We start from the raw sequence: 57,671 nt of genomic DNA on the forward strand, positions 1-57,671 counted from the left end.
CTTTGTGGAAATGCCACAGCAGCACGACCCGGTGGCCTTTGCCCATATTCTTTACCTGGGCACCTTTGTTACCCTGGGCGGCTACGGCATGTATAACTATGCCATCAGCAAGGTATCCGTGCTAACCGCCGCGGCCTACTCCAACCTTATCCCCATCTTCACCCTGCTGCTGTCGGCCATAGTGCTGAGCGAGATACTGACCCTGTGGCAATGGCTCAGCATCGCCGTGGTTTTTGTCGGGGTGATGATAAGCCAGCGCCATCAGGCATTGGTGGTCGACCTCGACGAAGAGGATATCAGCGAGGCCGAGACCAGCAAGCGCAGATCGGTCCCGGCTACCGGCGAGTTAAAGGGATAACAGGTCACCAGATGCAGGCCGCTGGCTGCGGCGGCCTGAGTATCGCTTTGATGCACCACCTGTTTGCTGGCGATGCGATAACTCAGGGTGCGACCATCGCGCAGCGTCAGGCTTAATTCATCGCCCACCTGCACATGGCGTAAAAACGCGAAGTGAGTGTCGTTATGGGCGGCAATCACACTGGCGCCCTCACCTCCAAGCGGGCCAAAGGCCTCATCATGAGTTGGTGCAAACGCGAGATTACGGCCGCTGCTGCCGGCCAGCACAAAACGCTCCAGCGCCAAATGGGGCACAGTCAACTTAGCCACCACATGGGTGTCGGCATAATACCAGGGCGGAATATTGGCTCCGGGCGCTGCCAGGCTTTGCTGCCAGGCCCGCTCAATCAACCATTGCGCCAACCAAGCCTTGCTCTGCATGTAGGCGCCCTGAGCAAAAAAGCTTGCCCCCAACGCGAACAGGGCAATGGCGCCGTAGCGCCAATAACTTGCCCGGGCTGCTACTCGCTTTCCCTTAGCCATGAGCCTGTCTCCGCTCTCGTCTCAACCAGGCGGCCGTGCTTAACATCAAGAATACGCCCAAGAATAAGTGCCACTGGGATTGCCCGTCGGTTTGCGCAAAGCGTTGCACCCGCTGGCCGCTGGCGACGTTATTGGCCACCTGCTCCTTATGCTGTGCCACGGTCGATGTGGCCACCTCTTCGACGGCAATAAAGGCGGTAAAGGGGCTGAGCAACTGGTGTTTGAGAGCCAAATCCAGCACCTGCGGACGCACCGCTTCGGCCGGGTTATAAAGCAACAGCGAGGCAATTTGCTGACGCGCCCACAAGCGGGCAATGGCTTCGCTGTGCGGGTAGGTTTGACCGACCTCATGCATGGGCATGGTTAAGCGCAACGGTCCATGCTGGGTGTTAGCGTCGATATAAATATCTTGTTGCTGTGGTGCCAGCTTGATCGCCACCATCAGCGGCTCACCAAAGTAGAGATCCGGTAGCGGCTGCGGCCAATAGGACAATTCCTTGGCGCGCGCCGCACTTAGGCGTACATCGCGCAGCGCCGGGTTTTGCAGCCGCTCAAACAGGCTCTGCATCTGGGTTTTTACCTCGCTGACATCGCTGATAAAGGTATAGCTACCGCGGCCAACATGGGCGGCACGGCGCATAAAGTAGCCATTGGGGGCACTGCCTATGCCAACGGTAAACAGCCGATTATCGCCAAGTTGACCCTGCACCATCTCAAACAGGGCTTGCTCGTTACCGACGCTGCCGTCGGTTAAAAACACCACCTGACGCACATAGCTTGGATGCGTTTTACCATCGAGGGCCAAGTCCAGCGCCTGCGCCATTTCCGTACCGCCGTCGGCCTGTAATTGATAGACAAAACGCTCGGCATCGGCGCGATTAAAGGCATTGGCGGCCACCGCCTGGGGGCGAAATAAGCGCGCACTGCTATCAAAGTCGATAATGTTAAAACTGTCGTTTTCATTCAGGTTATCAAGGGCATAGAAAAGAGCCTGCTTGGCCGCATCCATGGAGCTGCCGTGCATGGAGCCGGAGCTGTCAATCACAAAGATAAGCTCACGGGCCAGGCGCTGTTGGGCGCTAAACTGGTCGCTTGGCGGCAACAGCATCAGCAGTCCATAGTCGCCGCTTTGCGCCGTTTGTCGAAAGAAGGCCGCCTGCGCCTGCTGACTCGGCAACACCTTGGCACGCAGCACAAAATCACGATTCATGGCATCGTCACGTAATTGCACCCGGTAACGGCCAAAGTCCGGATTACTCACCTGAGCCTGGTAGTGAGGCGTGCGGATCTGCTCCAGCTGCAAACCAAAATCTATCTCTATATCCAATTGCAGTAAGGGCTCACGCGAGCCGTCGATAAAGTCTTGCTGCTGCGCCAGTTGCTCAACAAATTTAGGCGCCAGCCAGCCCTGCGCGCCATTATTGGTGGCGTTTGCAGTGGCTCGTAATTCTTCCAGGGCATAACTACGAGGATGATAGCGCGGCGTAAAGGTCATCGGCAGGCGCACGCTGAGCTCGGCATCGCGAAAACGGATCATCTCCTGATAACTCAGGGTGATTTCCACCCGCTCGCCTGGGCCAAGATTGGCAACCCGCGAGGAAAACATATTAGCGCGCTGCTGCTTTACCAAGGCCGCCCGTTTACCGGCACGCTGGGCGGCGCGATATTGACGCTCGGCCTGCTGCTTCTCGGCAATTTTACCCACTATGGTGCGCTCGCCGACCTTCATGGTCATGGCATGCACCGCGCTTTCGCTTGGCAATGGAAACAGGTACTGGGCGTTGACCGCAAAGGGGTGGCAGTTCACAAACACCTGGGTCACCTGCACCTGGTTGATCAGCCCGGTGATCTGCATGGACGCTCGGGTACTCAAAAGGACGCCAGGCGTCACATTCGCACCCTGAACATCGCTAAATTGCAGTTGTGCCTGGCCGTCGGAGAAGGCACTGGCATTGGCGGGGGTAAAGAAAATTAGGGATAAAAGGCTCACAGCGAGGGCTGTGAGCACTTTGTTAGGACAACTCAACATAATTTGGTCCTCGGATTGCGGTGGCTTAGTTTTTCGCCATGCGGTTTTGCTGCGCACCGCGGGCCGTCAAGGTTACGCGACGATCAAAGAAGTTCGTTTCATATTCGTTACCATTGGCGACAATTTTCTGCTCACCTCGCCCTTCGGCGAACAGCTGGGTGGCGGCCACGCCTTGCTTTACCAGGTACTGCTGCACCGCATCAGCACGGCGCTGAGACAGGTCTAGATTCGCTTGCTCATCCCCTTGCACATCGGCATAGCCATTGAGGTTAAGGTTTAAGTCAGGCTTACGCTTAAGGATCTCCGCCAGGTGATCCAGCTGCTCGGCAAAGTGGGGTTCGATGTGCGCCGAGCCGGAACGAAACTGCACCGTCATGGCCAGGAGGTTGTCGATACGGGCTTGCTCTAAACGATTTTGCTCATCTTCCAGGGCGTTGATTTGCGCCGTCAGTGCGCGGTTTTGCTCCAGGGTGCTGTGCAGCTGTTGCTCCGTGCCCTGGTATTGGCTCAGCTGCACTTGCTGTGACTTGATGGTGCTGTGCGCCGCTTCCTTTTCGCCGATAATGCCGCCGATAAAGGCTCCGGCAAAGGCTCCGATAGGACCGCCAACAATGGCCCCTACCGTAGCACCGGCGCCCAGACCCCAGGCGGTTTCCGTGGCCAGCTCTTTTTGCTCTTTTGCCATCGCTGGCGCCGCTACCAAAGTTGATACTAATGCAGTTACTAAAATGTGTTTTTTCATCGTCGTCATCCTTCAATTCTTAATGGGTTGGGGCAAGAACAGAAGTGGTTGCTTCCTCGCCTTGCTTGGTAGTTATTAAAACAAGGCACAGTGGCAAAAAAGGGGCGCAAAAATGGAAAAACAGAGGGCAATTATGGCAACAAAGTGGCAAGCCTGACCGCCAACTTAACAGGCTTTAAAACAAGGAGTTAAAGAGGGCTAACCGAGCTCAGCGCAGGATAAGTGCAAGGGGGTAATTACAGGGTTTTCGACACTCGGCCACAGCACCTGTAACTGGGCGCTAAAGCGCTGACTGTCACCACTGGTGAGCAAACGTACTCGACCCGGCGTTGCGCTGGGCTGCGTTCCTAACTGCGTTCCTAACTGATGGCTTGGCGCTAAACGGCGCTGTAATTGCAAGGCCACCGCCTGCTCGGTGGTGATAAGGCTAACGCCCGAGGGCAGAATGCGTCTTAGCAAGGGGGCAATAAAGGCGTAATGGGTGCAGCCCAAGACCAGCACATCCACCCCCTGGCTCAGTAGAGGCTCACAATAACGGCGCAATAGTGCCTCCGTGTGATCACCGTCGAGATGCAGGGCTTCTATGGTCGCCGCCAATTCGGGACAAGGTTGAAAAACAATGCGCCCCAGGTCTTCGGCCTGTTGCCGGCACAGGCGCTGAAAGCTCTGCGACGCTATGGTACTGGGGGTGGCCAGCACGCCAATAACGCCACTTTTACTTTGCTGCAATGCGGGTTTCACGCCGGGTTCGACGCCAACTATAGGTAAGGAATAATGCGCGCGTAGTGAGCCAATGGCCGCCATGGTGGCGGTATTACAGGCCACCACCACCGCCTTGGCGCCCTGGGTCGCCATATAATCGACTATGGCATGGCAGCGCCCGCGTATTTCGTCCGGCGTTTTACTGCCATAGGGCATAAAGCCAGAGTCGGCGATATAAAGCAGGTCTTCGCTCGGCAGCAATTGATGCACCGCCTGGGCCACGGCAAGGCCGCCGACGCCGGAGTCAAAAATACCTATCGCTTGCTTATTCATAGCCGAGTACACATTACTTGGGGCAAAACCTTTGGGTGGCAAATTTTAGGGCCTTTGACGGTCAAAGCCAAGTCCAATCACGGCGTCACCCTCTTTCCTCTCGTCCGCCTTCGGCAGAACCTTCTGTATAACCTTGCCTAAATGCCAATAGCTGCTAAAAATTAATGCTTACTGCGCGTAAATTCAAAGAGTAATGCGCATTCTATTTTCATAATCAAACACCGCATCAGGGAGAGTCCCCAATGAGTAAGGATGTATATATCACGGTTCGTATTAATGATAAGTGTCAGCCCATAGACCGCGGCGACACCTATGAAGACCCATTGGATGAGGTATTGCAGCGACTGCAATTAGGGGAAGTCACGGGTGCCGGCACCCAGCTAAATGCAGAAAACCAAATCGAGTATTGTGAGCTTGACGTCTTGGTCAGCGGCGATATCGACCAGGCCAAGCGCGCCATTATCGACACCCTGGAGGGGATCGGTTTGCCCAAGGGCTCTAAGCTGTTTATTGACCGCGACGAATTTGCCATCGGCAATCATGAGGTGCTGGCCCTGCATTTCGATAACCTCACCCTGCCCGAGACCATTTACGAGCAACACGATATCAACGATGTGCTCGCCGAGGTTGAAACCCTGCTGGCTCACAGCGGCAAACGCAATTGCCACAGCAGCACCCATCACGAAACCATCGTCTACTATGGCGGCCCCTGCTTTACCACCATGGAGCAGCGCATCCTCGACTATGTGCGCCAGCACCCGCTGTGCCAAAACGGCAGGATCACCCAGGCGGCGTAAGTTACTAGGATTGAATTAAAAAAGGGTGACGCTTAGGTCACCCTTTTTATTAATCTTGTCTTTTGTGGGAAAGCCTAACAATACTGCCCACAGGCGAAGCCGCAGCTCCACGCATATTGGAAGTTGTAGCCGCCGAGCCAGCCGGTGACGTCGGTGACTTCACCAATAAAGTATAGGCCCGGTGCTTTTTTTGCTTCAAAGGTTTTTGAGCTGAGTTCATCGGTATCCACGCCTCCTAATGTCACTTCGGCGGTGCGATAGCCTTCGGTGCCATTGGGTTTGATTTGCCAGTTATGCAGGTAGTCATGCAACGCGGCAATTTGGCCGTGAGTCAGCTGATTGATATTGGCCTCAGGAATGGCCTTGGTGTCGTGCAGCATTTCCACAAAGCGTTTCGGTAAAATGGTCGCCAAGGCATTTTTCAATGACTTTTGTGCGCTTTGCTGGCGTTGTTGTTCTAACCATTCGGTGATGTTTAGGGTAGGAAGTAAGTTAATACTCACTGCCTGCCCTGCGCGCCAAAATGAGCTGATTTGCAAAATGGCCGGGCCAGATAAGCCGCGGTGAGTAAAGAGAATATTCTCGCGAAATTGGGTACCGCACTCGCTTGTCACCAGGCAATCGACGCTGATGCCCGAGAGGCCATCAAAACGGTCTTTATCATGCTGGTGCAGGGTAAATGGCACCAAGGCAGCCATGGTAGGCAACACCTTTAACCCGAACTGCTCGGCAATTTTATAACCGATTGGCGTGGCGCCCAGTTTTGGCATGGTAAGGCCACCGGATGCCACCACCAGGGATTCACATTCATAGGTGTGCGTGCTGGTTGTTACTATGTAGCCTTGCTCGGTTTTTTCCACACTGATGACTTCGCTGCGCAATTGTACGCTTACGCCCGCCCATTCACATTCGGTCATAAGAATATCAACGATGTCTTGGGCGCTGTTATCACAGAACAATTGGCCGAGGGTTTTGTGGTGGTATTGCAGACCGTGGCGGTCGACCAGGTCTATAAAGTCGCGCTGAGTGTAGCGACTCAAGCAGGATTTTACGAAGTGCGGGTTGGCACAGAGGTAATTTTCGGGGCTGGCATTTTCGTTGGTAAAGTTACAACGACCACCGCCGCTGATCAGGATCTTACGGCCGGGCTTTTTGCCCATATCGACCACCACTACATCGCGGCCACGGTAACCCGCTTGCGCTGCACACATTAAACCCGCAGCACCGGCACCAATAATCACCACATCTTTTTTAATCACAACATCACCCCTAGAAAAACCGCCGCTATTCTACCAAGCCAGGGCCGACAAAGATATTTACCCGGGTTAATTAAACGCGCCGAATGCCAGACAAGAGCACCGAATTTAAACGCAGGTTGAATTGCACCCAAAGCAACAATAGAACAAAAACCAGCCAACCAAAACTAAACCAAAAGTATTAATGGAAACAAAAATAAAGGTACTAAGTGATTAATTTTAACCGTATATACGGCCAGATATAACAACTTGTACCTCTTTTATTTCCAAAAGTTATTACAAAAATATTAACAAATAATTTACCATCCTCTGCGAAGTGTACCATTTGGGTACAAACTAAAAATAAATGGGGACTCTTATGACAACTAGAAAAACACTCCTCGCGCTAGCAATCCCGATGGCTATTAGCTCATCGGCCCTCTACGCGAATGACATTCAAGAAGTGACGGCGCCGCAACAGGCAACACTGGCACAAACTCAGGCCAAGCTAAAAGGCCAATCGCCATTAACCACGCGCTTTATCATCAAGTACAAAGACAACGCCGAGCTAGGCACCAGTGCTGCGACCATGCCAGGCAATGGCAAGGCGCGTGCAAAGAAATTTGTTGATGGCTTTAAAACCAATCGTGGCCAGGCTCGCGCTCAATACGTGCGAGAAATGGCCCTGCAAAATCACCACGTGATCCGTACAGATAAGAAATTATCGGCGCAAGAAGCACAGCAGTTCATGCAAGACATGGTTGCCAGCGGCGAAGTGGAATACATCGAAATCGACCAGATGTTAAAGCCGTTCGCCACACCGAACGACCCACGCTACGGCGATCAGTGGCACTACTATGAAGCGGCCGCAGGCATTAACGCACCAGCGGCATGGGACTCAGCAACCGGTGCCGGTGTAACCGTGGCCGTGCTTGATACGGGTTACCGCCCACACGCCGACTTAAACGCCAATATCCTCCCTGGTTATGACATGATCTCCGACACCTTCGTTGCCAACGATGGCGGCGGTCGCGATAACGACGCCCAGGATCCGGGTGATGCCATTACCGCAAACGAGTGTGGTTACACACACGGTGCACAAGGTTCAAGCTGGCACGGCACTCACGTAGCGGGTACGGTAGCGGCCGTTGCCAACAATGGCGAAGGGGTAACGGGTGTTGCCTATGACGCCAAAGTTGTGCCGGTTCGTGTACTGGGTAAATGTGGTGGTTTAACATCAGACATCGCCGATGCCATCGTATGGGCATCAGGTGGTTCGGTATCGGGCGTACCAGCCAACGCTAATCCAGCGGATGTGATCAACATGAGTCTAGGTGGCAGCGGTTCATGTAGCTCTACTACCCAAAACGCCATCAACCAGGCACGTGCCAACGGCACTGCGATTGTTATCGCCGCCGGTAACGACAACGACAATTCGGCAAACTACAACCCGGGTAACTGTAGCGGTGTAATCAACGTGGCCTCGGTTGGCCGTAACGGTGGTCGAGCCTACTACTCAAACTATGGTTCAAACATCGATGTGGCGGCACCGGGTGGCGCACAAAGCTTCGCTAACGACCCTGAAGGTATCTTATCTACCCACAACTCGGGCTCAACCTCACCTTCAAGCGACAGCTACCACTACTCGCAAGGCACCTCTATGGCGGCGCCTCACGTAGCGGGTGTGGCTGCACTTATCAAACAAGCTAAACCCACGGCGACACCGGATGAAATAGAAAGCATCCTGAAGTCGACCACCAAGGGCTTTAGCGCAACCTGTACCAGCTGTGGTACCGGTATCGTTGATGCGGCGGCTGCGGTTGCTCAGGCAAGCGGCGGTACACCACCACCCAGCGGTGGCAATGAGCTGACACCAGGCACGGCAGAAACTGGTTTAAGCGGCGCAGCCGGCTCTGAAACAACCTACACCATGACGGTACCTTCGGGCGCCACTAACGTGACCTTCACCACCAGCGGTGGCAGCGGCGACCTGGACATGTATGTTAAGGCGGGCAGCGCGCCAACCACATCAAGCTATGATTGCCGTCCATATGAGAACGGTAACAACGAAACCTGTAGCATCGACAACCCAACGGCGGGCACCTACTACGTGATGCTGCGCGGTTACAGCGCCTACAGCAATGCATCGCTACTGGGTGAGCTAACTACCTCAGGTGGCGGCACGGGCACCGGCGGTGGCGGTACCGTAGCCGATATTTCAGCATCGGCGGGTCAGTGGAAACACTACACATTGGAAGTGCCTGCGGGCATGAGCACCTTGGATGTAAATATCTCCGGTGGTACAGGTGATGCCGACCTATTTGTTCGCTTTGGCGCACAGCCTACGGCAAGCAGCTATGACTGTCGTCCTTATAAAGGCGGCAACAACGAAAGCTGTAGCTTTAGCAACCCACAAGCGGGTACCTGGCATATTAGCCTTAATGCTTACCAGACCTTCTCTGGTGTGACATTAAACGCGCAATATAACCCTTAGGATATTCTCCTACCCAGCAAAAAGGCCGCGTGATGCGGCCTTTTTTATGCAAGCAAAACGAACCCTTATTAAAGGTTCGCCAGTACATGCTCGGCTTTAGATACTTCAAACTGCTTGTCTTCTTCCACAAACAGCTGGGTAACCACGCCATTGTCTACCACCATGGCATAGCGTGTTGAACGCACGCCACCGAAGTCACCCGTGTCTTTATCCAGCCCCAGGGCCTTGGTAAAGCTGGCATCGCCATCGGCCAGCATGCGAATACGATCGGCATTCTGGCTCTCGCCCCAGGCCTTCATAACAAAGGCATCGTTCACCGACACACACATGACTTCGTCAACGCCTTTTGCAGTAAACTCTTCGCGCAGAACAACAAAGCCTGGCAAATGCGCCGCCGAGCAGGTCGGTGTAAAAGCGCCGGGTACGGCAAACAGTACCACTTTTTTATTGGCGAACAACTCGTCGGTAGTGAAATGGTTCAGCCCCTGCTCGCCTAGTTGTGTCAGGCTTGCGGCTGGAATTTTTTGACCTTGGGCAATCATAATGACTTCCTTCTTTTATAGAATCAGGGTAGATCTTGGGCCATTATCACGCTTTTAAACCCAGACTCTCACGAATTGTCTGCATTTGTTGCTGCAAGCTTTGATAAATGCCCTTCACCTTGCTGTCGGAGCTCTCGATTTGCGTCTGCATTGCCTGCATCGATGACTCAAACTCACTCAGCATTTCCTGCTGACGCTGGGCGTAATCGGTGGCCTGTGCCGCCACCTCATTGGCCTGGGCGGCACTTTGCGATACGTCTTCGGCGGTGCGTTTAAGCTCCTGGGCATTATCCGTTTGCGTTTGCGCCTGGGTCGCCAGCTCGCAGATGTTTTGCGACACCCGTTGCGAATGACCACTGAGTTCGCCCAGTTGGGCATGAATATCGCCCAGCGATTGCTGTGTTTGCTGCGCCAGTTTACGCACTTCATCGGCGACCACGGCGAAACCGCGGCCATGCTCGCCGGCCCGCGCCGACTCGATGGCGGCGTTGAGCGCCAGCAGGTTGGTTTGCTCGGCAATATTGTTGATCACATCCAACACCTTAGACACATCGTCCACACCGGCCAGCAACTGACGCAGGCTCTGCATGCCATCGTCGATACGCTGCTCCGTGGTTGCCGAAGCATGCAACATGGCCTCGGCAACACTCACGCTCTGCGCCATCGACGCATGGGTCTGCTGGGCATTGGCCGCCACCTGGGCATTCACACTGTTGACGTCATCACCCAGGTGCTGCACCTGAGTCAACAGGCTTTGACTATGGCCGGCCAGTGCCGTACTTTGCTCCGCACCCTGACTGATGTGTTCCAGGTTTTCACTCATTTCACGCATAAACTCGTTGATCACCTGCAGCATCTGCTGTCGGGCCTGGGCTTGTGCCTGCTGGCGCTGCAACAGTTGATTAAAATAGGCGGCGATTTCCCCCACCTCGGTGTGGGCATTTTTACTGATGATGGGCGCCGGCTCGTTGCTGTCGAGCAAGTCAGCAAAGCCATCACGAAGCTGGCGCAAGGGGTTCAGCACCTGAGAGCGCTGCAACAAATACACCGCCCCCGCCAACAGCAATAAGCCACCAATCGCCGCACCAAAGAAGAAAAGTACACGGGTTTTCACCGCCTCCTGCTCGGCTAACAACTGCTGCTCGGCAGCCACCACCACCTCGGCAATGGCCGCCACTTCGGCGCGTAACTGCTGCATGCCTTGCTGGCGCGTTTGTCCCTGCTCTAAGGTGCCTTGTAAATCGCGAGGAAAACGCTTCGGCCAGGAGCGGATCTCCGCTTTAATTTCAGCGGCCAGATCTTCGGGCTCGGCGTCAAAGAACAACTCGTCTTCATCAACCTCACTCATCACTCCCAGGTTATCCAGGGCCTCGATGTCTGCGGCCAAGGCATTGAGTTGTGCCAGCGCCTGATTGACGTTTGCTTCTTTTTCACTGCTGTAATCCTGATACAGGGCCTGAGTGGCCAGACTCAAGGTCAGCACGCTTTGATAATAATCGCCGGCTAGGGCGATATATTCGGTGGCTAAGGCGCGCTTGTCGGGCTGCGCCTGACGGGCATAATTAAGCAGGGAATTGGCCGAGCCGGCCATTTGTCTAAGGGCATTGTCCAACAATGCACTGCTGTTACCCGAGAGTTTACCCAGGGCACGGTAATCCCCTTCTATGCCTTTAACCAACTGGGTTAACAGCGGCGCAAGCTGTTGCTCCAAGGTTGGGGATAAGCCGGGGAGTTGCTCCGTTTGCATGCGCTTCAACCTATGCTCGGCATTGAGCAGGTACTGGGCATCGCCGGCACTTAGGTAGTCTTCAATGTCCGCGGTCAGCGCTAGGGTGATGTCGTTTTTGAGTAAGCCGTATTGGCTGCTTTGCTGTTCCAGGGTTTGCAGAGTTGCAAACGCCCACCACAGGGTCGCTACCAGCATTAAACTGGCCAAAGAAAGCAGTAACGCGAGCAATCGCGTAAAGGTTGAGACGCGCATGCCTATCTCTTAGGTCGATAACAATGCGCGTAGAATATTAATTATTTATGACAAGGATATGAAAATAATACAAAAATAAGATATTACCTAATTCGAAAACAGGTTATTTCATGGCCGCATTCACGTACACATCGAAACGGTTTTTCTTAGTCTTGATCTGAGTGCTGGGAGTGTGTTCGTTTAAAAACGGCGCATAATCCGGGCGCTTAACCACCACCCTTTTACTCGCCAGTTGCAGCGCCGGCGTCAGCAGATCATCGGCATCGCCGTCATCCCCCACCAGGGATTGGAACACCCGCATTTCCTTTTTGACCAAAGCGGATTTTTCCCGATGCGGGAACATGGGGTCGAGGTACACCACATCAACCTCCCCCTCGGAAAGGGGTTGCTTCTCTAACAGCACATGGCTGCTGCCATGATGCAGGTGCATGCGCTCCTTCATCCAGGGGCCGATTTCCGCATCCAGGTAGGCGCGTTCCAGGCCATCATACAGCAAGGCCGCGACCACGGGGTGGCGTTCAAACAGGGTCACCTTGCAGCCGAGCGAAGCCAGTACAAAAGCATCACGGCCAAGTCCGGCGGTGGCGTCGAGCACATGGGGCGTGGCGCCCTTATTCAGGCCGACCGCCTTGGCAATGGCCTGGCCTTTGCCGCCACCAAACTTACGGCGGTGAGCCGCGGCACCTTCGACAAAGTCGACACGAATGGGCGTGAGCTTGGGCTCGTCACGCTTGCATAAGGCCAATCCCAACTCATCGTATTGCAGGTAAAATTGCTCATCGAGTGGACATTCATCCAACTTAAAGCGCTGGCTTAGGGTATCGCAATAGGCTTGCGCGGCATCGATACGGCAATAGATGTGCACGACTTTCTCCGTGGAAATGGCTGTTGAGGGGGTATGATATCAGGATTTTTAGCCGCACCCTTCACTTAAATACAGTGAAAAGTGCGGCTAAATATTTGGCTACGCCATTGGCAATGCTTTCGGCATAGCCTTAAGCAGCAATGCCGCTGTGACGCAGCAGCGCATCCACACTTGGTGCACGACCACGGAAACGCTCAAACAACACAGCCGGCTCCTCCGAGCCACCCTGCTCAAGGATATGAGTTAAGAAGGCACGGCCGGTGTCGGCGTTAAAGATCCCTTCTTCCTCAAATTTAGAGAAGGCATCGGCCGAGAGCACTTCCGCCCATTTGTAAGAGTAATAACCGGCGCTGTAGCCACCGGCGAAAATGTGGCTAAAGCTATGCTGGAAACGATTAAAGCTTGGCGCCTTAACAACCGACACCTGCTCCCGCACACGATCGAGGATGGCCTGGATTTCACTGCCCTTGCTGGGGTCGTAATCCGCATGAATATGAAAATCAAACAAGGAGAACTCAAGCTGACGCACCATCTGCATCGCCGACTGGTAGTTCTTCGCCGCCAATAGCTTATCCAACAGCTCCTTCGGCAAAGGCTCATGAGTTTCATAATGGCCCGAGATAAAGGCCAGCGCCTCCTGCTCGTAACACCAGTTTTCTAAAAACTGACTTGGCAGCTCCACCGCATCCCAGGCGACACCGTTAATGCCGGCAACGGCGGCGGCATCTACCTGAGTCAGCATATGGTGCAGACCATGGCCAAACTCATGGAACAGAGTGACCACTTCGTCATGGGTAAACAGCGCCGGCTTATCGCCCACCGGACGGTTAAAGTTACACACTAAGTAGGCCACCGGAGTTTGCAATTGTCCGCCTAAACGCACCTTGCGGCCCATGCAGTCGTCCATCCAGGCGCCGCCACGTTTGTGCTCACGGGCATAGAGGTCGAGGTAGAAGCGACCACGCAGGGTATCGCTGCTGTCGTAAATCTCGAAAAAGCGTACGTCTTTATGATAAGTATCAAATTCTTTTTGCTCTTCAACACGAATGGCAAACAGCTTTTCAACGGTTTTAAACAAGCCGCTCAGAACCCTGTCTTCGGGGAAATAAGGACGCAACTGCTCGTCGCTGATGGCATATTTTTCCTGCTTTAGCTTCTCGCTGTAATAGGCATAATCCCAGGCTTCCAGCGCCGTTACACCGTGCGTTTGCTCGGCATAGGTGCGCAGCTCCTCTAAGTCTTGCTGCGCCTGCGGTTTAGACTTGGCGGCCAGGTCGTTGAGGAAGCCAAATACCTGCTCCGTTGAGTCGGCCATCTTGGTTGCCAGTGACTTTTGGGCATAATTCTCAAAGCCTAACAACTGCGCCAGTTCATGACGTAGTTTCAGCTCTTCGTCCATAATGGCACTGTTGTCATATTCGCCGGCGTTAGGGCCCTGATCTGAGGCGCGGGTAACAAAAGCGGTGTAGGCTTCTTCACGTAGTTCGCGGTTATCCGCATGGGTCATGATCGGCAGGTACGAGGGAATATCCAGGGTAAACAACCAACCTTCTAATTCTTTGCTTTGGGCGGTGTGTGCCGCCAGGTCTTTTGCCGACTCGGGCAAACCGGCCAGCTCACTCTCATCGGTGATATGCTTTTGCCAGGCCAAGGTGGCATCCATTACATTATTGCCGAACTTGGCGCTGAGCTCACTCAGGCGACTGACGATTTCGCCGTAGCGTTTTTTATCCTTGTCATTCAATGCGATGCCCGATAATTTAAAGTCGCGCAGGGCGTTATCTATGACCTTCTTTTGCGCCTTGCTTAGGCGAGTGTATTCATCGCTGTTGGCCAGTGCCGTATAGGCATCGAACAGACCCTGATGTTGACCCACAAAGGTGCTGTATTCGCTCAACAGCGGCAATACCGCGTCGTACGCTTCGCGCAGCTCAGGGCTGTTTACCACCGAGTGCATATGGGAGACGGGTGAAAACAATCGGCCCAGTTTGTCATCGGCCTCTTCCAGAGGCATCACCAGGCCTTGCCAGGTAAAATCCTGCGCTTCAAGAACCTGGGCTATGGTGTCTTTACATTCTTTGATGCCATGTTCGACGGCCGGTTGCATATGCTCGGGCTTAATTTTTGAAAACGGCGGCAAGCCTTCGAGGGCGATCAAGGGGTTAGTCATAACTGAGTCTCATAATACGATTAATACCTACATTCTTGGGGCAATACGGCAAAATACAAGTGCAGATCAGCGCCTTCATTTCTGCTATGGTATGGCAAACCAAATATGACAGTAAAAGTTCATAGGAATAAACAACATGTCTCAACACTTTGATTATATTTGCATCGGTGGCGGCAGTGGCGGTATCGCCTCGGCTAACCGTGCCGCCATGCGCGGTGCCAAGGTGGCCCTGATTGAAGCCACTCACCTGGGCGGCACCTGCGTAAACGTGGGTTGTGTACCGAAAAAAGTAATGTGGCACGGCGCCCAAGTTGCCGAAGCCATTAAACTCTACGCACCGGATTATGGCTTTGATGTTGAGCTAAAAGACTTTAACTGGCAAAAACTGGTGGAAAGCCGCGAAGCCTATATTGGCCGTATCCACCAGGGTTACAATAAATACCTGGCCAGCAATGGCGTTACCGTAATCAATGGCTTTGCCAAGTTTGTCGATAACAAAACCGTGGAAGTGAATGGCGAGCACTACAGCGCCGACCATATCCTGGTGGCCGTCGGTGGTCGCCCGACCATTCCTAATATTCCCGGAGCCGAGCATGGCATCGACTCTAACGGCTTCTTTGAATTAAATGAGCAACCCAAGCGCGTTGCCGTCGTGGGCGCTGGCTATATCGCCGTGGAAATTGCCGGTGTATTGAATAGCCTGGGCACAGAAACTCACCTCTTTGTACGTCGTCATGCGCCGCTGCGCACCTTTGATGGCATGCTGGTTGAAACCCTGGTCGAGGTAATGAAAAAAGAAGGCCCGACCCTGCACACCGAGTGCTCACCAAAAGAAGTGGTTAAAGAAGCGGATGGCAGCCTGACCCTGCACTTCGAAAATGGTCACAGCCAAAATGTCGACCAGGTGATCTGGGCCATTGGCCGCACGCCTACCACGGACGCCATCAATATTGCCGCGGCGGGTGTGGAAGTGACCGAGTCCGGTTATGTGAAAGTCGATGAGTATCAAAACACCACGGCCGAAGGCGTGTATGCGGTGGGCGATATTATCGAAGGCGGTATCGAGCTGACGCCGGTGGCGGTTAAGGCCGGCCGTATTCTTTCCGAGCGCCTGTTTAATGACGAGCTGCCGAATGATATGAAGATGGACTATAACCTGGTTCCTACCGTGGTCTTTAGCCACCCGCCCATCGGCACCATAGGCCTAAGCGAAGAGCAGGCCATTGCCGAGCACGGTGAGGAAAATATCAAGGTGTACACCTCAAGCTTCGCCGCCATGTATACCGCTGTGACTCAGCACCGTCAACCTTGTGCGATGAAGCTGGTGTGCCTGGGCAAGGAAGAGAAGATCATCGGCTTGCACGGCATCGGCTTTGCCGTGGATGAGATGATCCAGGGCTTTGCCGTGGCGATGAAGATGGGCGCAACCAAGGCCGACTTTGATGCGGTGGTGGCGATACACCCGACGGGCTCTGAAGAATTTGTTACTATGCGCTAAGAGTGTGTGAACAATTCACCTAAAAAAAGGGCCACTAGGCCCTTTTTTTATCTTAAGAAATCTTTCCTGCCCCAGCCACCATTCCCCTTAACCTCGTTCCTTTTCCGCCAGATAACTCCCCAGCACTAAATGCAGTTCATTCACCGTTGCCTCGACGCTGTTCGGCTCGAGCAAATATGCTTGCTGCATGGTACCGGCGGTGATGTTCTGGACCATAATCGCCAGAAATTGACTGTCTTGTGGCGATAAATCCGGGTTACGCAAGGCCACTATCTTGGTCATAAAGAGAATAAATTCGGAGTTTTTATGAGGCTGACGCACTTCTTGCACAACCGGTAAATAATCGCCGTGCTGCCACACATAATTGGCAAAGGGCAGCAACAACTTATCAACCAGCTCATAGGGAGACAGGGTTAACCACAGCTGATCATCCACCTCTTCCAGGGTACGCACTATATCGCCAATGGACTCTTCGTGTCGCTCGAACAAGGCTTTGAGTACCGCATCCCGGTCGGAGAAGAAATGATAAAGGGAGCCGATAGAGGTGTGCGCCATTTTCGCCAGGTTTTGCATGGTCAAGTTTGCCAATCCATCAGCTTCAATTATTTTGGCGGCGGCATCTAGTAACATTTGCACACGGCGAAATCCCCTTTCCTGCTGGGGAGTGCGTTGGGCTGTGCTTTTAGCATTCGAATTTGTCATAGACTCTTTTACTGACTTGGGTCCTGCTGGACATTAAAAACATTTGAGCACAACCAGGCGATGAAAAACAAGAAAATTAGATGACACCCTCTAGTTTTAAAACTAGAATACCCCCTCTATTTTATTACTCTAGTTGCGAGCAATGCGTTATGAGTATCTGGTACCTACTTTGCCTGCTGTCGACCCTGGCAGTATTAATCGCCTTCAGTAACCAGTTTCTGGTGAAAACTCAGCCCACCATTGCCATCACGGCCGGGTCCTTGTTGATGTCGATGTTGCTTATTCTTGCCGGTAAGGTCTTTGGTACCGACGCCACACAGGAACTCTTTAACTTGGTTGCCGAAATAGATTTTAAGCAATTTCTACTGGATGGCGTTCTGGGGGTGTTACTCTTTGCCGGAGCGCTGGAAATTGACCTTAGGGTGATGAAAAAGCAACGCAAAGAAATAGCCGTCCTGGTGCTGTTTTCAACCCTGGTCTCTACCTTTATCGTGGCTTATCTCAGCTATCAGTTACTGGGCTTTATGGGTTGGCCCGTGCCCTTTATCTACTGCTTGCTTTTTGGGGCGCTGATCAGCCCTACCGACCCCATCGCCGTGCTGGCCATCATCAAGCAGATGAAGGCGCCGGAAAACATTTCCATTCAGGTAGAGGGCGAGTCGCTGTTTAATGACGGTGTCGGCCTGGTGCTGTTTACCACCATTTTAGCCGTGGCCTTGTCGGGCACCGCGCCAACCGCAGCCGGGGTTGCCCACCTGTTTTTGGTCGACGCTATTGGCGGCATCGCCTTTGGCCTGGTACTCGCCTTCGTCTCCCATGTACTGATCATAAAAAGCCGTGAAGCCAATATTCGCCTGCTGCTCACCATCTGTATTCCCACCGCTGGCTTTGCCACCGCGAATCTGCTCGGAATATCCGGGGCCTTGGCCATGGTGGTCAGTGGTATCTTTATTGGTAATGTAACCCGAGGAAAAGCGGCGACCATGTCGCGCTACACCAGCGTTCGCAACGTTCGTAACTTCTGGCATGCCATCGAGGGCGCCTTAAATGCGCTCTTGTTCCTCTTGATTGGCCTGCTGTTAGTCACCCTGCCCTTTACCTGGGAAGAAATAAGCATTGGCTTACTCATGATACCCATTGTCCTGCTGGCGCGTTTTATCAGTGTGTCGCTGCCCTATCTCGCTTTTCGCCGTTTCCGCCAGTACGACGTCAACGCGGTGCGCATTCTCACCTGGGGTGGCTTGCGAGGCGGACTCGCGCTGGCGATGGCGGCCTCCATTCCCGCGGGCCAGGCCGTGGTTAATGGCACCGATATTAAAACCCTGTTGGTGACCTTAACCTACGTGGTGGTGATCTTCTCCATTATTGTCCAGGCGTCCACCATTCGCCCCCTGATCGAAGGCAGTATCCGCGCCTCGGTAAACAAGGACTCCTGACCCCAGGCACACGTTCAGGGTTAATCTAGGCTCCCCCTAGACTAGCCCTGCTCATTCCTCGGCAAATACCGCCCCATTAAGCATTCGTTTTTTTAGAATGATAAGCGCTGATTTTACTAATTTTCGTTCTTATAAATTGAGTCTATTATTTCCTTATCGCAACACAGAGACCTAATTAAGGAAACGAAGATGAACTTACACACACTTATTAACAGCAACGAGACACTAACCAACATCAGCACCCTGCTCGCGCGCTTTGGTTTAACCGCACTTTTTGTGCTTACCGGCCTAAGTAAAATAGAATTCTACGATGCCACGGCCCAATACATGGCTTCGGTTGGCGTCCCAGGCATGTTACTGCCGCTGGTTATTTTATTGGAGGTCGTTGGCGGCATCATGATTATCGCCGGCCTGCTGACTCGCTTAACGGCCTTAGCCTTTGCGCTCTTTAGTGTGGTGAGCGCCCTGCTGTTCCACTTTCAGCTCGACGACCAAACGCAGTTTTTAATGTTCTATAAGAACATCGCCATTGCCGGTGGTTTCCTTGCCCTAGCGGCCTCGGGAGCGGGCAAATTCAGCCTGGATGCGCTGCTAAGTCGCCGTCAGGCCAAATAACCGCAAATGAATCAACGGCCCGCACCCTGCGGGCCTTTTTGCCGCTTGTGAGCCGGGTAATACCTTTCTTTTTACCCAGCGCATGTTAGGGTTAGGCTATGATTAATCGTCCTTTTTAGCTCATGCTCAGGATCACCTTAGAACAGTGGCGGATGTTTCGCGCCGTCGTCGAATCTGGCGGCTTTAATCAGGCCGCACAGAGCGTGCACAAAAGCCAGTCGAGCGTACACAGTGCGGTAGCAAAAATTGAGGCCGCCTTCGGCGTTAAGCTCTTTCATATAGAGGGGCGGCGCACCGTACTGACCGACGCCGGAAAAATGTTGCTCAGACGCGCCGAATATCTGTTGGAAGAAGCGGCCAAGGTCGAAGCCATAGGCCACACCTTGGGCGAGGGCATTGAGTCGCGTCTGCGTATCGCCGTCGACCAAACCCTGCCACAGCATCTTCTCTATGCCGTGCTCGAAGCCACCAGCAGCCAGTATCCGTTATTACGCATTGAGTTGTTTGAGTCCATTTTGACCGGCGCCTTGGAGTTAGTACAAAACGATCAGGTAGAACTGGCGGTCTCCCCCTACTCTGGCGATGGCTTTAGCGAACAGCTTTGCAGTATCGACTTTATCGCCGTGGCGCACCCGCAGCATGCACTGCATCATCTGGGTCGAGCGCTGACCCGTGAAGATCTAAAAGCCAACCGCCAAATAGTTGTCCGCGACTCCGCTCTTCAGGGGAAACAAGATGCCGGCTGGCTGGGCGCCGATCAACGTTGGACCGTTAGTCAGATCAACACCTCCATCGACATGATAGGCAATGGCCTGGGCTTTGCGTGGTTACCCAAGCATGCCATTACCCATGCCCTTGCCGATGGCACCTTAAAACCCCTGCCGTTAAGTAGCGGCGCACAGCGCACCCATCCGCTGTATCTCTTGTTTAAAGACGGCGATAACCTGGGGCCGGCGGCACGGACTTTTATTGGCGAGTTACGCAGCCGGGTATAAATCGCAGTCCCAACAAGCGTTCGCTTAAAACGAACGATATGTGCTTTTTATACTCATTTTAATCTCTTTAGCGGGATATTAGACTGGCTTCAACACCTCAAGTTTGGAGCACATCTTATGAAATATTTTCGCCAAGCCACTGAACGCGGAACGGTTGATCTCGGTTGGCTAAAAAGCCAACATAGCTTTTCATTTGGCCATTATTACGACCCCGCCCATATGGGCATCTCGGCGCTCAGGGTGATTAACGAAGACAGGGTTCAGCCAGGGCAAGGCTTCGACACCCATGGCCATCGCGATATGGAAATTATCTCCTATGTGATCAGTGGAGCCTTGAAGCATAAGGACAGCCAGGGCAATGAATTTATTGTTCCTGCTGGAGAAGTGCAGCGTATGAGTGCCGGCAGCGGCATTATGCACAGTGAATATAACGCTTCGGACAGCGAACCGGTGCACTTTTTACAAATTTGGATCCAGCCAAAATTCCGTGGCATTACACCCAGCTATGAGCAGATGCAAGTTCATCAGCACAGTGCAATGACGCCACTGGTGACGCCGACCGGGGAGCCGGGCACCCTGAGCATAAATCAGGATGCACGCATCTCGCGGCTGCAGCTAAAACCGGGAGCGCAATACAAGTTGACTAGCGCAGGTACGGGTTATTTGCACCTGGTTAGTGGCCACGCCCACAGCCAGGAGTTGGCCTTAAACGCCGGCGATGCCTTTGCAACAGAGAAGGATGAAACAGTGACTATTTATGCCGATTCGGCCCTTGAAGCGCTTTGGTTTGAGTTACCCTAATGACGCTCACCACGCTTCTCGTTATCGCCGCAGTGGTGATGCTCACCGGCATTTCCAAATCGGGATTTGCTGGCGCCCTGGGTGTTTTTGCCGTCCCCCTGCTACTGCTGGTGATGCCCGCTCTTGATGCCATCGCCTTGATGTTGCCGATTCTCATCATTGCCGATGTCTTTAGCTTAAAAAGCTATTGGCGCCAATGGCAAAACGAGCTGATCCGCCTGCTGCTGCCCGGCGTGGTTGTCGGGGTCTTGATAGCCCAGTGGCTGATTCAAATTATTCCCGCCGCCTGGCTCAGTGCCGCCATCGCTACCCTGAGCCTGCTGTTTGCCCTACGCAGCTTATTTTTTACCCAATTACGTTACGGCTTTTTGGCAAGCGATTGGGGCGGGCGCGTTATGGCTACCTTATCCGGACTGGCCAGCACCTTGGTCCATGCCGGCGGACCGCCGTTGATCATTTACTTCACCGCCAAGGCCTTGGCACCGCGCCAATATGTGGCCACCGCGGCGGCGCTATTTGCACTGATGAATGGCGTTAAACTCGCCGCCTTTAGTGCCCAAGGACTGCTCACCCTGGACCTGCTGTTCACTGCCTTAGCCTTTGTGCCCTTGGCTTTGTTGGGCAACTGGTTGGGGGTGAAAATTCAGCAAAAGTTCAATCCCCAGCATTTTTTGCGGGTGATGAACTGGCTCTTGCTGATGCTGGCTTTGGTGCTCTATGCCAAGCTCATGCTTAGCTAGGGGAGCGCAAGACTTCCGCCCGTCTGCCGCTGGGCTCGCCAAACTTTTTACTCATTCTCGTGTGCATCCACCATACTGATAGTTTGTAACCTTCACAGGAGCAAAGCCATGGCCCTGAATCTTCACGTCATTATTTGCAGCGTCCGACCCGGCAGAGTCGGCCCATCCGTCGCCAACTGGTTTTACGAGTTTGCCAAGGAGCAAGGCAACTTTGATGTTTCCCTGGTGGATATTGCCGCCTTTAACCTGCCCATGTACGACGAACCCAAGCATCCGCGCCTGCAGGAATACCAGCATGAACATACCAAGGCCTGGTCGCGCAGTGTGGCCCGGGCCGATGCCTATGTGTTCGTGCTGCCCGAATACAACTTTTGCCCACCCTCGTCTTTCACCAACGCTCTGGATTATGTTTATAACGAATGGAATTACAAACCCTGTGGCTTCGTCAGTTATGGCGGCGTCTCAGGAGGCTTGCGCTCAACCCAGGTAGCCAAACAGTTAGTGACCACCTTAAAGATGATGCCCATGATGGAAAGCGTGATGGTTCAAATGCCCTGGAACCTGCTCGATGAAGATAAACATTTTGTTGCCAATGAACACCACACCGCCTCCGGCAAATCCCTGTTAGAAGAGCTGGAAAAATGGGCCAAAGCGCTAAAAACCATGCGCTGATCTCCGGGCTATTTCCATCACCGTACCAGGAGCCAAACCATGAGCATCAAACTCACTAAAACGGCCGACGGCCAATATCGCCAGCAAGTGCAAATTGGCCCGCATCGGCTCTTTGCCGATGCCCGTATCGATACCCAGAGCGACAGCGCGCCGGATCCCCATGATATTTACGACTCGGCCCTGGCGGCATGTAAGGCCATTACCCTGCTTATGTATGCACAAAGAGCGGGGATCCCATTAACGGATGTGGCCGTGGACATCACCCGGGATGCCAGTGAGGAGCGCCAGGGACGCTATCATTTGCACCTAGACCTTATGCTGGGCGGCGAGCTGGATGCGGCGCAGCGGGAGAAGCTGGCGCAAATTGCCGAAAAATGCCCAATCCATAAACTTATGACCCAGATAGAAACCATCCTCACCACGGACTGTAAATAGGAGCCCATATGAGCAATCTAACCGATGACACCCGCAATGACTGTGAGCTAATGGACGCCTGTGGCGCGGTGAAAATGGTGTTAAAGCCCAAAGACACAGATCTGGGCGGTTTTTCCGTGCGTCGTTTGTTACCAACGGCGCAATTGAAAATGATAGGCCCGTGGATCTTTTTCGATCATATGGGCCCGGCCAGCTTTGCCCCAGGGCCAGGCATCAATGTTCGCCCCCACCCCCATATCGGCATTGCCACCGTCACTTATTTGTTTGCAGGTGAGATCCTTCATCGCGATTCTTTGGCCAGTGTGCAGCCTATTAAGCCGGGGGATATCAACCTGATGGTCAGCGGCAGCGGCATAGTCCACTCCGAGCGCGAGCGCCCAGAAGTCACCGAGCACGCACGCAACCTTAACGGCCTGCAACTCTGGCTTGCCCTGCCTAAGGAGCAAGAAGAAATGGATCCGGCCTTCTATCACTACCCGGCCACCAGCGTGCCCCTGGTCAATATTGATGGCGTGCCCGTGCGAGTCATGATGGGCAGCGCCTATGGCGTCGAGTCGCCGGTGCACACCTTTTCCAATACCCTATATTTGGAAGCCGTGCTTAAACCCGGCGAGTCATTAACCCTGCCACCATGCGCGGAGCTCGGCCTGTATGTAGTGCGCGGTCATTTAAAAGCGAAAGACACCGAGATTCCCGAGCACTGCATGGCGGTGTTTTCCGATACCCATGACATAAGCGCTGGCGTTACGGTCACCGCCAGCCAAGACTCGCGCCTCGCCCTTATCGGCGGCGAGCCGCTGGGCAAACGTTTTATCGAATGGAATTTTGTTTCCAGTCGCAAGGAGCGCATTGAGCAGGCCAAGGACGACTGGCAAAACGGGCGCTTTGCCAAGGTTCCCGGCGATGAGCAGGAGTCTATTCCCCTGCCTTAGCCTAAGACTTTCACCGAAATCAATTGCTTAGTAGGTACAAATTAGCGATATTGGGGCGTTTTCCAAGCGCGCCTGCTTTAAGGCGGGTGCGCAAAAGTGATTAGCTTATGCTAACGCGTGGTACTTTTAAGGAGGAAAAGACATGCGAACACCTTCCCTGATATTACTGGCCGGCCTGCTGCTTACCGGCGGCTGCGCAGCACCGAAAAAACCCAACTTTGGTGAAGACTTCTTTGCCGGCGCAGCGCGCAGTCACGAGCAAATAAATGGTCGGGATAACGATCCTTTCGCTAGCGCCTCCGTTAATGGGCAGCGTAATGAGAGTAAAGACACCACATTTGTCGTAGCCAGTGGTTTCTTTAACGCCTTCGCGCACTGGCTGTACTATGAGTTATTCTCTGATGACGAAATCGACATGAACGAGATGATCGATAATCAGTGAGCGACCACTCTGCCGACCCAGGCAGTAGCAACTAGATGGTGTCGGTTGCCGTCGCCACTTATCGCCATCCCCTTTCTTTTTTAAATGGCTTGGCGCATGCTAGGCAGAGTAAAAACTCTAAGGAGCCGATTAATGCCCAACCAACACGCATTTTTAGAACGCTTTCCTAAGGCCTGCGAAATAAAGGTGGCCTGGGGTGATATGGATGCGCTGCAGCATGTAAATAACACCCTCTACTTCAAATACTTTGAAATTGCCCGTATCGATTTTTTAAATCAGGCCGGCATACTTGAACACCTTGCCGCTGAGCAGGTCGGCCCGGTGCTGGCAGACAACTACGCCAAATATAAGCGCCCGGTGACCTTTCCCGACACCCTGCTAATCGGCGTCAGTATCAGCGACATTGGCAGCAGCAGTTTTACCACCCATTACAGCGTTTTCTCCTGTGCGCAACAGGCCGTAGTGACCGAGGGTCAGGCAAAGTTGGTGATGTTTGACTTCAAAACAATGCAAAAAGCGCCATTGAATGATAGCTTGTTATCATTCCTGCACTTAAACCTAAAGGGCTAATCATGGACTATGCAAAGCTCGGCCGCAGCGGCTTAAAGGTATCACGCGTCTGTCTTGGTACCATGACCTGGGGCAAACAAAACACTCAAAGCGATGCCGATGAGCAACTCAATTATGCGCTTGCTCAAGGCGTTAATTTTATCGATACCGCCGAAATGTATGCCGTGCCACCGAGTCCAGATACCTATGGTAAGACGGAAATCATTATCGGTGACTGGCTTTCTCGCCATAAGGAAAAGCGCAAAGAGCTGGTGCTGGCGACCAAGATAGCGGGTAACGGCTTAAAGTGGGTTCGTGATGGTGGCGACATCAGCAAAGAAGCGGTGATAGCCGCCGTCGACCAATCCCTTAAGCGTTTGCAGACCGATTATATCGATCTCTTCCAGTTGCACTGGCCCAATCGCACCTCACCGCATTTTGCCAAGCAATGGCCGGGCATGGTGGATATCGAGAGCGTCGACAAAAGCACCGAGCGCGCGCAAATGCACGCCATTTTAGAGGGCTTGGATACTTGTGTTCGCGCCGGTAAAATCCGCCATTGCGGACTTTCCAACGAAACCCCCTGGGGGCTGAGCCAGTACCTGGATCTCGCCAAGCAGTATTCGCTGCCGGCCATGGTGTCGATGCAAAACGAGTTTAGCCTGGTGCATGGCAAAGATTGGCCTTATTTAATCGAGCAATGCCATCATGAAGACGTAGCCTACCTGCCCTGGTCACCACTGGCCGGCGGTATGCTTAGCGGCAAGTATCTAGGTGGTGCGCGCCCGGCAGGGTCACGCTGGACCATAGCCCAGCGCAATGGTTTGTTTCGCGATACCGAGCAAGGCCAGCAAGCGGTGGCTCGCTATCAGGAAATTGCCAAGCAACTAGGGATCACTGCGGCCCAGCTGGCACTGGCCTGGTGTAACCAAGTGCAAGGGGTGACCTCAACCATTATCGGCGCCACCAGCAAGGCACAACTGCAGGAAAATATTGACGCCTTTGCGCTTACCCTCAACGAGGAGACCTTGGCGCAAATCGATGCAGTATTTAGGGAGTATCCGGCACCCTATTAGTGCTGACAAAAGCGCCCTTGCGACATAAAAAAGGCTTGCAACATGCAAGCCTTTTTTAACTCTTAGAGCCATTGACGCAGCAACACGGTCAGCGCCAGGAAGGTAAAGGCCACGGCCAGTAATTTATTGATAATTAACTGGTTGCGCTCCAGCCAGGGATAAAAGCGCGGGTGACTGCAAAGCATGGCCACCACACAATACCAGAGTGCATCGATAACGGTCGGCGTTGCCACCATCACCGCCTGCTGTTGCCATTGCATGGGCTCGGCGGGAATAAAGGGCGAAAACAGGGCGACAAAGAAAATCGCCAACTTGGGGTTTAAAAAAGCAATGGCAAAGCCGTCTTGTATGGCGTTGCGACGCTTGCTGCCGGCTTCTTCAATTTTTAGTTTGGTGGCACCGCTGCGCCAGCTGTTAAAGGCCAAATACAACAAATACAGCGCGCCGCCATAAATCAGGATTTGATACAACAAGGGCACCTGTTGCTGCAAGGTTCCCAGGCCCAAGATGGCCAGCAGCGCATACACACCCACACCAAAGCCATGGCTAAGTGCGCAGGCAATACCGCCGGAGCGACCACTGTGCAGGCAGTGCTTTAAAACCACCGCCAGGCTCGGGCCCGGAGACATGGCCCCCATTAAACAAATGCCCACCAAGGCCAGCCAATTTGTTAACTCCATTATTTTTGCCTTTGTTCTTGTATTAATTCAAATAATTGTACCGTGGCCAGGGTGTCATTAATAGCGCGGTGATGCCCTTGAAGGTCAATACCCAGTTCCTTACACAGCTTACCCAGGGAATAAGAGGCATGCCCCGGCAGGTGCTTGCGTGCCAAACGCACGGTACACAGCTTAGGTAACATTAAATTTCTGTCGGTACGGGCAAACTCGGCGCGTAAAAAGCCATAGTCAAAGTTGACATTATGGGCAACAAAAATAGCCCCCTGTAAAAACTGCCACAGCGACGGGGCAATGTGCGCAAAGGTGGGGGCATCGGCCACCATGGCGTTATCTATACCGGTCAGTTCGGCGATATGGCGCGGAATATGACGCTCGGGATTGATCAGCGAATGCCAGCGCGCCACCTCCTGGCCGTTCACCAGCTTGACCGCGGCGATTTCGGTCACCCGGTGCGCATTCTTTTGCCCTCCCGTGGTTTCAATATCCACCACTACATAGGGCTGCTCGGGGTTAACCTGCCAGCAAACGCTTCGCACCCGCACCTCGAACCCGGCTCGTTGCAATTGCCTGATGGCAATAAGTTGATTGCGGCGCAGGCTATCGCCCGGCGCCTTTATCTCTTCAAAACGCAGCTTGTCTTGCGCTAACACCATCAAATCCGGGTAGCCGTCTTTGGCATTGACGAAATCCTTGGCCATCACGGTCAATTGCGCATAAATGGCCGACAAGGGTGCATGCTCAATCAGGCTCAGTAAGGGATCAAGCAGGTTTTCATGCCAGCGGATAAAGGCATTGGGCTGCTGGTAGTGCCGGGTGGCGTTAGCGGTAATATGATGCACCAGCTTGGACTTAGTATCACAAGCGGTAAACAGCGCCGCTATGGTGTCACCATGCAACTGATAAAAACGACCGTCGCGTAAACTGCTTGGGAAAACATCGAACTCGGTGCACACGCCACCCTCGGCACCGACAAAAAGTGCATCCCAAAAACACAGGGCAAAGAGATGAAGCCACAATTGGTTCTCGCAATGCAGCGCCTGTATGCCCTGCTGCCGATATAAATCGATGACCCCCTGCTCTACGTGGTGAGAGTAGGCCTCGTCTATGGCCAGAGGCTCGCCATCGCGCAATAGATCGGTCAAGGTGCTGGTACGCTTGCCCTGAAATTTAAGGGCATAAAAGTCCTGGGCAAAAAACAACACCTGCTCACAACTGGGATCCTCGATTAAAGCCAACAACCGAGCCTCGGCCCAGTCTTTATCACCGCGCTTATAGCGCTGGCGCACCACCAGCTCCACCGCCTGTGGGTGTTCGCTCTCGGCTAGTAAGTCCAGCCCCCCTTGCTCATAACGCTCCCCCAGGGCCAACAGTTTTTTACCCAGCACATACAGAGCTTCATGGCGATAACGCTGTGCCAGAGCCCCATGTGGCTGCGGCGCCTGAGTTAAGGTTTGCGCCAAGGCGAGCAAATGGGGCTCCTCCTCCAAGGTTTTTGCCTGAGCGCGTACGTCACCAAAGAAAAAGGCACTTTTAGCCTCATCGAGCTCATTAAAACGCGCTCCGGTCTCTCCCTTATTGGTGCGGCGAATACCGAGGTCGCGCAATGAAAACTGTGTCATTGAGCTATTAATACGGCCAAAGAAAACGAACAAGAGGTAGTGCAGCACCGAATTATAACTGTGTACCAGATAACTTAAAAACAGCTGGCTATGGCGCACATGACCAAAACTCAGGGTTTGCTGACAATAGGCCAGCCACATCGGCTTTTTTGCGGAGAGGGCGATACCCGGTAACTCAAGCTCCTTACACAGATTAACCAACTCCAGCTTGGTGAGGGATTCAAGCCAGGCGGCAAATTCATGCTCCTGCACATAGCGCACCCACTGGCGGCGTTTAAGCAATGCCAACGCCAGCGGCACATGGTCTATTTCCTCGTAGTTTAAGCTGCTTTGCTCAACAAAATCGGACTTACGATTATACATGCGCACCAGCACACACTGGGCATGCTCGGGCAGGCTCAGAAATTCATTGATATAGCCGCGCTCGGCATCCGCACACAGATGCCAGGCGTGCTGCTGATGATAGTGGAGAAACTCTTTAAAATGCGCCAGATAATAGCGTGGCGGTAGGACTTTCTTATCCATGCAAGCACACAGTTAGGTAAAACTAACCATGAGATTAACACTGTTTATTTATACAGTAAACTTTTGAATTCCAAGACCCTAGAGTGCTTGCCATTGTTTTGTAACCAGGACCTGGTCGCCAAGTAACACCTGCCCTTCGAATACCTGCCCCGCACGCACCTCACCCACTCCCTTGGGTGTGCCGGATAACAACCAGTCACCGTCTTGCAAGCGCTGCCAGCCGGCCAGCTCATCAATGGCCGCTTGCACCGGATACAACATCTGCGTGGTCTGGCCCTGCTGCACAAGTTCGCCGTCGATATACAAACGCAACGACAGCCTGGCGATGTCGGTCTCATCGATGGCGACAAAGTCACTGGCCAGCACCGCGCCGTCAAAACTTTTTGCCCGCTCCCAGGGCAAGCCCTTGGCCTTTAATTCACCTTGCAGCGCCCGCTTGGTGAGATCCAAAGCAAAGGCCACGGCGACCGGGCGATTATTTTTAATGGCAAAACACAACTCCCCCTCATAGTGCAGGGCGTCATTTTGATGCTGCGACTGCAACACCTCGGCCAGTGCCGAGGGCGGCTTGTTGAAGATCACCATGGCATCGGGCATGGCATTATCCAACTCCTTGATATGCTCGACATAATTACGACCTATGCAGGTGATTTTACCGGGCTTAGCAAGCATTACTTTATCTCGTCTGTTGATTTTGCTTCAGTGTATGGCGCCACTTGCACCATCGCAAGCACCTGAGCTCGGCCGCACACATTTTTGCAATCGACGCGACTACTGCGCTGGATCAAACCCATAAAGCTGGTTTTTTGGTTAACTAACCATAGGAGCAGACTCGGGAGAAACTCATGCCCAGGCTTTCTACCTTAACCCTACTCAAGGTCATTATTGTGTTTGGCGTACTGCTGATCATCGCCGGCCACTCTCTGCTGGTGACGGACTCGTTTCGTGACTATTTTGGTATTTACAGCTTTATGGTTGGCGCTGTCTGCATTGCGGTGGGTTTGATTATGTCTTTGCCAACGAAGATTTATTTAACCATCTTGTTGATGCGCAATGAAGGCAAGGAGAGTAAATTTAAGTGAGGTAACGACTCACTGAGCCGCTACCTCTCGGTCGATTACGACTTTTCTTGTAGTGTGCGAGCTACGGTACGCATACCCAAGGTGGTTGCACCGGCAGACCACAGGCTGGTTGGGCTGTTTTGGAAGGCCGCAGCCAGGTCCATATGCACCCATCCCTGACCTTCGTCACGCACAAAGCGTGATAGGAAACCCGCAGCATTCGAAGCGCCACCGAAGCCACCGCCTTTTTGCGGACGACTGTTTGCTGTGTCGGCATAAGGTGACGGACAGTTGTTCTGGTGGAATTTCTCCAACGGCAGTGGCCACGCGCCTTCGAACTCTTCCTTGGCGAAGCTTTCAACGTCACGCACCATGTCTTTATCCAGACCGAATAGCGCATTGTATTCCTGACCTACCGCAACCAAGGCTGCACCGGTTAGGGTTGCCGCGTTGATAATGGTGGTTGCACCCGTTTCACTGGCAGCCATTAGGCCATCGGCCAGTACTAAACGACCTTCGGCATCGGTATTAACGATTTCAACCGTGGTGCCATTTTTGTAGGTAAGAATGTCGCCCAGCTTGTAAGCATGGCCCGAGATCAAGTTCTCGGCACAACATAGGAACAGCTTTACACGCTTGTCCAGACCGCGATTAATCGCCAGTGCCAGACCTGCGGTTACCGTGGCCGCACCGCCCATGTCACACTTCATGGTCAGCATGCCTTCGCTTGGCTTGATTGAGTAACCGCCGGAATCGAAGGTGATCCCCTTACCTACAAGCGCCGAGGCCACAGGGGCGTTGTCATCGCCAGTTGGGTTAAAGTCCAGCTCAAGCAAGACCGGTGGGCGCTCACTGCCGCGACCTACCTCGTAGATACCAATCCACTGCTGCTCTTTTAGCGCTTCGCCCTTGATGATCTGGTAGCTCACATGCTCAGGAGCCAAAGACTGAATAAACTCACCGGCCTTTTCCGCCAGGCTTTCAGGGTAGATGTCTTCGGCAGTGCCATTGATCATCTGACGCATCCAGATGGCCGACTGCTTAAGTGCCGCCAGCTCTTTTAAATCACTTTGCTCGTTCTCAACGAATTCAACGCCATCTAGTACTTTAGGGCTCACAAAACCTTGATAGAAAGCCCACTGACTCTCTGTGCACCAGGCATCACCGGTCAGGGTAACCGCTTTTACGCCTTGGTTGGCAACGGCACGACCAGCCTTTTGCACATTGATCAGGGTGTCGGTTTCGCTTAGGTGCACGGTTGCACCTTGCTCATTGAAAGAAAGGTTTGCCGCCTCACCCCAATGACCTGGGGCTGCCTGCTCGCTTAGTTGTACTAAAAATTGTTGACTCATAGGGGTCCTCTTGGACTGTGATTACAATTACCAGCAGTTTACACTAGGGCCATGCAGTTCTAAAGCGAAGTACGATTAATGTTATTTCAACCGCCTCTTCAAAGCGCCACCCTGTTAAAACGCTATAAACGGTTTTTAGTTGATTTACACCATCCCGACGGCCATGAGTTTACCGTGCACTGCGCCAATACCGGCAAGATGACCGGCTGCGCCGAGCCCGGTGTAATAGCCTACTACTCCACCAGCAATAACGCCAAGCGCAAATACCCGCATTCCTTGGAGCTCTCCAGCAATCAAGCCGGCGACTTGATCTGCGTAAACACCGCCGTAGCCAACAAGGTGGCCATCGAAGCCATTGAACAGGGCGTGATTACAGAGCTGCAAGGCTACGATGAACTGCTGAGCGAGGTAAAATATGGCGATGAAAACAGCCGTATCGATATTTTACTGCGCGATGCCAACAAAGCCGATTGCTATATCGAAGTGAAGTCCGTGACCTTACTGGAAGAAAACGGCCAGGGTTACTTCCCCGATGCGCAAACCCTGCGCGGGCAAAAACACCTACGCGAGCTGATGACAATGAAAGCACGAGGCCATAGAGCGGTACTCCTGTTTGCCGTGCTGCACACCGGCATCCAAGACGTGAGTGCAGCGGCGCATATCGACCCTAAGTATGCGCAATTGCTTGAAGAAGCGGTGACGGCCGGTGTGGAAGTCCTGGCCTATAAGGCAGATATCAGCGCCGAGGCAGTCGTCTTAACCCGCTCTGTGCCCTATACTTTAAATGAGTGAAAAAAATAAATCGGATCAAGCTCTCAAACAAATGTAGCTGCTGCAGGGGTCCTTGGGTGCCGCTTTAAAGATAACCGCAAACGGTAATTTAGATCAGCGAGCCCTTGAAATAACCTCAGATGGCCCAATATCAAGGCGAATTAAAAAACCAGCACCCGGTTGGCGGCTTGGCGAACGGCAAGGGCCGCAGCCAAGCCAAGGCAAGGCACTAAAATAAAAAGTGTTTGCTAAGGGGGTGGTATTTTGCTATTTATAGCCGCCGGTATTTACCGGGGACTTGGTATTAAGGATTTAGGAGATAGTTATGCCAGAGCAGCGTAAATTAGGTTTGATCGCTCAGGCGGGGTTAGAGCCGTATCAGGAACAGCCAGGCGAAGAGTACATGAATGAAAAGCAACGTGCTCACTTTCGCAAAATTCTGGAGTCATGGCGTAACGATCTAAGAAATGAAGTGGATCGCACTAAAACGCACATGCAAGACGAAGCTGCGAATTTCCCTGATCCGGTCGACCGTGCAGCACAAGAAGAAGAATTCTCATTAGAGCTGCGTACTCGTGACCGCGAGCGTAAACTGATTAAGAAAATCGAAAAAACCTTAACCCTGATCGACGAAGACGATTTTGGTTATTGTGAATCGTGCGGTATCGAAATCGGTATCCGCCGTCTTGAAGCACGCCCTACGGCCGACCTGTGTGTTGACTGTAAAGCCTTGGCGGAAATCAAAGAGAAACAATCGGGTCGCGGTTAATACACCATGACCCATTTGGATGGGGATCTCGGCGCCACACCCTATGTTGGCCGCTTTGCCCCTTCCCCTTCAGGCCCACTTCACTTTGGCTCACTGGTTGCCGCCCTCGGCAGCTACCTTGACGCACATGCAAATCAAGGACAGTGGCTGGTTCGTATTGAAGACATAGACACACCACGTGTTCGCCCCGGCGCCGACACCGATATCCTCCATACCTTAGAAGCCTACGGCCTGCACTGGCATGGCGAAGTGGTCTGGCAAAGCCAACGGTTAGAACGTTATGCCCAGGTAAGCGAGCAACTGAGACAACAAGGCCTGGTGTATGGCTGCCAATGTAGCCGCAAAGAAATCAAAGCCTTAGGGGGCATTTATAACGGCCATTGTCGCGACTTAGGCTTGCACGGTGAGCATCTGGCGCTGCGCCTAAAGCAGCAACAGCCGGTGTATCATTACCTGGATGCACTGCAAGGTCGGGTCGATATTGCCGCCGCTGAGGCCGAAGAAGACTACATCATTAAACGCCGCGATGGCTTATTCGCCTATCAACTGGTGGTGGTCATCGACGACATCGACCAGGGTATTACCCAGGTGGTACGCGGCGCCGACCTGCTGATACCCACGGCTAGACAAATAGGCCTATTTCAGCAGTTAGAGCACAAAGCGCCCGAGTACCTGCATCTGCCTTTGGCGGTGGCCAGCCCCGGCTTTAAACTGTCGAAACAAAATTATGCCCCGGCCATCGACCGGCAAAATCCGCAACCCGCGCTGCTTGATGCACTGTGCTTTCTCGGCTTTACGCCGCCACCGGAGTTAGCCACCTACCCGGTTGCCGACATTCTTAACTGGGCCCAGCACGTATACCAACGCCCAGCCTTGCGCCGCGCTCTGGAAGTACAAGTCAGCGAAGACGATGAGGGTAACACCCTTATTCAGCAGCTATAACCAGTGCCATAGTCCTGGTGCTGCGATTTTTATCCGCGCTCGCTTAATTTTTCTGCCGTGCTGGTATATTATAAGCCACTTTCACAATCGCCATAACTGTAGCTTGGGAGAGCGATTATCATTTCTAAACTGTTTCAGCTATGCCGGCAGGTGTTGTCAGCGAAAGACACGAGTGATGCCGAACAAGGGCAAATCACCACCTTAAACGAGCCGGTTATCATTCCTCGAAGTGAGCACGGTATTTCCCGTAGCCAGTTTAGCCCCAATGCCCTTAAGGTATTGTATCGCCTCAAAGACGGCGGTTATGAGGCGTATCTGGTTGGTGGCTGTGTGCGCGATCTCCTGTTAGGCCTACAACCCAAAGACTTCGACGTGGTCACCAATGCCACCCCTGAGCAGGTCAAAAAACTGTTCCGCAACTGTCGCTTAATCGGTCGTCGTTTTCGCCTGGCTCATATCGTTTTTGGTCGCGAAGTTATCGAAGTAGCCACCATGCGTGGCCACCACGGTGGTGACGGCGGCGGTAAAAACAATATCAGCCACGCCTCGGAACACGGTCAATTATTGCGCGATAATGTATATGGCACCATAGATGAAGACGCCGAGCGTCGCGATTTCACCATCAATGCGCTCTATTACTCTATTAAAGATTTCTGCATTTACGATTATGCCAATGGCGTTAAAGCCATTAAAAATCGTCGCATTGAGCTCATTGGTGACCCCGAAACCCGCTACCGCGAAGATCCGGTGCGTATGCTGCGCGCCATCCGCTTTGCCACCAAGCTGGATATGTCTATTTCTCCAGCCACGGCCAAGCCAATCAAGGAGCTGGCGGACTTGCTTTCCAATATACCGCCGGCACGTTTGTTTGAAGAATGTCTAAAGCTGTTTTTGAGCGGCAAGGCCGAAGCCAACTTTAAGGCCCTGCGTGAGTTTGGCTTATTTAAGTATCTGTTCCCGGCCCTGGATAAGATCCTTGATGCCAACCCGGACTCGCAGCAAGAACGCTTTATTACCCAGATGTTTATCAATACCGATGCGCGCATCAATAATGATAAGAAAGTCACCCCGGCGTTTATCTTTGCCGCCTTGTTATGGTTCCCGCTGCTGCAGCGTTGCCAGGAACTGATGCAGCGTGAGCAGTTGCCTCATTTCGATGCGCTGGCTGCGGCTATGAACCAGGTATTGAGCGAAAGCGCCCAACAGGTTGCGGTGCCTAAACGCTTTACCCTGGGTGCCCGCGACATTTGGCATATTCAACATCGCTTTGATAAGCGTGGCGGCCAACGTGCCTACCGTCTTAGCCAGCAGCCGCGCTTTAAGGCCGCCTATGACTTTATGTTGTTGTTGGTCGACAGCGGTCAGGATGACTTAAAAGAATTGTGTGACTGGTGGACTGCCTACCTGAACGCCGACGTGAACGGCCAGAAAATGATGGTCAAGTCGCTCGGTGGCACGACCCGAGGCAGCGGTCGCCCCCGTCGACGTCGCAGTGGCGGCTCAAAACGCAAAGGCGATAAGGCCGCGGGTGAGTCGTCGTCATGAGTTATCACACCGTGTATCTGGGCCTAGGGGCTAATCTCAATGACCCCATTGCGCAGTTGCAACAAGCGGTTAATGCCTTAACGCAACTGCCCGGCACTCGAGCCCATCGCTGCTCGGCGTTTTATGCCAGCAAGCCCATGGGGCCGCAAGACCAGCCCGATTATGTTAACGCGGTGATGGAGCTGCAATGTCAGCTTGCCCCTCACGAGCTGCTCGATGCCACTCAGGCCATCGAACTAAACCTCGGCCGCGTACGTAAGGCCGAACGCTGGGGTCCGCGCACCCTGGACATAGATATCCTGCTTTTTGGCAGCCAATGCATCGACGATGAACGTTTAACCGTGCCCCATTACGGCATGAAGGTGCGCGAATTCGTGCTTTATCCGCTGTTTGAACTGGCACCTGAACTCGAGTTGCCCGATGGCAGCTCGGTGCGCAGCCTGACAACGCAAGTGCCTCGCAATGGCCTAGAACAACTCCAATAAGGAAAGCTAATGGCGAAGATCTCCGTATCCACCTTGCTTAAAAAGAAGCAAGCCGGTGAAAAAATCACTTCTTTAACCGCCTATGACGCCAGTTTTGCCAAACTGTTTGCCGACAATGGCGTTGATGCCGTGCTGGTAGGTGACTCCCTGGGCATGGTATTGCAAGGCGGCGACGATACCCTGGCGGTCAGCATCGATGATATTGCCTATCATACCAAGTGCGTGCGCGCCGGTAGCCGCGAGCTTTTCGTTATTGCCGACATGCCCTTTATGACCTACAACAATGTTGAGCAAAGTTGTGCCAATGCCGCCAAGTTGATGCGTGCCGGAGCCAACATGGTCAAACTCGAAGGCGGTCAGTGGTTGCACGACAGCATTCGCGCCCTCACCCAGCAAGGCGTGCCGGTCTGTGGTCACCTTGGCTTAACGCCGCAATCCGTGCATGTGTTTGGCGGCTTTAAAATTCAGGGTCGCGATAAAGAACAGGCGGATAAAATGATTGCCGACGCCCAGGCTTTAGAGGCCGCGGGCGCTCAGCTGCTGGTACTTGAGTGTATTCCCAGCGTACTAGCCAAAGCCATTACCGAAGCGGTGAACATTCCCACTATCGGCATAGGTGCGGGTAAAGACACGGATGGTCAGATTTTAGTAATGCATGATCTTGTGGGTATTTCCGCCGGTTATATCCCCAAGTTCTCAAAAAACTTCCTGGCGGAAACCGGCAATATGCCGGCGGCGGTGAAGAAATATTGTGACGATGTAAAAAGTGGCGCCTTCCCAGGTCCTGACCACGAGTTCAATTAAGCGAAATTAGTGCATGCAAACAACCAGCGAAATCCGTTCTCTTCGTAGTCAGGTGAAGGCCTGGCGTCAGGCGGGGCTAAGCGTCGCCTTTGTACCGACCATGGGCAACCTTCATGAAGGCCATTTTTCCTTGGTCGATAAGGCCAAAACCCTGGCCGACAAGGTGGTGGTCAGCATTTTTGTTAACCCCATGCAATTTGGTGCCAATGAAGACCTGGATGCCTATCCACGCACACTACAGCAAGACCAACAGGGCCTTAGCGAGCGTGGCGCCGACTATTTATTTACGCCCACGGTAGACACCATCTACCCCAATGGCTTGGGCAGCCAGAGCTATGTCGATGTGCCCGAGGTTTCCATGGGTTATTGCGGCGGTTCGCGCCCTGGTCACTTCCGCGGCGTGGCCACCGTAGTGACCAAGCTGTTTAATCTGGTGCAACCGGATTTTGCTTGTTTTGGTGAGAAAGACTTTCAGCAGTTGCAGGTGATCAAAACCATGGTGCGTGACCTCTCCATGCCGGTGGAAGTGGTGGGCGTACCGACCCAACGCGACGTCAATGGCCTGGCCTTGAGCTCGCGCAACGGCTACCTCAGCGACGAGCAAAAACAGCAAGCAACCGTGCTTTTCGCCACCCTGAACTGGGTCAAGGAACAGCTTTTGGACGGCATTAAAGACTTTGCCGACCTGGAACAACAAGCCAAGGCGCGCATTGCCGCCGCGGGCCTGGTTGTTGACTACTTCAGCATTGCCGAGCGCAACACCTTACGCCGCGCCGAGCAGCAGGACAGCGAGCTGGTTATTTTAGCCGCCGCTTTTGTTGATAAAGTAAGACTTATCGACAATTTGCCGCTAGACTGCAAGTAGAATAGAAGAATAAACAAGGTGATAGGATGAACAAAGCGATATCTTCTGCGACATTTGCAGCTGCATTCATGTTGTTACTGGGTGGCTGCCAAAATGGTGTCAACAACCCAGAACTCAATCAATGTGCACAGCAAAACTTCCAGTGTGAAAACAGCTGCAACAACAGCAGCATTAACGACAGCATGACCAATCAGGTGTGTGTGGCTCAGTGTCAGGAAGTGTATAACCGCTGTAAGGAGCAGGCCGAAAAGCTCGGCGACGTGAAGTAACTCTATCCCTTGATACGGCATCCATTGGATGCCGTTTTTCGTTTTAAGACAGTTGCAGCGCCTGTTTTAGCTCGGCAATTTGCTGCTCGGTGTAAGGCACAGCCGGATGCAGCCCCCACACGGGTTTAGGCCAGGCGATGTCACTGCGAAAACGGGCGATATGATGAATATGCAGCTGTGGCACCATGTTCCCCAGCGCCGCAATATTGAGCTTGTCCGGATTAAACACGGATTGCAGTAGCTTGCTCAATTGCGCCGACTCCTGCATCAGCATCAGTTGCTCCTGCTCAGATAGGTCAATGATCTCTGTGACTCCCTCCTTGCGTGGCACCAGGATAAACCAGGGATACTGGCTGTCATTCATTAGCAACAGCTTGCACAGGGGCCAGTCGGCTAATTCAATACAGTCTTTTTGTAATTCGGGCGCCAAAGAAAACATATGTGCTCCTATATTGTTTGATAGCATAAAGTTGCGCAGCCCAAGGTGCATGAGTACCATCGGGCATAGGATTCCAACAATAAGGTTTACCCGTGTCTAAAACAACCAAATACTTATCTCTGGCGCTAGCCAGTGGCTTGGTGTGCAGTGCCGCCAACGCCAAAGAGCTCAGCCTGGAACGTATCTTCGACGACCCTAACCTTGCCGGCACGGCCCCGGTGCAATTAAAGTTTTCTCCCGATGGCAGCCGTGTTACCTATTTGCAGGGTAAAAAAGACGACTACAACCGTTACGATTTATGGGAATACAACCTCAAAGACAACAGCAATCGCCTCTTGGTCGACTCCCAGGCGCTGTTCTCCGGCCCAGAAACACTGTCCGATGAAGAAAAGGCGCGCCGTGAGCGCCAGCGCATCTTTGGCCGCGGTATTTTAGAATACACCTGGTCGAAAGACGGCCAGGCGCTGTTATTCCCACTCAACGGCGATCTTTATTACTACCAGTTGGCCAATGGCAAAAGCCGTAAGCTGACCGATACCGAAGCCTTTGAAACCGATGCCCGCTTCTCGCCCAAGGGCAATTATGTCTCCTTTATTCGTGAGCAGAACCTTTACGCCCTGGCGCTGGACAGCGGTAAAGAAATCCAGCTGACCAAGGACGGCGGTGGCGTGATTAAAAACGGCATGGCCGAGTTTGTGGCGCAAGAAGAAATGAGCCGTATGACCGGCTACTGGTGGGCTGGCGATGAAAGCAAGATTGCCTTTACCCGTATCGATGAAACGCCGGTGGCCGAGGCGATCCGTAACGAAATCTATGCCGAAGAAGTGAAGCTATTCAATCAGCGCTACCCCTTCACCGGCACCGACAATGTTGAAATCGAGTTAGGCGTTGTCAGCATTAACGACCAGCAAATCGACTGGGTCGACCTGGGTGAAGAAAAAGACATCTACATTGCCCGTGCCGACTGGTTGAAAGACAGCAAGACCCTGTCGTATCAATGGCAAGACCGCGCTCAGCACAATCTGGAACTGCGCTTTTATAACAGCGAAACGAAAACACAAAAGGTGGCGCTCAAAGAAACCAGCGATACTTGGATCAACCTGCACTTCGACCTTAAGTTCTTAAAAGATAAGCAACACTTTGTCTGGGCCTCGGAGCGTGATGGCTTTAAACACCTGTATCTGTACAAGAACGATGGCACCTTGGTACGCCAGATCACCTCGGGTGAGTGGATTGTCGAAGCCATTAAGGGTGTGGACGAGAAAAAAGGCCTGATCTACTTTGCCGGTCGCAAAGATACACCGCTTGAAAGCCACCTCTACAGCACACCGCTATTTGAGCAAGGGGAGATCACCCGTATCACCAACAGTGGTGAATACCATAATGTGGTGATGGCAGACGATCAGCAAACCTTTATCGACAGCGCTTCTGCGGTGAATCGCCCTCCTTATGTGGCGCTGCGCAAAGCCAATGGCGACTTTATAACCTGGCTGGAGCAAAATGAGCTAAACGACACTCACCCGCTTACGCCTTATCTGAGCGATCTGGTGGAGCCGGAATACGGCACTATTGAGGCGGAAGATGGGCAAATCATGCACTATCGCCTGTTCAAGCCACGCAAACTAAACAAGAAGCAAAAGCACCCGGTGATGGTGAACGTTTACGGTGGTCCTCATGCCCAAAGAGTGACTAATAGCTGGCGCAGTAAGAACCTGTATTTCCAGTACATGGTGCAGCAAGGCTATGTGGTCTTCCAACTTGATAACCGTGGCTCGTATAACCGCGGCAAGCGTTTTGAAGACGTGATCTACAAGCACCTGGGTGAGGCCGAAGTGCGCGATCAGATCAAGGGCGTCGAGTTCCTACGTACCCTGGATTACGTCGACCCGGAGCGTATCGGTATTTATGGCCATAGCTACGGCGGCTATATGGCACTGATGACCATGTTTAAAGCCGGTGACTACTTCAAGGCCGGTGTTTCCGGTGCACCGGTGACCGACTGGGCCCTGTACGACACTCACTATACCGAGCGCTACCTGAGCCACCCGAAAACCAATGCCATGGGTTATGAGCAAAGCGCGGTGTTTCCCTATGTGGATGGTCTCAAAGGCCCACTGATGATTTATCACGGTATGGCCGATGACAACGTGTTATTCACCCATGCCACCAAGCTGTTTAAACAGTTGCAGGATAAAGCTCTGCCGTTTGAAATGATGACCTACCCGGGCTCAAAACACAGCTTACGCGGTAAAAAGGTGCAAACCCACCTGCATCAAACCATTACCGACTTCTTCAACCGTCACTTCGACATGGAAGAAAAATAAGTCGTACTAAAAATAAAAAAGGCTGGGAATTCCCAGCCTTTTTTATGTCTTTGATTGTAAGTTGGCTTTGTCGGCGCAGAGCACCGACCTACAAGCTTGCAAGGCTAAAGCCTCGCCCACAGCACCTACTCACAACCTCATCTTAAAAACGTCACGGACGAAACAAGTGCTAGGCAAAAATTGCCGAAAAGCCGCAGGTTACATCTGGTAAATGAGGACTTTGAGGCAATTTTTAACACCGCAATTGTGAGCCAAGTAGTTATTAACCGCTATTAACGGCAATAACGTGCGAACAGGGCTGCCACGGTCGGTGCCGTCGGCTTACCATGCTGCCAGTCGCCGCCTTCAACGCCGCTACCGGCAATATCCATATGCACATAAGGCAATGGCTGATCGCTGTCTAAGCCGTGCTTATCCAAGCCCGACACTATGGCGAGGAAGGCCATCGGGAACTGGTGACCACGCGCGGTAACCGCTGACGGTGCATTGTTGCTGGAAAGCAGATCGTCGGCCTGAGTGCGCGGCTGCACAAAGTCATAGTCTTCACGACGCGAGCGCGAAACCTCGGCACAATCGGCCCACAGGTCGCCATGCTCAACCAGCTGCTGCGATACCTTAGCGGCGCGAGCCGGACCATTTTCAACATAGGCGCTGTAAGGACCTACCGCTCGGGCGGCATGGCCGGTTAGCGTGGCCACGGTGAAGATCTCCGGATTTACTTCGTTTTTCGCCAGGTCTTTGGCTTCGCTCAGTAAGTCACCCATGGCCAGACGTCCTTCGGCATCCGTGTTACCTATGCGTACACGCACGCCTTCACGGCCGGTGATGATCTCATCGGGAACGAAACAATCAGAGCCGATAGAGTTACGCACCACGGCCAGGTAAGCTATAACCTTAACGCCTTTAGGCTGCGCTTCGGCCACCGCCTTCATAAAACCGGCTACCGATGCGGCACCGCCCTTATCACGGCTCATACCGGCCATAAAACCGCCGACTTTCAGATCGGCACCACCTGTGTCATAGACCAGGCCTTTACCCACGAAGATCAGAGTGCGTTCAACGTCGCCCTCGGGCACATAGGCCAGTTTTACCACGCGCGGATGGTGACGCTCGACCGCGTAAGAAGCACGGGCCACAGTGCTCAATAATGGGTAATCCTTGTCTATAGTGGCGATGTCGCTGATCACCTCGGTGCTCACCTTGGTGCCCTGAAATAGCTCCACGCAGTAATCGGCAAAACGCGGTGGTGCCATGCGCTCTGGCTCGGTACCGCACAGATCACGAGCGGCATACTGACCGGCGGCAATGGCATTCATCTGCTTAAGCTGCTCGTCATCGGCGCCAACAACACCTATGGCTTCAATCGGAGAGATGGCTTCGCCGTGATACTCACGCGCTTCAAGAGGCTGCCATAGCGCCTGATTAGCACCCAAAAAGGCCACTTCGCTGGCAAACTCATACCCAGCTAGCTCGCTGATACCAGACACACCCAAGGCAGGCTTAACGGCACCGGCCTGCTTCGCCAGCTCAATAGCGGCCTTGGCGGCGGCAAATACGCGGCGAACATCATCATAATCGCGAGTCAAAGGCCCAGTCGGGGCAAAAATAAGACGCTGACCCGGTGCAGCTTCACACACCACTAGCGCGCATTGCTTACCAATGCGGCTGTCTACGGCGCCGTTTTGGCGTAATACATCTAGGTAAGGCTGGGGCACTGAATCCAGGCTGGCGCTGATAATGATAAGAGCATCGAATTGGCCTTGGGCGCTTGCGGCATCAAGAGTGGCGCAGGCTATGGCGTGGGCATAAGACATAAAAAAAGGTCCTAAATTTAAACAAAGGGCCTTTATTATCGGTGATTTAGCGCCCCTTTACTACCGACTGCCGAGCTTTACGCCTCGGCCTGTAAAGGAGCTTGGCAAGCTTGGCTTACGATGACGCTTTATTTGCGCGTTCGTCCCGCCTGTGGGTGACTATGACCGACCAGGCTTCAAGCATAACCAGCACACTGACAACCAGCACTATGGCATCCAGGCTGACCAGCAGCCAGTTGCCCTGCTCATAGTATTCGACCAGTTTAATCAAGCCGGCAAAGAAGGCCATGGTGAGTACAAAGACCATGGGGATCAGGGTATAAATGGCCGGGCGACCCGCCTTGATCAACATCACCGAAATAACCAACAGAGTGAGGCTGGCGAGGATCTGGTTGGTTGAACCAAACAAGGGCCAGATGATCATGCCACCGCTGCCCGATGAGCCGCCGGCACCAAAGGCCAGCAGCAAACAACATCCCACCGCGACCAAGGTCGCGATAATGCCGTTTTTCAGCACACCAAGGTTATAGATTTCCCCCCACTCCTGAATGATGTAGCGCTGTAAGCGCACCCCAGAGTCCATGGTGGTACCGGCAAAGAGCACCACCATCACAGCCAACAGGGTCGAGGCCACCTCGGTGGAGATACCCCAGCCGCTTTCGATTAGATTGGCACCGCCGGTAATAAAGGCGTTCACGCTGCCAGCCCCGAGGTGACTGTAGATCTCATGCCATTCCTCGGGCGACACCGCCAAGGCTACGCCACTGACCGCCACTAAGGTGATCAGCGCCAAACAGCCCTCCCCCACGGCGCCGAGATAACCAACAAAGCGACCATCGGTTTCCTTATCCAGTTGTTTAGAGCTGGTTCCCGAGGAGACGATGCCGTGGAAGCCAGACACGGCACCACAGGCTATGGTCACAAATAACAACGGAATTATACTTGGGGTATCGACCGCGGTTTGGGTGTTAAAGGCTGGCGCCGTGATATCCGGCATGGAAATAAACACCGCACCGTAAAGCAGCACCAGACCCACCAGCAATTGCATGCCGTTGATAAAGTCGCGCGGTTGCAGCAACATCCACACCGGCAGCAAAGAAGCAATGGCGGCATAGATAAAGAGAATGATGATCCAGTTGGCCTTGTCGGCCAGACCAAACATTTCCGTGGGCAGCGCCAATGGCATAGAGCTGCCCATGTAGATGGTGGCATAAAGCACCCCCACGCCGATGGCGCACAGGGGAATAAGCGGCACCTTACGGTGCAGCAGCTGACCTATGATCAGCGCCACAACGATGGCCGACCAAGCCGGGAACACAGCGTTGGGTTGTGCCACAAAAGAGTTGGCGATCACCACTCCAAATACCGCATTCACCATCAGCAGCACCAGGAACACCACTATCATAAATAATGAACGAGTGCGTTTACCGATCACCGACTCCGACAGCGCGCCCATGGACTTACCCTTATGGCGGGCACTGGCCCACAGGGCACCCATATCGTGCACCCCGGCGAAGAAGATGGTACCAAAGACCACCCACAGCACCGCCGGCACCCAGCCCCAGTAAACGGCGATGGCCGGACCCACTATGGGCGCCGCCCCGGCTACCGAGGTAAAATGGTGCCCCCAAAGGACCACCTTGTTGGTGGGCACATAATCGACACCGTCCTCTAGCTCGTGAGCTGGCGTTACAAACCTGTCATCCATGCGAAATATTTTTTCAGCGATAAACTTGGAATACACCAGCCAGCCAAATAACATGCCGACGATGCCAAGCAAGACAATAACAACCGATTGCATAGTCTTCTCTCTTTGTTTTTGTAGTCACAGGGGTTATACCAATTCACTTAAATAGCTAATCATTCTAGCGGGCTAAATGTCGTACTCACGGCGTTTATCCAGCGCTATATCTGATCACATAGTTAACAGAATTGGTATTAAGCGTTGTAACGCACGAACGCGTTTACGCAAAAACTCAGATTCACCTTATCAGCATAGTGTAAAAATTCACTAGCGCTTTAGTCTAAGATGCTCAGTTGCTGCACATCGGCCTGCTCGCTGTCTATGCCCACGCCTAACCCCAGCAGCCTCACCTCTGGTGTTACGCCCCGTTCATAGGCCTTGGCCAACAAGGCATTAAATACATCAAGGCTCAGGCTGTGGCCACTTTGATCCGCCGTGGTGACATGAAAGTCGGCGAACTTCACCTTAACCGAGAGTTTATTGATGCGCTGGTGTAGCTGCTGCCTGTCCAGGCGCATGGTGAGTTCTTCGAGCAATATAGGCAGCGCTTGCTGGCACTGGGCCAAGGTTGTTTTATTGTACTCGTAAGTGTGTTCCACGCTGAGGGATTTACGCACCCGCTCGGTGCTTACCGCACCGATAACCTGACCGGCACACTTTTGATATAGAGAAACGCCAAAATTCCCCAAATGTTGCTGAATCCAGCTCATGCCCTTATCCAGTACATCCTGACCTTTAAACAACCCCTGGGCGTGCAATTTTTCGATGGTGACCTTGCCAACCCCGGGGATTTTTTTCAGATCCAAGGTGGCTAAAAACGCCGGAACCTGATCCGGGGTGATCACGCACTGGCCATTGGGCTTGTTTTCGTCGCTGGCAATTTTGGCAATAAACTTGATGGGTGCTATCCCCGCGGATGCCGTAAGCCCGGTTTCGGCCTGGATTTCCCGCCTGATTTGCGCGGCAATCAAAGTCGCACTGCCCTGACAGGCTTGGGCGTCGGTGACATCGAGATAAGCCTCGTCCAGCGACAAGGGCTCTATTAGCTCTGTATAACGGCTAAAAATCGCCCTTATCTGCTGAGAGACTTCTTTATACACCTGCATACGCCCGGGTACGATCACCAGCTCTGGACACAACTGCTTGGCGTGATAGTTGGACATGGCCGAACGCACCCCGTATTGGCGGGCGATATAATTGGCGGTGGACAGCACCCCACGACGACTTTTGCCGCCAATCGCCAAAGGCACCTTGGCAAGCTTGGGGTTATCACGCATTTCCACCGCGGCATAAAAGCAATCCATATCGATATGGATAAATTTCTTCATGGCCAAAAAAGAAGTAAACCGTTTTGCCTATCTTCGCAGATATGAATTTACAAGGCCACAAAATACTGTATAAAACACTGTATAAAGTAATAAGAAGCGGTACATCTAAACTCAGGTTTTTTTGGTTGGCATAAAAAAACCGGCCTGAGCCGGTTCTTATATTCGTTGTCTCAGTATAGGTGATGCTTAGAAATGCTTACTAGACTTGGCCCATTTGGCAATATCATTACCCAAGGTATTCACGGTGTGTGCTAACACCGAGCAAGAGCCTTTAAAGCCACCAAAAAAGCCACCCGCCGAATTGCGCGTTTTGCTGGTGCTGTCGACCACCTTGCCATCGATCATCAACTTAGCGGATACCGATGCCGATTTACGGTGACCAATAAACGCATTACCGCCACTGTACACATTATCTATGCTCAGTTGCAGCACCTTACCGGTTTGCGGTAACTCACCCTTCACCTGCTCAATGGCAATACGCTGCGCCTTGGCATATTTCACCAAAGAATCTGAAAATTGATTGCCCAGCTGGTAACACTCGTTTTTAACATTGTCGGCGATAATATTCGGATTAGAATAAGGTACATTGGTGAGAATGTAGAGCACCTCATTACCTGCTAGAGACTTAGATGCCTTAGCAACTTTGGTTTCGCTGACCACGTCTTGTTGAGGGGTTTCAACAGAGGCTTGAGCCGAAGCCTGTGCTGGAGCTTTATTTGTTGTTGTCTCGCTCGCTTCAACGCTACTCACTGAGGCATTGTCACTTTGCAGGTTAGATGCACTTGCTGTGGTGTTATTGTCGGTCGAATTACAGCCGCTTAGGGCTAAGGCGGTGAATGCGATAAGTGGATATTTCATGTTAACTCCCTTTATTATTGTTTTAAGCCGGATATTGTTACAAGGATGTAATCAATTGTAAAACCCATCTTGTCGATGAAATGAAATTATTCGCAACTTCCGCCCCCTAAATAGAGAATTTTCTTCAGTAACAATGGGGTACAACAAGTATCCATATGGGAATTCCATTCACCTAACTGTTCGCATAAAAACCTTCAGGCAGCCATCAGAAAATCGGTGGCTCCCGGCACAACTGTTATACTTAATGCAATAGGCTATAAGGGTGTGGACACGCCCCTTTACCCGGATTTTGTCAGCACCGCCACGGCCAATCGTCTTCTCTTTTTAAGGAGTGGCAGCTATGTTGAAACGTCTCTTGCACTGGGCCTTGATCGCACTTATTGCCTTGCCCCTGACTGGATTTGCAGCCACATCAACCTGGAAGATAGCCTCGCTGGAATGGCCGCCCTATGCCAGCGCGCACATGGACAATGGCGGCGATGCCATTGCCTCGTTGCGCGACCTGCTAGCGCCTCATGATATTGCCATCGAAGTCGATTACCTGCCCTGGGAGCAGGCTCAGTTACGAGCCGCTGCAGGCGAGTACGCCGGCTACTTTCCGGCTTGGCCATCGGAGGTACGCAGTGGCTTTATCGCCTCGGCACCGCTGGGGTTTTCACACCTTGGCATCTTAACCAAAAAAGACCACGACCTGGATTATCGCAACCTGATTCATCTCTTCGAGCAGTATAAGGTTGGCGTGGTTGCCAGCTATGTTTATCCCGTCAACATACAAAAAGTGCTCAACGAGTATAGGGAAACCATACTCTACGCTAACTCTGAAAAGGATTTGGTGGCCATGCTGCACAGGGGGAGCGTTGATTTGATCCTCGCCAGCCCGGAAGTTGTCACCCATGTCTCGTCTCGCAAACGCGCGAATAGCCTCAGAATGGTCACCCAATTTGCCGACATTCCGCTGGTACTGGCTTTTAGGCAGAGTGAAAAAAACCAAGCCCGCCAGGTACTTTTAAATGACCTGTTACAGCGCCACTTAGATACGAATACCGCATTTACCCGTCCCACAGAGCTGACAGGCACTTACATAGATACGCCAGGGGTTGAGCCCTTTATCCACTTTATCGAGCAGGTCTACGCCGAGCTTGGCATCAGTTTAAAGCTGGAAGCCGTTCCGGCCCGTCGTGGCCTGGTGCTGCTTAATGCCGGAGTGAGTGATATTGATGTTGTGAGAGTGGCGGCCAACATGTCCAGATTTAAGAATATTCGCGTACTTGCGCCTAGCCTGGCGGTCGGCGAACATATTCTCCTGTGTGATAAGGCGGTGCCTTGTAACCTGGCGGCGTTGAGCAAGCCGAGCAACAAGATACTGATTGCCCGCGGCACCCTGGAGTCGCTTGCAGAATTTGATATCAAGGCCAAGCTGGTGTTTAACGAAAAGCTTAAAAGCATACCCGAGTTGCTCAAGCGTTATGAATTTGAATATGCGATATTTTCTACCGTTTTTGGCGATAGCCGGCAGTACGCGGATAACTTTAATGTTTTGCCACTAAGACGGTTTCGTCTCAATCATGTGATTAATCGCAGTCTTGACCCACTGATCCCCGAAATAGAACGCACTATTCGGGACAAGTTAGAAGACTTTACCCCAAACAGCATGCATTAAGGCTTGTTTTGTTTTTTCTTGGTGCGTTTGAACAGGCCCAACCAAAACGCTCCTTCGAGAAAGACGCCGACGATTAATAAGGCCAGCACACCTTTTTCGGCGCCTATGGCATAACAAATTAATGCCAGCGGCAAGGCCCATAGCCAAAGATATTTACGTACGCTCATCGCCCAATCCCTATCTAGTTGATGGCCTTAGGCTATCTAACTTAGCGTTTTTGAACAACAATTGCGCAGCACAAAAGTGTAAGCATGTATTACTAGGAGGGACATCACCGCGCTGCGGCGGCGATCAACAAGGATTTAGAGGTAACCTTCCTGATGAATACGCACAAATAACTTGGTGCCGACTTTGGAGTAATCAATTTTATATTCTTTGCCATCCAACGCCTGGATAAACAGCAGGCGTTTTTCCTCGGCGAAAATATCGGCGCTGGCAACATGCACTACCTCCAGGTAACGCTCCCTGGCTTCGCGGCGATTGCGCGGTAACGACTCTTTAAAGGGCTCAAGACCATGCTGAGTTACCTTGATTTTTGGGTGGTGTTCACCGTTAACGACCACTAGATCCACCTTTTTAATTTTGTGGATCAGGGTGTTACGACCACTTTTAATAAACGCTCTTTCATCGGCCATGAAGAATTTCCTCTGTCATTTACTACTTGCTGCAGACAGCTCTTGCCGCAACCGGGACACGGTAAGCACCGGGTCTTGTTGCCAACGATGTAACATATAACTGAAGGTCCAAATATCGCGATCCAATGCCGCCGCCGGCAGCAGGATATGGTATCCGGTCAATAGTTTTAAGTTTTTCATTCTATTAGCAAACATGGCCAATAATCCAGTATATTTGCAGCCGCCTTCGCTAACATATTCGGTGTCTTCCACCAGCCAATGCGGCGGGCATTCTTTGCCCTCATGACAATAGGCCTTGATCGCCTGCAACAGAAAATGGCGCTGCTCAACTAACAAACGACCGGCCAAACGCGGCGATAGGCGCTGTAAAAACTCGTCTTCACGGCGCACACAAATACCTATTACATTGAGCTCTAACACTTCGCCCCGACGCTGCACCTGCACCACGCCGACCCGAGCCAGATTGCCCACCGGCAGCTGCCAGCAGCCGTACTTATGGTTATAACTGAGCTTGTCCCTATCGAGATAGATGCTGTAAAAGGGCTCGCGTAATTTCAAAAAGCCCACCAGCACGCCCACCAAGGAGGCGCTCAGAATAAAAATCTCCGCCAGCAAGACCTCACCGGGGCGAAACTTCATCACCGCCACCAGCACCAGTAACACGGCGGCGCTGATCAACAGGGTTTGTGCTCCATAACGCGAGCCCTGGGCTCTGATCTTCGCGCCCTGATAGCCCTGCTCCTGCTTTTCACCCTGATGTTGTGGCGAAGAATTGTGCGCCATAACCCGCCCCCTACTTCTATACTCTACCTTGAGTGTATATAAAGATGCGTAGCAATGGCTAGTTACCTTTGTCGTTCTCGTTTTGTGAACAAAAACTGTAGGGTCTGTTTATCTTTGCGGTTTACTTTATGTTCAATCTAAACGCATTCTGATCACGACGCTCGTTATGATGCATAGTCATTCTATGTTCATAGCGAGTAACACAGAGCAAGATGCGTTTAGATGAACCCGTAGGGCAGCGCTTGTAGCGCATTTCTACTGTGTTGTTACATGTTTATGTAGAATAACTACACTACACATGTGCCGCCTTGTATAAATTCACTACACACTGCTGCAGAAACAAACAACAAAGGTCAACAGACCCTGATTATTCATCACAAAATCGTTATTTTCGGTTAACACACAAAAATACAGGATTGGCGGTCTATGTGTATGCCGACAAAGTCGTAAACTATTCTCGGGCTAAAACTACATAAGGCATTAACAATGAACCACAATAGGCACTCGGGCAAAGCGCTGTTTCCCGTTTTTATTATCATCTTTTTGGGATTGTGCGTTTATTTGTACCTGCCTAACGGCCAATCGCAACAAAACACCCGCCAAATGCAACCCACGAGAGTGCAAGTGCATACCGTCGAACAACAACAGCGTGCCGTTAACGTGGACGGCATCGGCAGCAGCCGTGCCAATCAGGCCATTTTTATTAAAAGCGCCCAAAGCGACTATGTGGATGAGATCTACTTTGACGATGGTGAGCTGGTTAAGGCAGAGCAACTGCTGGTGCAACTACGTGACACCGAAGAGCAGCTGAGAGTGAAGGAGCTGGAGGCCAACCTTTCAGAAGTAGAGCGCCAATTAAACCGCCTTACCGAGCTGGCCCGCTCGCAAGCCGCCGCCAAGTCGTTACTGGAAGAGCAAAGAGCCAAATTTGAAGCCACCCAGGCACAACTTGAGGCTGCAAAAACTAAGTTGGCAGAAATGCAAGTTCGTGCTCCCTTTGCCGGTACCCTGGGCAAGCGCATGATTTCTAAGGGTGCCTTTGTCTCTAACAGCACGGAAATTACTACCTTGGACGATCTCAGCGTGATCAAGGTCGACTTTAATGTGCCGGAGAAATACCTGGCGCAATTGCGTGTTGGCATGTCGGTGAGCGCCCGCAGCGACGCCTACCCGGCACGCACCTTCAACGGCAAGGTCACCCATGTCAGCTCTCGCGTCGATATGAACACCCGCAGCGTGCCCATCAGCGCCAGCTTCAGCAATAACGAGGCGCTGCTGCGCCCAGGCATGCTACTCAATACCACCTTGGAACTGAAAACCTACGAAGCCCTGCTGGTGCCGGAAAAAGCCATTATTCCACGCCAGGACAAGCATTTTGTCTTTCAGGTAGTCGATGGCATCGCCACAGAAGTGGAAGTAAAGGTCGATAAACGTTACGACGGCTGGGTTGGCATCAGCTCTGGCCTCAAAGCGGGTGACCAGGTGGTGACCGAAGGCATCATTAAAATTCGTTCCGGCTCACCGGTGAATGCACAGGAGAGCGAACAGTGAGGATCACCGATACCGCGGTAAAACGCCCCGTCTTCGCCATTGTTATCAACCTGCTGTTGCTCACCTTTGGTCTGGTGGCCTTTTCGCTGTTGCCGCTGCGCGAATACCCAGACATTGAAAGCCCCATTGTCAGCGTCAGCACCAGCTACACCGGCGCCTCATCGGAAATTATCGAAACCAAGATCACCCAGGTGATCGAAAACCGCATTTCCGGTATCGAGGGCATTAAAAGCATCACCTCGTCGAGCCGCAATGGCCGCTCCAATATCACCATAGAATTTAATATCGACCGTGATATTGATGCCGCCGCCAACGATGTGCGCGAGCGTGTCTCGCGTGCATTGGACAGCCTGCCGGATCAGGTGCGCCCACCTGAAGTGTCTAAATCAAATTCCGATGAAAGCCCCATCGCCTGGTTTGTGCTTAACAGCAGCAGCATGGATACCCTGCAGCTCTCAGACTATGCCCAGCGCTATATCGTCGACCGCCTGGCAGTGGTGGACGGTGTCTCCAATGTCCGTATAGGTGGTCAGCGCCAATACGCCATGAAAATCTGGCTTAACCGCCAGGCCATGGCCGCCCGCGGCATTACCGCCGCCGATATCGAGCGCGTGCTGCGCGCCGAAAACGTTGAACTTCCCGCCGGTGAAATCGAGTCGAAAGACCGGGACTTCTCGGTACGTACCGCTCGCAGTTACCTCGACCCGCAGGATTTTCGTAATCTCGTGGTGGCCCGTGGCGATGGCGGCTACCTGGTGCGCCTTAACGAAGTAGCCGATGTGCAACTTGAAGCCGCCGATGAAGAAAGCATGTTCCGTGGTAATGGCCGCAATATGATAGGCTTGGGGATAGTTAAACAGGCCAAGGCCAATACCCTGACGGTAGTGGAAAACGCCCGTAAAGAGCTGGAAAACATTAAGCGTAACCTGCCTCCTGGCACCACCATAGAAGACAGCTACGACTCCTCCATCTTTATTAAGGAATCGATCAACGAGGTGTATCGCACCCTGGCCATTTCTATGGGTCTGGTAGTATTAGTCATCTTCTTATTCCTTGGCAACATTCGCGCTACCCTGATCCCGGCGGTGACCGTGCCTGTGGCACTGATCGGCAGCTTTATGTTCCTGCTGGCCATGGGTTACTCCATTAACCTGCTTACCCTGTTAGCCCTGGTGCTGGCCATAGGTCTGGTGGTGGATGACACCATAGTTATGCTGGAAAACATCCACCGTCGTATCGAGCTCGGCGAGCCACGCCTGCTTGCCGCCTATCGTGGCGCCCGCGAGGTAGGTTTTGCCATCGTCGCCACCACGCTGGTGTTAATTGCGGTATTTGTGCCCCTGGTCTTTATGGATGGTCGCATCGGCGCCCTGTTCACCGAATTTGCCATGGCGGTCAGCGCCGCGGTGTTTTTCTCCAGCGTAACCGCGCTGACGCTCTCCCCGGCGCTGTGTTCCAAGGTACTTAAACAAAGTGCCAACTCGGGACGCTTTAGCCAGTGGATGGACCGTCAGTTTGCCCGCTTAGAGGGCGCTTACGAGCGCACTCTGGCCGGCAATATTCGCCGCTCCGGTATGCTTACCATCATGTTGTTACTGGCCGGCGCCGCCTGTTATGGGCTGTTCCAGAAAATTCCCTCGGAATTAACGCCCAAAGAAGATCGCGGCACCTTCTTTGTGATGATGAATGGCCCCGAAGGCGCCAGTTACGAAAACAACGCCGAAAACATGGCGAAAATTGAACAGCGCCTGCTGCCTTATGTAGAGTCCGGTGAGCTTAACCGCGTGCTGGTGCGGGTACCCGGCTGGGGTGGGCAAGGCGGCGTGGCCATTATCGGCATGGCCGACTGGGACGAGCGCAAGCGCGATACCTGGTCGGTAATGGGCGAGATCAGTGGCAAGATGCGTGAAGTGACCGATGTGCGTGCCTTCGCCATTATGCGCCGTGGCATAGGCGGTGGTGGCTCGTCGCGCCCCATCGAATTTGTACTGCAAGGCAATGATTATGAAGAACTGGCCGACTGGCGCGATCGCATCATTGCCCGCGCCCAACAAAACCCGGGCCTGGTGCGTATCGACCATGACTATAAAGAAACCTTTCCGCAATTTTTGGTGAGCATAGATAAAAACAAGGCCGCCGATTTAGGGGTGTCGGTCTCGGATATCGGCCGTACCTTGGAAACCATGCTGGGGCAGCGCCGTGTTACCACCTTTATCGACCGTGGTGAAGAGTACGACGTGATCTTAAAAGGTGAGAAACAAGACTTTGCCAGTCCACAGGACGTGTCGAACATCTATGTTAATTCCCGCTCCGGTGAACTGGTGCCTTTGGACAGTTTGATCACCGTCTCCGAAGAGGCCACCGCGTCACGCCTTAACCGCTATAACCGCATGCGCGCCATTACCCTGAGCGCCAACCTGGCCGATGGCTACACCCTGGAAGAGGCGCTGAACTTCCTTAACCAGGTGGCGATGGAAGAAAACGACATCGACGGCGCCATCGACTACAAGGGCGAATCCCAGCTGTTTTACGAAGGCGCCTCGGCCATGGTCTATGTGTTTGTCCTGGCACTGACCGTAACCTTCCTGGTGCTGGCGGCGCAGTTTGAAAGCTTTGTGCATCCCTTTGTGATCATGCTGACCGTGCCTTTGGGCATCGCCGGCTCGCTCTTTGGACTGTACGCCACCGGGCTGACCCTGAATATCTACAGTCAGATAGGGATTGTTATGCTCATCGGCCTGAGCGCCAAGAACGGTATCCTGATCGTGGAGTTTGCCAACCAATTGCGCGATAAGGGCATGGAGTTCAGCGCCGCCCTGTTGCAAGCCTCCAAGCAGCGCTTGCGCCCTATTATTATGACCTCCCTGACTACGGTCATGAGCTCGGTGCCCCTGGTACTGGCCAGTGGTCCTGGGGCGGAAAGCCGCATGGTAATAGGTGTGGTGATCTTCACCGGCGTTACCGTGGCCACCTTGCTGACCCTGTTTGTGGTGCCCAGTGCCTATTATGCCCTGGCACGTAAAACCCAATCGCCGGAGTTTTTGCAGCACCGCCTCAACAACCAGGAGCAACAGCACCCGTTGCAGGAAGAGTAACCCTAAAAAGGCAGAGCAATCTGCCTTTTTTACTATTAAGCACTTAATCGCGCTACACTTGAACTAGGTATTGCAAACAGGACAAAGCGCAATGAGTGAGCTACGCACGGCCACCTTCGGTGGTGGCTGCTTTTGGTGTATCGACGCCGCCTTTAGACGGGTCAAAGGCGTGCAACAGGTTTCTTCCGGCTACAGCGGCGGTCATGTTGAGCACCCCACCTATCATCAAATTTGTGCCGAAGACACCGGCCATGCCGAGGTGGTGCAGCTCGTCTATGACGAGCAAAAGATTGACTACCCCACGCTATTAAAGATGTTTTTCGCCCTGCACGACCCCACCACCTTAAACCGTCAGGGCAATGATATCGGCCCCCAGTATCGCAGCGTGATCTTCTATCATGGCGACCAGCAAAAACACCAGGCCGAGCTGGTTATGGAACGCCTGCAAGAGCACCTCGACGATGCCATAGTCACCGAGCTCCTTCCGGCGCAGGAATTTTATCCTGCCGAGAGCTATCACCAGGATTACTTTAGCGCCAACCCGCGGCAACCGTATTGCAACCTGCTTATTGCTCCGAAAATAGCCAAATTTGAGAAGGAATTTGATGCATATTTGGTGTAGAACTTGTCGGGTCGCCGACTTCGACTTAGAGGAAATGCTTGTCCATTTCCTCTAAGAACTCCTAGGACACCCCAGCATTTGCTTTATTCTTCGCTTGTCGGTGTTGCCTACGCACCCGGCGAAACTCGGCAATCCCTGCCGAGTTGTACTACCAACCCCACCAAGCTCAGCGCAAATGCACGGGGAATAAGCTGATACATCGCATTTCAGATTAAGTATTACTCAAGCTGCCAGCCTGTCAGATATAAGCGATAAAAAGCCAGTGCTAGCAAAAGCCTGAGGGATTTGTTATCAATAGAAGAATAAAAACTTGTTTGCAAACTAGCTCCAAAGTTTCTCTTTATTAAGTTGCTAGAATAAATTGGAGGTTATTGCGATGATTTCAAAATATAATTCATTTGAACCTAAAAATATCCCCGCGAACGCTCTTGCAAAGATGGGGCTAAAAAACGTTTTAGATGTGCCAGTTCAACCCGCACAGTATTCTCAAATGAATTATTGCCTTAGCAATGTCCAAAGATATTTAGAAAGTAATGATGGCTCAATGATGTTTGGCTGGATTACTTCTGTTTGGGGAAATCTGATCCTTAGGCTTACAGCACATGTCATTGTTCAAAAGGAAGATGGTAAATTAGTTTGCATCACTCCGTCCGCCCTAAACGCAAAAAAGATAAAGTTCATACCTGATCCTGAAATCCCAGATTTAATCCAAAATGGACGCATGCCGATAAAGCATATCGCTTTGAAAGAACATACTCTCGTTCAAGAGTTATTAGAATTAGAAGCAGAATACGAAAGCTTGCACCTTTCTGAAACTGGAGTCATAACAATACAAGTTGCTAATGAGTTTGATCTTAAACGAGTGTCTGCATATTTGAAATTGGAGCAATTAGCGCAAGAAGTGACCTCGAAAAATGACCAATGCTTTTGTGGTTCAACTAAGCAAAGGAAAAAGTGCTGCAAATAAATTCAATTAAAAAAATCATTCAAGTGCGGGGTTATCCATAGGACTTACCCAAAAATAACACTTTCCTACCCACCGACTAATTCAAAACCAACAGGTATCGACCTCCCCGTTTAGATTCGCGCTGTAGAAATCGGCTTTTGTTGTGGAGTGTGCTTGAGACAACGGAGCATGGATGCGAAGTTAGGTTTATCGAGGTAGGACACCTCGTTAAACCGTGTCGAAGCTAAGCGGAACGCTTAACAAAAAACCGAGTTCGCAAGCAATAGCGAATCACGGGTTCGCGGGGTTTCCAAAGGGGGAGTCGAATCACTCCCTCTTTGGTTGTCGTCGCCAACGCGACAAGAGCTATCAGTTAAAGCAAATGTCGGCGGCCCAATAGCAATTGTCAGGTTGAAATCTGACCTACAGGTATCGATCTTCCCGTTCAGATTCGCGCTGGCGAAATCGGCTTTTGTTGTGGAGCGTGGAGTTGATAGCGAGGCACGATGCCGAGCTAGATTTATCAGTACATGGATGTGCTGTTAAATCGCATCAAGGACTAAGAGGAGCGCTTAACAAAAAACCGAGTTCGCAAGCAAGAGCGAATCACGGGTTCGCGGGGTTTCCAAAGAGGGGCGACGAGATCTATCAGTTACCGTTACTGTCGGCGGCCCGACAAAAAAAGCCTCCTTTCGGAGGCCCTCTTCATTTACAGCGACAAACTCACCCCTGCATAGACCTTGCGCTCGGCGCCGATATATTCAGAGGTAATGGCACCCGTGGTCCAGTCCGTGGCGGCAACATTGGTGACGTATTCCTTATCGGTGAGGTTTTCAATGGCAAAATCAAAGCTGATGTTGTCCACCAGCTGATAACGCGCATTCACATTGATCAAGGTGTAGCTTGGCAGGTGAGTGCGGTAATAGCTTACGCGATCCGAGCGGTATTGCAGCTGTGCGCCCACATACCACTTATCAAATTCCTTACCCAGACCCCAGTTAAAGCTTCGCTTGGCGCGCAGTACCAGATCTTCGCCGCTGTTATCATCCTGAGCATCCACATAGCTGAAATTAACCCTGTGGTTAATGCCAAACCAGTCTTCCACCTCGGCGCTGACCTCAATGCCTTCAAAGCTGGCCTTGTTGATGTTTTCCGGGCCATTAAAGCCCCAGTCGATAAGGTTATCGAAAGTGTTTTTATACACAGCCACATCGTACTGGCCGCCGGCGATATTCAGGCGCAGGCCAAGCTCGGCATTGGTCGACTCTTCCGGCTGCAAGTTAGGGTTGGCGCCCCAAATTGAGCTGGCGTCATTAAAAGTCGGGGCCTTAAAGCCAGTGCCGTAGCTGGCGCGTAAGGTTGCGATATCGGCGAAAGGGACACCCAGCGCCAGATTATAGGTCGACTCGCCGCCAAACTCGCTGTGATCGTCGTTACGTACCACGGCATTGGTGCTAAAGGCATCATGGCTATAGTAGGCACCCAGATACACGCCCTTGTTGCTTTGTGTTTCGTTGACAAAACCCGACTGTGGCTGGCCTTCAAGGGCGTAGGCATTGATGGAGTCGCCCACATCCTCATAGTAATAATCCAGACCCGAGCTGATGGTCAGGGCTTCACCCAGGGCAACATTAAGCTGATAACCCAGCTCGTCGCGCTCGGTAATGTACTGATTGGCCTTGTAACCCGGGTATGGGTTTTTCAGGGTGTTGAAGTTGTCGTCCTTTACCAAGGCGGTTTTCAGGGTATGGGCATAACGGCCATGGGCCTTTTGCCAGCCCAGTTGCAGGTGATAATTCTCAAACTTGCTGAAATCACTGCTGGCACCGTCGTACTCGACTTCGGCATCGCTGTATTGACCAACAAACTCCAGCTTACCTAAGGTGTCAAAGTCATAGCTTAAGCGGGCGCCGATATTTTGGTTTTCATAACCGTCACGATCCGGGTCCTGTCCCGAGGTCACATTATAACCATCGGTTTGTTCATAACCCAGGTTAATAGCGCCCTTAAAGGCGCCTTCAGTCAGGGCATAGGCTCCCTGAATATTCACATAGTTGTCGCTGCCGCTCGATACCGACAGGGTTTGGCTGTCGCCATTGCGGGTAATGATGTTGATCACTCCGGCCAAGGCATCTGAGCCATACCAGGCGGCGCGGGCACCACGGATGATTTCCACCCGCTCTATGCTGTTCAGTGGCAAGGTTTCTAAGGCCTTATAGCCCAGACTGGCGGAGCCAACGCGGACACCATCCACCACTACCAGCGAGTGACGGCTGGCGGCACCGCGAATAAATAAGCTGCTGGTTTGTCCTTGGCCGCCGCTGCGGACAATATCGATACCGGCATAGTTTGACAGTAACGCCGGTAGGTCGCGCACGCCGGCGTGTTCAATGTCATCACGGGTGATCACATCTATGCTGGCCAGCACCTTGTCGATAGGCTGTTCAAATTTGTTGGCCGTGACCGTGATATGTTCGATTTGCTGTGACTGCGCCGCCACAGAGGCAGAGAAAAGTGCCGCCA

At 52.6% G+C, this 57,671-nt stretch carries 53 protein-coding genes (2 of these 53 cut by a window edge); 30 read left to right on the plus strand and 23 right to left on the minus strand.

Going from position 1 to position 57,671, the window contains the following annotated elements:
* Window positions 1-358, plus strand: partial view of a DMT family transporter gene (locus KD147_RS11190; RefSeq protein ID WP_212547913.1) — the end only. 587 nt of this gene lie to the left of the window's left edge; only the last 358 of its 945 coding nucleotides appear in the window; its start codon lies off the left edge, out of view; the stop codon is at window positions 356-358.
* Here KD147_RS11190 and KD147_RS11195 read toward each other — a convergent pair.
* From KD147_RS11195 to murI, 4 genes are all read right to left on the minus strand, one after another.
* Window positions 262-879: a class GN sortase gene (locus tag KD147_RS11195; RefSeq protein WP_212547914.1), complete on the minus strand. Its 618-nt coding sequence runs from the start codon at window positions 877-879 to the stop codon at window positions 262-264. The genes KD147_RS11190 and KD147_RS11195 overlap by 97 nt on opposite strands.
* Window positions 872-2,869 carry a marine proteobacterial sortase target protein gene (locus KD147_RS11200; RefSeq protein WP_349304693.1) on the minus strand — a complete coding sequence of 666 codons (1,998 nt, stop codon included), beginning with the start codon at window positions 2,867-2,869 and terminating at the stop codon, window positions 872-874. Before KD147_RS11200 ends, KD147_RS11195 begins: the two co-directional genes overlap by 8 nt.
* Window positions 2,870-2,933: 64 nt before the next feature.
* The gene (pdsO, locus tag KD147_RS11205) at window positions 2,934-3,650 is read right to left on the minus strand and encodes a sortase-associated OmpA-like protein PdsO (protein WP_212547916.1); all 717 of its coding nucleotides are present in this window, start codon (window positions 3,648-3,650) and stop codon (window positions 2,934-2,936) included.
* Between the two features lie 198 nt (window positions 3,651-3,848).
* Window positions 3,849-4,685, minus strand: a complete 837-nt coding sequence (murI, locus tag KD147_RS11210; RefSeq protein WP_212547917.1) for a glutamate racemase — start codon at window positions 4,683-4,685, stop codon at window positions 3,849-3,851.
* A 242-nt stretch (window positions 4,686-4,927) separates the two neighbouring features.
* On the opposite strand from murI, the gene KD147_RS11215 reads away from it, so the two are divergent.
* Window positions 4,928-5,482, plus strand: coding sequence for a hypothetical protein (locus tag KD147_RS11215; RefSeq protein ID WP_105188328.1), 555 nt, complete (start codon window positions 4,928-4,930; stop codon window positions 5,480-5,482).
* A gap of 74 nt (window positions 5,483-5,556) precedes the next feature.
* Here the strand turns inward: KD147_RS11215 and KD147_RS11220 are convergent, their stop codons facing one another.
* The gene (locus KD147_RS11220; RefSeq protein ID WP_105255832.1) at window positions 5,557-6,741 is read right to left on the minus strand and encodes a BaiN/RdsA family NAD(P)/FAD-dependent oxidoreductase; all 1,185 of its coding nucleotides are present in this window, start codon (window positions 6,739-6,741) and stop codon (window positions 5,557-5,559) included.
* Between the two features lie 355 nt (window positions 6,742-7,096).
* Between KD147_RS11220 and KD147_RS11225 the strand changes: the two genes are divergently transcribed.
* Window positions 7,097-9,211 (plus strand): S8 family peptidase, encoded by a 2,115-nt coding sequence (locus KD147_RS11225; RefSeq protein ID WP_212547918.1) that lies wholly within the window; start codon window positions 7,097-7,099, stop codon window positions 9,209-9,211.
* Window positions 9,212-9,279: 68 nt separating this feature from the next.
* Here the strand turns inward: KD147_RS11225 and KD147_RS11230 are convergent, their stop codons facing one another.
* The 4 genes from KD147_RS11230 to prlC form a co-directional block, all read right to left on the minus strand.
* The gene (locus tag KD147_RS11230) at window positions 9,280-9,753 is read right to left on the minus strand and encodes a peroxiredoxin (RefSeq protein WP_105188331.1); all 474 of its coding nucleotides are present in this window, start codon (window positions 9,751-9,753) and stop codon (window positions 9,280-9,282) included.
* Window positions 9,754-9,799: 46 nt separating this feature from the next.
* The gene (locus tag KD147_RS11235) at window positions 9,800-11,734 is read right to left on the minus strand and encodes a methyl-accepting chemotaxis protein (RefSeq protein ID WP_212547919.1); all 1,935 of its coding nucleotides are present in this window, start codon (window positions 11,732-11,734) and stop codon (window positions 9,800-9,802) included.
* 103 nt (window positions 11,735-11,837) lie between these two features.
* Complete coding sequence (locus KD147_RS11240) at window positions 11,838-12,599, minus strand: class I SAM-dependent methyltransferase (RefSeq protein WP_212547920.1); 762 nt, start codon at window positions 12,597-12,599, stop codon at window positions 11,838-11,840.
* A 130-nt stretch (window positions 12,600-12,729) separates the two neighbouring features.
* Window positions 12,730-14,769, minus strand: a complete 2,040-nt coding sequence (prlC, locus tag KD147_RS11245) for an oligopeptidase A (RefSeq protein ID WP_212547921.1) — start codon at window positions 14,767-14,769, stop codon at window positions 12,730-12,732.
* Between the two features lie 136 nt (window positions 14,770-14,905).
* Between prlC and gorA the strand changes: the two genes are divergently transcribed.
* Window positions 14,906-16,267 carry a glutathione-disulfide reductase gene (gorA, locus tag KD147_RS11250; RefSeq protein WP_212547922.1) on the plus strand — a complete coding sequence of 454 codons (1,362 nt, stop codon included), beginning with the start codon at window positions 14,906-14,908 and terminating at the stop codon, window positions 16,265-16,267.
* An 87-nt stretch (window positions 16,268-16,354) separates the two neighbouring features.
* Here the strand turns inward: gorA and KD147_RS11255 are convergent, their stop codons facing one another.
* Window positions 16,355-16,897 carry a TetR/AcrR family transcriptional regulator gene (locus KD147_RS11255; protein ID WP_249319242.1) on the minus strand — a complete coding sequence of 181 codons (543 nt, stop codon included), beginning with the start codon at window positions 16,895-16,897 and terminating at the stop codon, window positions 16,355-16,357.
* Between the two features lie 221 nt (window positions 16,898-17,118).
* On the opposite strand from KD147_RS11255, the gene KD147_RS11260 reads away from it, so the two are divergent.
* The 11 genes from KD147_RS11260 (at window position 17,119) to KD147_RS11310 (ending at window position 25,662) form a co-directional block, all read left to right on the plus strand.
* Window positions 17,119-18,405, plus strand: coding sequence for a cation:proton antiporter (locus KD147_RS11260; protein WP_212547924.1), 1,287 nt, complete (start codon window positions 17,119-17,121; stop codon window positions 18,403-18,405).
* Between the two features lie 189 nt (window positions 18,406-18,594).
* On the plus strand, window positions 18,595-19,020 hold the full coding sequence (locus KD147_RS11265; protein ID WP_212547925.1) for a DoxX family protein: 426 nt from the start codon (window positions 18,595-18,597) through the stop codon (window positions 19,018-19,020).
* Window positions 19,021-19,142: 122 nt separating this feature from the next.
* A complete protein-coding gene (locus KD147_RS11270) occupies window positions 19,143-20,015 on the plus strand; it encodes a LysR family transcriptional regulator (RefSeq protein ID WP_212547926.1) in 873 nt (290 codons plus the stop codon).
* 117 nt (window positions 20,016-20,132) lie between these two features.
* Window positions 20,133-20,816, plus strand: coding sequence for a pirin family protein (locus KD147_RS11275; protein ID WP_212547927.1), 684 nt, complete (start codon window positions 20,133-20,135; stop codon window positions 20,814-20,816).
* Entirely contained in the window at window positions 20,816-21,556 is a 741-nt protein-coding gene (locus KD147_RS11280) for a sulfite exporter TauE/SafE family protein (RefSeq protein ID WP_212547928.1), read from the plus strand. The genes KD147_RS11275 and KD147_RS11280 overlap by 1 nt, the downstream gene beginning before the upstream one ends.
* Before the next feature lie 108 nt (window positions 21,557-21,664).
* Window positions 21,665-22,228 carry an NADPH-dependent FMN reductase gene (locus KD147_RS11285; RefSeq protein WP_212547929.1) on the plus strand — a complete coding sequence of 188 codons (564 nt, stop codon included), beginning with the start codon at window positions 21,665-21,667 and terminating at the stop codon, window positions 22,226-22,228.
* 39 nt (window positions 22,229-22,267) lie between these two features.
* Window positions 22,268-22,663, plus strand: a complete 396-nt coding sequence (locus tag KD147_RS11290) for an OsmC family protein (RefSeq protein WP_212547930.1) — start codon at window positions 22,268-22,270, stop codon at window positions 22,661-22,663.
* Between the two features lie 8 nt (window positions 22,664-22,671).
* On the plus strand, window positions 22,672-23,595 hold the full coding sequence (locus KD147_RS11295; RefSeq protein ID WP_212547931.1) for a pirin family protein: 924 nt from the start codon (window positions 22,672-22,674) through the stop codon (window positions 23,593-23,595).
* 142 nt (window positions 23,596-23,737) lie between these two features.
* Window positions 23,738-24,037, plus strand: a complete 300-nt coding sequence (locus KD147_RS11300) for a hypothetical protein (RefSeq protein ID WP_212547932.1) — start codon at window positions 23,738-23,740, stop codon at window positions 24,035-24,037.
* 132 nt (window positions 24,038-24,169) lie between these two features.
* Complete coding sequence (locus KD147_RS11305) at window positions 24,170-24,607, plus strand: acyl-CoA thioesterase (protein WP_212547933.1); 438 nt, start codon at window positions 24,170-24,172, stop codon at window positions 24,605-24,607.
* A 2-nt stretch (window positions 24,608-24,609) separates the two neighbouring features.
* Entirely contained in the window at window positions 24,610-25,662 is a 1,053-nt protein-coding gene (locus tag KD147_RS11310; protein ID WP_212547934.1) for an aldo/keto reductase, read from the plus strand.
* A gap of 62 nt (window positions 25,663-25,724) precedes the next feature.
* Here the strand turns inward: KD147_RS11310 and KD147_RS11315 are convergent, their stop codons facing one another.
* From KD147_RS11315 to KD147_RS11325, 3 genes are all read right to left on the minus strand, one after another.
* Window positions 25,725-26,342, minus strand: a complete 618-nt coding sequence (locus tag KD147_RS11315) for a LysE family translocator (protein WP_105255849.1) — start codon at window positions 26,340-26,342, stop codon at window positions 25,725-25,727.
* On the minus strand, window positions 26,342-28,486 hold the full coding sequence (locus tag KD147_RS11320; RefSeq protein ID WP_212547935.1) for an exonuclease domain-containing protein: 2,145 nt from the start codon (window positions 28,484-28,486) through the stop codon (window positions 26,342-26,344). The genes KD147_RS11315 and KD147_RS11320 overlap by 1 nt, the downstream gene beginning before the upstream one ends.
* Before the next feature lie 78 nt (window positions 28,487-28,564).
* Window positions 28,565-29,158 carry a fumarylacetoacetate hydrolase family protein gene (locus tag KD147_RS11325; protein WP_105255851.1) on the minus strand — a complete coding sequence of 198 codons (594 nt, stop codon included), beginning with the start codon at window positions 29,156-29,158 and terminating at the stop codon, window positions 28,565-28,567.
* A gap of 173 nt (window positions 29,159-29,331) precedes the next feature.
* On the opposite strand from KD147_RS11325, the gene KD147_RS11330 reads away from it, so the two are divergent.
* Entirely contained in the window at window positions 29,332-29,568 is a 237-nt protein-coding gene (locus KD147_RS11330) for a hypothetical protein (RefSeq protein WP_105255852.1), read from the plus strand.
* Between the two features lie 35 nt (window positions 29,569-29,603).
* On the opposite strand, the gene pepB is transcribed toward KD147_RS11330, so the two are convergent.
* Window positions 29,604-30,899, minus strand: coding sequence for an aminopeptidase PepB (gene pepB, locus KD147_RS11335; protein ID WP_105255853.1), 1,296 nt, complete (start codon window positions 30,897-30,899; stop codon window positions 29,604-29,606).
* Between the two features lie 78 nt (window positions 30,900-30,977).
* On the opposite strand from pepB, the gene sfsA reads away from it, so the two are divergent.
* The 8 genes from sfsA (at window position 30,978) to KD147_RS11375 (ending at window position 37,349) form a co-directional block, all read left to right on the plus strand.
* Window positions 30,978-31,691 (plus strand): DNA/RNA nuclease SfsA, encoded by a 714-nt coding sequence (gene sfsA / locus KD147_RS11340; protein WP_212547936.1) that lies wholly within the window; start codon window positions 30,978-30,980, stop codon window positions 31,689-31,691.
* A gap of 304 nt (window positions 31,692-31,995) precedes the next feature.
* Window positions 31,996-32,439 (plus strand): RNA polymerase-binding protein DksA, encoded by a 444-nt coding sequence (gene dksA / locus KD147_RS11345; protein WP_105188352.1) that lies wholly within the window; start codon window positions 31,996-31,998, stop codon window positions 32,437-32,439.
* 6 nt (window positions 32,440-32,445) lie between these two features.
* Window positions 32,446-33,381 (plus strand): tRNA glutamyl-Q(34) synthetase GluQRS, encoded by a 936-nt coding sequence (gluQRS, locus tag KD147_RS11350; RefSeq protein ID WP_105255855.1) that lies wholly within the window; start codon window positions 32,446-32,448, stop codon window positions 33,379-33,381.
* Between the two features lie 216 nt (window positions 33,382-33,597).
* A complete protein-coding gene (gene pcnB, locus KD147_RS11355; protein WP_105255892.1) occupies window positions 33,598-34,926 on the plus strand; it encodes a polynucleotide adenylyltransferase PcnB in 1,329 nt (442 codons plus the stop codon).
* On the plus strand, window positions 34,923-35,411 hold the full coding sequence (gene folK, locus KD147_RS11360) for a 2-amino-4-hydroxy-6-hydroxymethyldihydropteridine diphosphokinase (protein ID WP_105255856.1): 489 nt from the start codon (window positions 34,923-34,925) through the stop codon (window positions 35,409-35,411). The genes pcnB and folK overlap by 4 nt, the downstream gene beginning before the upstream one ends.
* 9 nt (window positions 35,412-35,420) lie before the next feature.
* Window positions 35,421-36,215, plus strand: a complete 795-nt coding sequence (gene panB / locus KD147_RS11365) for a 3-methyl-2-oxobutanoate hydroxymethyltransferase (RefSeq protein WP_212547937.1) — start codon at window positions 35,421-35,423, stop codon at window positions 36,213-36,215.
* Between the two features lie 13 nt (window positions 36,216-36,228).
* On the plus strand, window positions 36,229-37,080 hold the full coding sequence (gene panC, locus KD147_RS11370; RefSeq protein WP_105255858.1) for a pantoate--beta-alanine ligase: 852 nt from the start codon (window positions 36,229-36,231) through the stop codon (window positions 37,078-37,080).
* Between the two features lie 26 nt (window positions 37,081-37,106).
* On the plus strand, window positions 37,107-37,349 hold the full coding sequence (locus tag KD147_RS11375; protein WP_212547938.1) for a hypothetical protein: 243 nt from the start codon (window positions 37,107-37,109) through the stop codon (window positions 37,347-37,349).
* 43 nt (window positions 37,350-37,392) lie between these two features.
* Here the strand turns inward: KD147_RS11375 and KD147_RS11380 are convergent, their stop codons facing one another.
* Entirely contained in the window at window positions 37,393-37,788 is a 396-nt protein-coding gene (locus KD147_RS11380; protein ID WP_212547939.1) for an HIT domain-containing protein, read from the minus strand.
* A 92-nt stretch (window positions 37,789-37,880) separates the two neighbouring features.
* On the opposite strand from KD147_RS11380, the gene KD147_RS11385 reads away from it, so the two are divergent.
* Window positions 37,881-40,112 carry a S9 family peptidase gene (locus KD147_RS11385; RefSeq protein ID WP_212547940.1) on the plus strand — a complete coding sequence of 744 codons (2,232 nt, stop codon included), beginning with the start codon at window positions 37,881-37,883 and terminating at the stop codon, window positions 40,110-40,112.
* A gap of 272 nt (window positions 40,113-40,384) precedes the next feature.
* Here KD147_RS11385 and KD147_RS11390 read toward each other — a convergent pair whose 3' ends face one another.
* From KD147_RS11390 to KD147_RS11405, 4 genes are all read right to left on the minus strand, one after another.
* Window positions 40,385-41,926, minus strand: coding sequence for a M17 family metallopeptidase (locus tag KD147_RS11390; RefSeq protein ID WP_212547941.1), 1,542 nt, complete (start codon window positions 41,924-41,926; stop codon window positions 40,385-40,387).
* Between the two features lie 115 nt (window positions 41,927-42,041).
* The gene (locus tag KD147_RS11395; protein WP_105255863.1) at window positions 42,042-43,727 is read right to left on the minus strand and encodes a carbon starvation CstA family protein; all 1,686 of its coding nucleotides are present in this window, start codon (window positions 43,725-43,727) and stop codon (window positions 42,042-42,044) included.
* Between the two features lie 218 nt (window positions 43,728-43,945).
* Window positions 43,946-44,998: a DNA polymerase IV gene (gene dinB, locus KD147_RS11400; RefSeq protein WP_212547942.1), complete on the minus strand. Its 1,053-nt coding sequence runs from the start codon at window positions 44,996-44,998 to the stop codon at window positions 43,946-43,948.
* Window positions 44,999-45,184: 186 nt separating this feature from the next.
* Window positions 45,185-45,856 carry a hypothetical protein gene (locus tag KD147_RS11405; protein WP_212547943.1) on the minus strand — a complete coding sequence of 224 codons (672 nt, stop codon included), beginning with the start codon at window positions 45,854-45,856 and terminating at the stop codon, window positions 45,185-45,187.
* A 340-nt stretch (window positions 45,857-46,196) separates the two neighbouring features.
* Here KD147_RS11405 and KD147_RS11410 point away from each other — a divergent pair, with 340 nt between their 5' ends.
* On the plus strand, window positions 46,197-47,516 hold the full coding sequence (locus KD147_RS11410) for a transporter substrate-binding domain-containing protein (RefSeq protein ID WP_212547944.1): 1,320 nt from the start codon (window positions 46,197-46,199) through the stop codon (window positions 47,514-47,516).
* Here KD147_RS11410 and KD147_RS11415 read toward each other — a convergent pair.
* The 3 genes from KD147_RS11415 to KD147_RS11425 all read right to left on the minus strand — a co-directional run bounded on the left by KD147_RS11415 (window position 47,513) and on the right by KD147_RS11425 (window position 48,934).
* Window positions 47,513-47,683 (minus strand): hypothetical protein, encoded by a 171-nt coding sequence (locus tag KD147_RS11415; RefSeq protein WP_199774850.1) that lies wholly within the window; start codon window positions 47,681-47,683, stop codon window positions 47,513-47,515. The genes KD147_RS11410 and KD147_RS11415 overlap by 4 nt on opposite strands.
* 135 nt (window positions 47,684-47,818) lie before the next feature.
* Complete coding sequence (locus KD147_RS11420) at window positions 47,819-48,151, minus strand: hypothetical protein (RefSeq protein ID WP_105188365.1); 333 nt, start codon at window positions 48,149-48,151, stop codon at window positions 47,819-47,821.
* A 15-nt stretch (window positions 48,152-48,166) separates the two neighbouring features.
* Entirely contained in the window at window positions 48,167-48,934 is a 768-nt protein-coding gene (locus tag KD147_RS11425) for a DUF2982 domain-containing protein (protein WP_212547945.1), read from the minus strand.
* A 486-nt stretch (window positions 48,935-49,420) separates the two neighbouring features.
* Here KD147_RS11425 and KD147_RS11430 point away from each other — a divergent pair, with 486 nt between their 5' ends.
* The 4 genes from KD147_RS11430 (at window position 49,421) to KD147_RS11445 (ending at window position 55,169) form a co-directional block, all read left to right on the plus strand.
* Window positions 49,421-50,485 carry an efflux RND transporter periplasmic adaptor subunit gene (locus KD147_RS11430; RefSeq protein WP_212547946.1) on the plus strand — a complete coding sequence of 355 codons (1,065 nt, stop codon included), beginning with the start codon at window positions 49,421-49,423 and terminating at the stop codon, window positions 50,483-50,485.
* On the plus strand, window positions 50,482-53,580 hold the full coding sequence (locus tag KD147_RS11435; protein WP_212547947.1) for an efflux RND transporter permease subunit: 3,099 nt from the start codon (window positions 50,482-50,484) through the stop codon (window positions 53,578-53,580). The genes KD147_RS11430 and KD147_RS11435 overlap by 4 nt, the downstream gene beginning before the upstream one ends.
* A gap of 91 nt (window positions 53,581-53,671) precedes the next feature.
* Window positions 53,672-54,202, plus strand: a complete 531-nt coding sequence (msrA, locus tag KD147_RS11440; RefSeq protein WP_105255871.1) for a peptide-methionine (S)-S-oxide reductase MsrA — start codon at window positions 53,672-53,674, stop codon at window positions 54,200-54,202.
* Between the two features lie 376 nt (window positions 54,203-54,578).
* Window positions 54,579-55,169 (plus strand): hypothetical protein, encoded by a 591-nt coding sequence (locus KD147_RS11445; protein WP_105255872.1) that lies wholly within the window; start codon window positions 54,579-54,581, stop codon window positions 55,167-55,169.
* Window positions 55,170-55,857: 688 nt separating this feature from the next.
* Here KD147_RS11445 and KD147_RS11450 read toward each other — a convergent pair.
* Window positions 55,858-57,671, minus strand: partial view of a TonB-dependent receptor domain-containing protein gene (locus tag KD147_RS11450; protein ID WP_212547948.1) — the 3' portion only. The gene runs 31 nt beyond the window's last position; 1,814 of the gene's 1,845 nt are visible here — the last part of the coding sequence; its start codon lies beyond the right edge, outside the window; it ends in the stop codon at window positions 55,858-55,860.

This window comes from Pseudoalteromonas sp. BDTF-M6 (genome assembly GCF_018334135.1).
In the GTDB taxonomy this organism is placed as follows: Bacteria; Pseudomonadota; Gammaproteobacteria; order Enterobacterales; family Alteromonadaceae; genus Pseudoalteromonas.

Excerpts from the sequence above, each read along its gene's own strand:
- KD147_RS11420 (WP_105188365.1), bottom strand. The coding sequence starts at position 48,151 with ATGGCCGATGAAAGAGCGTTTATTAAAAGTGGTCGTAACACCCTGATC.
- sfsA (WP_212547936.1), top strand. The coding sequence starts at position 30,978 with ATGTTATTTCAACCGCCTCTTCAAAGCGCCACCCTGTTAAAACGCTAT.
- dinB (WP_212547942.1), bottom strand. The coding sequence starts at position 44,998 with ATGAAGAAATTTATCCATATCGATATGGATTGCTTTTATGCCGCGGTG.
- KD147_RS11300 (WP_212547932.1), top strand. The coding sequence starts at position 23,738 with ATGCGAACACCTTCCCTGATATTACTGGCCGGCCTGCTGCTTACCGGC.
- KD147_RS11280 (WP_212547928.1), top strand. The coding sequence starts at position 20,816 with ATGACGCTCACCACGCTTCTCGTTATCGCCGCAGTGGTGATGCTCACC.
- murI (WP_212547917.1), bottom strand. The coding sequence starts at position 4,685 with ATGAATAAGCAAGCGATAGGTATTTTTGACTCCGGCGTCGGCGGCCTT.
- KD147_RS11275 (WP_212547927.1), top strand. The coding sequence starts at position 20,133 with ATGAAATATTTTCGCCAAGCCACTGAACGCGGAACGGTTGATCTCGGT.
- pdsO (WP_212547916.1), bottom strand. The coding sequence starts at position 3,650 with ATGAAAAAACACATTTTAGTAACTGCATTAGTATCAACTTTGGTAGCG.
- gorA (WP_212547922.1), top strand. The coding sequence starts at position 14,906 with ATGTCTCAACACTTTGATTATATTTGCATCGGTGGCGGCAGTGGCGGT.
- panC (WP_105255858.1), top strand. The coding sequence starts at position 36,229 with ATGCAAACAACCAGCGAAATCCGTTCTCTTCGTAGTCAGGTGAAGGCC.
- KD147_RS11415 (WP_199774850.1), bottom strand. The coding sequence starts at position 47,683 with ATGAGCGTACGTAAATATCTTTGGCTATGGGCCTTGCCGCTGGCATTA.
- KD147_RS11410 (WP_212547944.1), top strand. The coding sequence starts at position 46,197 with ATGTTGAAACGTCTCTTGCACTGGGCCTTGATCGCACTTATTGCCTTG.
- KD147_RS11265 (WP_212547925.1), top strand. The coding sequence starts at position 18,595 with ATGAACTTACACACACTTATTAACAGCAACGAGACACTAACCAACATC.
- KD147_RS11295 (WP_212547931.1), top strand. The coding sequence starts at position 22,672 with ATGAGCAATCTAACCGATGACACCCGCAATGACTGTGAGCTAATGGAC.
- KD147_RS11195 (WP_212547914.1), bottom strand. The coding sequence starts at position 879 with ATGGCTAAGGGAAAGCGAGTAGCAGCCCGGGCAAGTTATTGGCGCTAC.
- KD147_RS11315 (WP_105255849.1), bottom strand. The coding sequence starts at position 26,342 with ATGGAGTTAACAAATTGGCTGGCCTTGGTGGGCATTTGTTTAATGGGG.
- msrA (WP_105255871.1), top strand. The coding sequence starts at position 53,672 with ATGAGTGAGCTACGCACGGCCACCTTCGGTGGTGGCTGCTTTTGGTGT.
- KD147_RS11255 (WP_249319242.1), bottom strand. The coding sequence starts at position 16,897 with ATGTTACTAGATGCCGCCGCCAAAATAATTGAAGCTGATGGATTGGCA.
- KD147_RS11390 (WP_212547941.1), bottom strand. The coding sequence starts at position 41,926 with ATGTCTTATGCCCACGCCATAGCCTGCGCCACTCTTGATGCCGCAAGC.
- KD147_RS11325 (WP_105255851.1), bottom strand. The coding sequence starts at position 29,158 with ATGCTTGCTAAGCCCGGTAAAATCACCTGCATAGGTCGTAATTATGTC.
- KD147_RS11445 (WP_105255872.1), top strand. The coding sequence starts at position 54,579 with ATGATTTCAAAATATAATTCATTTGAACCTAAAAATATCCCCGCGAAC.
- gluQRS (WP_105255855.1), top strand. The coding sequence starts at position 32,446 with ATGACCCATTTGGATGGGGATCTCGGCGCCACACCCTATGTTGGCCGC.
- prlC (WP_212547921.1), bottom strand. The coding sequence starts at position 14,769 with ATGACTAACCCCTTGATCGCCCTCGAAGGCTTGCCGCCGTTTTCAAAA.
- panB (WP_212547937.1), top strand. The coding sequence starts at position 35,421 with ATGGCGAAGATCTCCGTATCCACCTTGCTTAAAAAGAAGCAAGCCGGT.
- KD147_RS11375 (WP_212547938.1), top strand. The coding sequence starts at position 37,107 with ATGAACAAAGCGATATCTTCTGCGACATTTGCAGCTGCATTCATGTTG.
- folK (WP_105255856.1), top strand. The coding sequence starts at position 34,923 with ATGAGTTATCACACCGTGTATCTGGGCCTAGGGGCTAATCTCAATGAC.
- KD147_RS11330 (WP_105255852.1), top strand. The coding sequence starts at position 29,332 with ATGCCCAGGCTTTCTACCTTAACCCTACTCAAGGTCATTATTGTGTTT.
- KD147_RS11270 (WP_212547926.1), top strand. The coding sequence starts at position 19,143 with ATGCTCAGGATCACCTTAGAACAGTGGCGGATGTTTCGCGCCGTCGTC.
- KD147_RS11425 (WP_212547945.1), bottom strand. The coding sequence starts at position 48,934 with ATGGCGCACAATTCTTCGCCACAACATCAGGGTGAAAAGCAGGAGCAG.
- KD147_RS11310 (WP_212547934.1), top strand. The coding sequence starts at position 24,610 with ATGGACTATGCAAAGCTCGGCCGCAGCGGCTTAAAGGTATCACGCGTC.
- KD147_RS11235 (WP_212547919.1), bottom strand. The coding sequence starts at position 11,734 with ATGCGCGTCTCAACCTTTACGCGATTGCTCGCGTTACTGCTTTCTTTG.
- KD147_RS11230 (WP_105188331.1), bottom strand. The coding sequence starts at position 9,753 with ATGATTGCCCAAGGTCAAAAAATTCCAGCCGCAAGCCTGACACAACTA.
- KD147_RS11285 (WP_212547929.1), top strand. The coding sequence starts at position 21,665 with ATGGCCCTGAATCTTCACGTCATTATTTGCAGCGTCCGACCCGGCAGA.
- KD147_RS11260 (WP_212547924.1), top strand. The coding sequence starts at position 17,119 with ATGAGTATCTGGTACCTACTTTGCCTGCTGTCGACCCTGGCAGTATTA.
- KD147_RS11430 (WP_212547946.1), top strand. The coding sequence starts at position 49,421 with ATGAACCACAATAGGCACTCGGGCAAAGCGCTGTTTCCCGTTTTTATT.
- KD147_RS11290 (WP_212547930.1), top strand. The coding sequence starts at position 22,268 with ATGAGCATCAAACTCACTAAAACGGCCGACGGCCAATATCGCCAGCAA.
- pepB (WP_105255853.1), bottom strand. The coding sequence starts at position 30,899 with ATGAGTCAACAATTTTTAGTACAACTAAGCGAGCAGGCAGCCCCAGGT.
- dksA (WP_105188352.1), top strand. The coding sequence starts at position 31,996 with ATGCCAGAGCAGCGTAAATTAGGTTTGATCGCTCAGGCGGGGTTAGAG.
- KD147_RS11405 (WP_212547943.1), bottom strand. The coding sequence starts at position 45,856 with ATGAAATATCCACTTATCGCATTCACCGCCTTAGCCCTAAGCGGCTGT.
- KD147_RS11380 (WP_212547939.1), bottom strand. The coding sequence starts at position 37,788 with ATGTTTTCTTTGGCGCCCGAATTACAAAAAGACTGTATTGAATTAGCC.
- KD147_RS11395 (WP_105255863.1), bottom strand. The coding sequence starts at position 43,727 with ATGCAATCGGTTGTTATTGTCTTGCTTGGCATCGTCGGCATGTTATTT.
- KD147_RS11320 (WP_212547935.1), bottom strand. The coding sequence starts at position 28,486 with ATGGATAAGAAAGTCCTACCGCCACGCTATTATCTGGCGCATTTTAAA.
- KD147_RS11215 (WP_105188328.1), top strand. The coding sequence starts at position 4,928 with ATGAGTAAGGATGTATATATCACGGTTCGTATTAATGATAAGTGTCAG.
- KD147_RS11225 (WP_212547918.1), top strand. The coding sequence starts at position 7,097 with ATGACAACTAGAAAAACACTCCTCGCGCTAGCAATCCCGATGGCTATT.
- KD147_RS11305 (WP_212547933.1), top strand. The coding sequence starts at position 24,170 with ATGCCCAACCAACACGCATTTTTAGAACGCTTTCCTAAGGCCTGCGAA.